Below are 57,671 nucleotides of genomic sequence, written 5' to 3'. Positions count from 1 at the left end.
ACCGCGAGTACGGTCGCGGATAATCACCGAGGCGCTCATACTGTGATTATTCGTATCATTCCGGACGGCCCGCCCCACCCGCTCCTGACTCTGAGCGGTAGACAGCGCCAATGCCGTGCCCGCGAACCCGGCATCCTGGCTCCGGCCCGGGCAGTCGTCGCGGCCCGCCCGGTCAACCTCCGCCAGCAAGCAGCCGGGCGAGCACGGCCGCGTGGCTGATGTCCGGTGTGGTCGTCGCGGTCAGCAGCGTCACGTCCCTCCGGCGGCACAGCGCCCGGAGACCGTCAAGCGCCTCGGCCCGCTCCGGCTCCCGCAACTCCTCCAGGTACCGGGCGCTGAACGCGTCGAACCGCTGCGGATCGTGCCCGTACCAGTGGCGCAGCTCGTTCGACGGCGCGACCCGCTTACACCACTCGTCCAGCGCGGCGGCCTCCTTGGTCAGGCCGCGCGGCCACAGCCGGTCGACGAGCACCCGGGCCGCGCCGCCGGACGGCGGGTCGTACACCCGCGCCACCCGGACCTGATGCGTCTTCGCCACCACCCCATCTTGCACCCCTACAACATGTCCCGGCACAAACGACACCACCGCGGGACGGCGTTGCCGGCGATACTCGTGACAAGCTTGCGGGCGTGACGGAGATCGACGGCGTCGGGCAGCCCAAGTCCGGCGTGTTAGCCCTGAAACTGGAGACATGCCGTTGCGGAAACTCCGTCGCGACTTTACCGGGTGCGTACCGGGTGTGTGGTGGGAGCCGTGCCGGACAGCCGGCACGTCGCCGCGGCCTGGGCACGCCGGTTGCTCCGGTCCGTAAGGAGGTAAATGTACGAGTGACGGAACACCTGATTGCCTCGATCCGGACCGGTGATATCGAGCGGGTGCATTCGCTGCTGTGGGAGCTGCGCGATGTCGACCTGGCCGGCGAGGTCGGCAGCACGCTGCTGCGGGAGGCGGCCGTCGCCGGGCACGCCGAGATCGTCGAGCAGTTGCTCTGGTCCGGTGCGAACCCGAATCGATCCCGGTCCAGCGGTGTCGAACCGGTGAGCTGGCTCGCCGAGCACGGCGCCTGGAACGTGCTGCTCAGGGTGCTGCCGACCCACACCCACCCGTCGTTGCCGACAGTTCCCGAGCAGTCGCTGCGGGCGGCGCTTCATCTAGCCCGGGCCTGGCTGACGGTCGACCCGGAACAGGAGCTGTGTCGGCGTCTCGACGCGGTGGGCGACCCGGCGACCGTGGTCGACCGCGACCGGATGCCCGCCTGGCTCGACGGCGGCCCGATGGCGGTGCGAGTCCGCGTTCGCACCGGCGACGGCCGCCAGGACCAGGTCTGGGCGGCGCACCGGGCCGTCGTCACCTTGCTGGAAGAGAAGTTGGGCATCCTCACGCCGTGCGACGAGCTCGCCGAGCGCGCCATGCACAGCGCCGACCGCGACTCGTGGGATGCCGCGCAGGCTTATACGACGATCGTGCAGCGCGCGGAACGCGATGCCGAGGTGTTCGACTGGCTCGCCGCCCGATTGGCGCATCCCACCACTAAGGAACGGCTGTTCGCGGCCGAGATTGTGTACGGGCTCAGTTTCGACCAGCGGCCGTTCGGCGCGCGGGCCTTGGACGCACTCGCCGCCCGGCTCCGCAACGAGCCGGACCCGACGGTGCTCGACAACCTGATCGGCGCCTTCGCCGAGTACTCCATCCGCGCCCGACCCGGTACGCACCTGCTCGAAATCCTGCCGCACGCCCACCATAGCGATCCCTCGGTCCGCGCTCGGGTGGCCATGGAGCTGATCTGCGTCACCGGTTCGCGGCGCGACTCGACGCTGCCCGCCCCGGCACGCCCTCCACAGCCCGTACTGATAACGACGCTGATCGAACTCGCCGAGGACCTGGTCCCCGAAACCCGCACGGCAGCACTGGGCACCCTCGCCAATGCCTACCTCAACACCGCCCAAGTCCACGCCGTCCTCACCGCCCACTTGACCGACCCGCACCCGCCCGCGCGCATCCTGGCTGCCGTCGGACTCGCACTTCGCAATGACCTGCGCGGTCGGGAGGCGTTGCGTCGTATGGAAGCCGACCCGGTCACCGCGGTGATAGCGCGGGAGTGGTTCGCCGAACTCGACCGAACCCTGGCCCGGCAGCCACCGCCACCACAGCACTGATACAGAAATTGCACTGTCAGGGTCGATGGATTTAACAATGTTTCCGGCCTGAACCGCCAGGCGCGGCGCGGGTTGTCCCTTGACAGCGGCGGTCTCCGAACGCACGGAACGAGCGCGCAGCGCCCGCTCCTGTTACTCGCGGGCCTCGCTAGACTGTCCCGGACCCGGAGCCCCCGGCAGTGAGAACTCCCCTCGCTCGCCCATGACATTCGTGGGGCGTCACCGCTGGCCTACCTACCCTCCGCGTACGGTCACATCCGTGGCGAGGCGCCACAGCAGGGCGCGGAAGGTGGTCCGCTCCGGCTCATCGAGGGGCGGCGAGCAGTCGTTCTCGGTCCGGCACAGCCGCCGGTTGAGCTCTACAAGCAACTCTCGGCCCTTGTCGGTGACGGCGATCCGGCGTACCCGGCGGTCGGCCGGGTCGGGGCGGCGTTCGATCAGGCCGGCCCGCCCGAGGTCGTCGAGCAGGTAGGTCATCACCGTGCGGTCGACGCCGACCTGGTTGGCTATCGCCAACTGCGTGCCGAGGCCGTCGCCGGCCGCCACCGCGAGGATCCGGTACCCGCGCGACGAGCCGCCCGCCAACTCCGCCCCTATAGATTTTGAATCTAAAATCTCTTGTGCGTGATGTCAGACAGTGATACCTATCAAACGACGAGGTTGGCACGAGGAGCCGCGGATGTCGGCGTCTCGCCCCGGGGACCTGGGAGCCCCCATGGAACCGCTGGCCAGCCCGGTTCGACCTGAACCCCGGCGCTCGCAGCCAGCTGGCGCCGCCTGACGGCTTTGGTGACCGTATAGGGAAGGCCACTCGTGGGAGAGTTCCAGTTCGCCGTTCTGACGTGGCAGGGTTTCCTTCTGATCGCGGCTGCCGCCGCAAAGGTGCGCGCACCGCGTCGGTTCGCAATGGCCGTCGCCGGTTACCGGCTTGCGCCGTCCGCCTTGGTCGAGCCACTGGCATGGAGCGTTCCCGGCGTCGAAGTCATCCTCGGCGCCGGCCTTATCAGCGGTTGGCACCCGACGGTCATGCTTCGGCTCGCGGCCGCACTGTTCGCCTCCTTCGGGCTGGCGATGGCATCGGCACTCCTTCGAGGGCGCCGACCGTCCTGCGGCTGCGGTGTTGGCGAGGACAGACCCGTCAGCTGGCTGCTCGTCGCGCGGACCGGTGGCTTGGCTATCCTTGCGGGCCTGTCCAGCGCTATTCCTCCCCCTTCGAGTTCGCAGGAGCTGTGGCGCGCGACGTCGGGCTTGTCGCGTGATGCGGCACTCGCCACAGTCATCGCGCTGCTGCTACTTGGCATGACCTGGCGGGCGTTGACGGTCGGCCTTCGCGTGCACAACCGTTTGGAGGCGCTGCGGCGATGGCGGGTCCATGGATTGCTGCCTTCGGTGCGCTCGTAGTCATGGTCGTTGTGCTCACGATTCTTGTGTTGGGCGCGCTCGCCAGGGTGGACCGTGCGCTGGATGAGATCACGTCCCGGCCGCCAAGCAACGCACGCGCCGTGCTGGTACGGGATGCCAAGGATCAGTCGCCGATTCCGCCCCTACCCGCTTGGGTGGTGGTTGGCGCGACCAGCGCCACCGCGCCCAAGAGCCGATTCGAGGTCCAAGGAACGCCGTATGCCGTCGTGATCGACGGCGATGGCCGAGTCGCCGCAGTCGGGATCCCGAACAAAGCCGTCGACATCCGCCGCCTGCTAGAAGCGGCAGAACGGCACATCATTTTGTCTCGACCAGCGCGTGTAGATCATGGGGCTGGGACGCAACATGCCGCCCCGGTCCGTTAGGGATATCGACTCATCGGTAAGGAGCCGGAGATGAGCAACAAGAGGTCCGTGAATCGGCGGCAGTTTTTGCGGCGGCTGGGAGGTGCCCTTGCTGGCGGAGTAGGCGTCGCGTTGGTGCCGGCCGGGTTCGCCTCGGCATCGCCCAAGACCGGTCCGACATCGATCCCCGGCCGTAAGGGCGGCGGGTCGGCGTACCCGAGAGACCCCGGCCAGTATTCGTACCCGGGGGACCCCGGCTTTGTCGCCACGAGTCCGGGGGAACTAGAGGCCGCTAAAGCCAGTTGGGAAACGCCGGAATATGGTTACTTTGACGGCCATAATCCTGCTAATCCCGGCACAGCGGTCGATTCCCCGTGGCAGCTCGTCGCGGTGAATGCGTCCACCGCCTACGCCCTGGGATACTGCGGGCAGTGCGTCACGTTGGGCATAATGGATTCGGGCTACCGGGCTACACACGAAGCATTTCAGACCGATCTGATCAGTTCGGCGAGTGGGGCGGGCGTCTACGCCACGTCCGGCTTCTCGTATCGTACCTCGGCAACCCCGTCGAACCCGTTTACTGCTGGCGATCCGTTCACTGTGGCCGGTGATCAGGCGAGAACAAGTGACTACTCGCACGGGACCGGTATGCTTGGGGTTATCTCCGGCAAGCGCGATGGTAAAGACCAGCACGGCATCGCCTTTGGAGCGAAGATCTATGCCGCCAAGACCGGCGGCTCCGACAACATGTCCCACGGTCCCTTCCACGATTACCTGTACTTTCATACAGGCCATAAGGCCCTGGTCGACGCGGGCGCCGAGGTCATCAACGAGAGTTGGGGCCAATTTGTCTCGACTCTTGACCGAACGCGCTTTGATGGTCTCGGAAACGATCTTGGAGTCAACGGCAACCTCGCCAACGCTTATCAAGTAGGTGGCAAAGACAGCGCCAGCGCCACGGCAAACGCGGCTGTGATTCCGAACGAGTACCTGAAGGATCTGGAGTACCAGTTTTTCATCTTCAAGAAATTCTATTCGGTAGGCGGCGAGCAATACAATCCGAAGTACCCCGGGCTTTCCTTCATGGACGCCATCTGGGACGCCATTAAGGACAGCGGCACAGTCGACGTACGGTCGGCCGGCAACAACGACTGGAGCAACCCGTATTATCGCCCGGCATATCCCTTCTTCAATCCCCAGGCGGAGAATCAGTGGGTAGCTGTCGGCGGGGTGCAACCGCCCACTGCGGCCAATCCCGAATACACAAAGCAGTACGGGTATAACGAGGCGGGGCTCGCAAAATGGTGGGTCGTGTCCACCCCGTCAAACAACGTTCGTACCACGAGCAGCTCTAGTGATACTAGCTACTCAAACTCAAGCGGCACGTCCCCGGCAACGCCCGTTGCGACGGCGGTCATGGGGGTTCTGCTCTCCCGCTATCCGAACATGAACGCCAAGCAGGCGCGTGAGGTGATGCTCACCACGGCGAATAATAAGATGTCGGACGGAGTGAGATTCCTCGGCACCGGGCAAACCTCCCCCTCCGGAGCATCCATCGCCTGGACCGCTTCCGATGGTCTTCCGGACGAACGCTGGGGCTGGGGGATTCCCGATCTGGCCAAGGGCATGTACGGCCCCGGCCAGTTCCTGAGCCCCATGACCTACAACATGAATAAAGCGCCCCTGGACGTCTGGTCGAACGACATCAGTCAGATCGCGATCAAGGAAAGGGAAAAGGAAGATCTGCAGTGGCTGGCCGGCTACAAGCGGCAAGGCATTGCCTACGCCGGTGAATTCGGCCCCAACGTGCTGAACCCGGACGGCACGCTCAACGAACAGGCATTCATGCTTCAGGGCATTTTGGCTGATCCTTACATCCAAGCCATTACTGACGGCCATCCCGAGTTGTACGACAAGATCACCCATGCGGATGCCGTCAAGTGGCGCAAGGAATGGATGGATGCGCGGGCGGCCTACATTCAGCACAAGATCGACAACAAACTCTACACGGCTTCTCTGGTCAAGCAGGGCTCCGGGACGCTGGTCATGACGGGCCGCAACACCTACCAGGGCGGCACGACGGTTGAGGGCGGTAAGCTTTCGATCACCGGCTCGCACGCAAGCTCGATCCACGTCAAGGGCGGCACGCTCGGCGGCAGCGGTTCCGTGGCAGGCAGCATCGACGTCGACAGCGGCGTGCTGCAGCCCGGTCTGTCGTCCGGGGAAGCGGCGTCCGCGGCGTCCATCACCTTCGCCGACGTCACGCCCGGCAACGTCCTGCACGTCGGCGGCGACGTGACCGTCAGCCGGGCGGGTCGCCTCGCCATCACCATCTCCGGCGACCACGACTACACGAGCGTGCGGGCCACGGGTCACCTGGTGCTGGACGGCGAACTCGCCCTGGACATTCGCGCTGCCCTCACTCCGGGCACGGTACTGACGATCATGAGCGGCCACTCAATCAAGGGCAACTTCCATTCCTTGCCGGAACGGCGGATCCTGAACGCGGGCCACCACCTGTTCAGGGTGTCCTACCAGGACGGCGATGTGACGCTGACCGTCGTGCTGACGCTGCCCAGGGCAGGGTCCGGCGGCGTCTAGCCGCACGTGGCCTGGCCAGCCAGGCTCAGGTTCGCCTGAGCCTGGCTGGCCAGGCCTTCGCCCAGGTTCAGCCGCCCTGACCGCCACGGTCGACAAACCTGCCGAACCAGTCCAGAACCCGGTCGTAGGCCTGCGCCGCGGCGTTGGCGTCGTGGTTCGGGCCGGTGTCGTTGAAGAACGCGTGGTCCGCACCGGGGAAGGCGACGATCTCGTGTTCCAACCCGGCGGCCTCGACGCCCAGATGGCGACCGCACATCAGCGTTTCTGAGTTCCCTGTGTGGTCCTCAATGATTCGGGCGTTTCGCCGTTGGTACTGGTGTGGCGTGTACCACCGCGAGTCGGACGGCGCAGCCCCGTAAGGGTGGGAACCCGCTCCCCGCCATGATCAAGATATAGCGTACCGGGGGCCTTGCGGCAAGGCCCCCGGCATGCCGCACAATCGCAGACTGACACCACAGCCTGCGGAAACGAGAGCGCCGACCCATGCTGCCGTTCAATGCCGAAACACGCACAAACGCCGGGGCGGACTTCGAGCCGACGGACACCGACGTCATCGTCGCGGGCGCCGGCCCGACCGGACTGATGCTCGCCGCGGAACTCCGCCTCGCCGGAGCCCGGCCATTGGTGCTCGAACGCCGCCCCGAATTGAAGGAAACCGCAAAGGCCAACGGCCTCGGCGGCCAGATCCTGGAACTGCTCGCCTACCGGGGCCTGCTCGACCGGTTGGAGGCAATCGGCAATCATCCCCGTCACCCGGCTCTGCGATACCCGTTCGGCACCTTGCACATCGACTTCACCAACGTGCCCGAGCCCCCGCTACGCGGGATCTCGCTCTCACAGCCGAAGCTCGAGCGAGCCCTCGACGAGCACGCCCGCGAACTCGGTGCCGAGATCCGCCGCGGACACGAGGTAGCCGGCGTCAGCCAGGACGACGCCGGAGTGACCGTGCGGGTGCGGCGACCGCACGGCCGGCCGTACCAGGTCACCGCCCGATTCCTGGTCGGCTGCGACGGCCCGCGCAGCAGGGTCCGCGACCTCGCCGCCATCCCCTTCCCCGGCACCACCTACGCCGAAGTCAACCGTCTCGGACACGTCACCCTCGCCGACTCGGTGACTCAACTCGACAACGGCGACCTCGAGGTTCCCGGCCTTGGCCGCCTCAGCCCGGGCTTCACCCGCACCGAGCACGGCGTGTTCGCACTCGGCCGGCGGGCCTCCGGCGACCTGATGATCCAGACCACCGAGGCCGAGCCCGCAGACGTCGATGACGACGACTTTCCGATGACTCTCGCCGAGTTCGCCGACAGCATCCGACGCCTGCTCGGCGCACCGCTGCCGATCGCCGAGGCGACACGACTGTCCCGCTACGGGTTCCAGGCCCGGCAGGTCGCGCAGTACCGTCACGGCCGCATCATGCTCGCCGGCGACGCGGCCCACGTGTTTCCGGCCACCGGCGTGGGCTTGAACGTCGGCATGACCGACGCCGTCAACCTCGGCTGGAAGCTGGCCGCCGATATCCACGGCTGGGCGAGCGCAGGACTGCTGGACACTTATCATTCCGAGCGCCATTACGCCGGGGCACGCACGATGATGCAGACCCAAGCCCAAGTGGCACTCCGCCGCGGACAGGACCCCGCCGCCCAAGCGCTCCGGCAGCTCCTGCAGGAACTGCTCACCGACGAGCAAGCGGCCCGCCGAGTCGGCGCGCTCATCGCAGGTGCCGACCTTCGCTATCCCATGCCCGGCACCGGCCAGCACTCTTTGGCCGGAACCTCGGCACCGAATCTGGCCCTGTGCACCGAAAGCGGCCCCATGGACGTCGCCCATCTCATGCACTCGGCCCGTCCAGTTCTCCTCGACCTCGCCAACCGCAAGGAACTGCGAGAGGTCACCGCGCCCTGGCGCGATCGCATCGACGTCCAGACCGCAGAGGTGGAGATCCGCATCGACGAGACGGACGCTCGTCCGGCTGACGCTCTCCTGATTCGTCCGGATGCCCGCATCGCCTGGGCCGCTGCCGTCGACGAACCCGCCGACACCGCTATGACCTCGCTTCGCGAGGCACTCACCACGTGGTTCGGTTGCCCCTGCTCGTGAATCCGTAGCTAAAGCCAAAGTCACATTCGCCGCCTCCGGCGGCCCTCCTCTGAAAGATCGCCGCGTTGTACGCGGACTGACCCAGTTGATGGCGGCGAGCCTGCGCGCCGCAGGTCAGTTCCTACCACGAGACATCGAGTCACCGGCCATCGGCGATCGACGATGGCCTCGCGCTCGGGCACGGGGGAACGGGGACACGCATGGTTTCAATAATTGTCGCGCAGCCGCCATCCGGCAACGAGTCCCGTGTCCGCCCTCTGCGCTGCCGGCCGGGACGCAGAGGCTCTTCGCTGCCTCGAAAACAAGCTCTGTGGGCGCGGTCGCGGCGTGCTCGGCAACCGCGCCCACAGCATGAGCAGGCTGGCGCCTGCCCACCTGATTCGCCTGTCCGCCGGTCCAGCCCAGGCCCCGCCGGAGGACCTGGACCGGATCGAGGTGCTCGGCACCTGGCTGACTGGGTCCGGCGCGATGACTAGTAGCGGCCCACGTAGTGGTAGTCGGCGTTCAGGCTGCCCGGTGCGGCCTTGACCGGGGCGAGCGCGTCGAACGGCGCCACGTCCACGTCACGGATCACCTCGGTGTAGTCGGCGTTCACCGTCGGCACGTTGATCACGCCCGGGCCGATACCCTTCTCCACCCAGTCCATCAGCGGCTGAAGGAACTCCGGTACACCGATCTCCGAGGGGCTGTCCAGGTTCGGTCCGAACAGGCAGTGGTAGCCCGCCGGGATCATGTACAGCCGGGTGTAGGCGTCAGCGCCACCCCGCTTTTGCACCGCCCGGTAGTAGTCCACCGTGGAGAACGGTGGGATGAACGGATCGGCCCAGCCGTGGTACATGATCAGCTTGCCGCCGTGCGCCCGAAACGCCGACAGATCGGGGTTGTTGGCGTTGTACAGGGCGTTGCCGAGTAGGTTGAGCCGGTCGTACGTGGCCTTGGTGAACCGCACGTCGGTGAGCGTGAAGGTGTCCGGCAGCACGGTAGGGTACGCCAGGTACTTGAAGTAGTTGAAGGCGATCTTCCCGGCGTTGCCGTCCAGCGGCGACCCGGACCGGACCACGAACTGGTCGATCCAGCCGAGCTCGGACCCGTACGGCATCCCCCCGTTGTAGAGGCCGTCCGGTCCCCGATAGAACGCCACCACCGCGGCCACCTGTGCCGGCGTCAGACACGTTGGCAGGTCGACGCCCCGCGGGCAGCGCAGCGACGAGGGCTGGAAGCCGCATTGCCGCGGGTCCTGGATCACGTCGCCGCATGCGTTGACCACGGCATCGTGCAGGGCCGGGATCTTCTCCGGACCGAGGATCTGCCTCCCGTGGGCGTCCGTGTTGCGGGTGGTCACCCATGCTCCCAGCAGCGCCAGCGGCGCCTCGTTACCGGCTGGGGCGCCGGCCAGGATGCCGTCGAAGTCGGCCGGGAACCGCTGGGCCAGGTTGAGGCCCTGGCGGCCGCCGGTCGAGCAGCCGTCGAAGTACCGGTACGTCGGGCCGTGCCCGTAGTAGGCGGTCATCAGCGCGTCGGACGCCAGTCGCAGCCGGTGCTCGGACGTCAGCCCGAACTCGGTGCGGGCTCGCGGGTCGGCGCCCCACGTGGCCGGTTGCACACCTTCGGGGTCACCGGTGTGCCCGGTGTCGTCGCCGGCAACCACCAGCGTCTTGGCCAGCGCGGCCGGGCAACTGAACGCGAACAGCGGGAATGTCAGGTCGGGGACTTCGCCGCACAACCCAGTGCATCCCTGCTGGACGTACTCGCCGGTCCAGCCGCTGAGCGGCAGCTTGACGGTGAACTCGACAGCCTGGTCGAGCACGCCCTGGACCTGACAGTAGCCGTCGCTGGTGGTGGCCGAGGCGACTGTCCCCTGCGGGACGTGGGCGGAGGTGAGCCTGGCGCAGTTCAGCGTGGCCGGACCCCGGGCGGCAGCGGTCACCCCGCCCAGCACCAGTGGGACCGCGGCCAGCAGGGCCAGTAGTTTTCGGATCATCGTGATCCCTCCTTCAGGAAGGACGCTAATCATCGACGCCGATGCGGCGGATCGGTCTCCGGATCGGACCTGCCCTCATCCCCGAGACGGAGGACAGTGTCGCGATCTCCGGCCTGCCCCGCCAATGCTCGCGGCATGACAGCCCATCCACTCATCGGCAACGAGCGGACGCCCGGCGCGCGGCTCCCGCTCCATCGGTACCCGCACCTGCCGCCAGGTGACACGCCTCGTTCAGCCGGTCGAGTTCGTCAGCAGAGGCGTTCGCCAGTACGCCTGCGAGGGCGTGAGGATTATCTTGATGCTCGCGGCGCCGAACACGGCGTCGGACATGCCGGTTATTGGCGTCGCGACGCCGAATCAGGAACCGAACCCGATGGCCCAATCCCCAGCTTCACCCTCAGGTCGGGGGCCCGCTGGGTCACCCACCAGTCGGGTTGATTGTGCCGGGCAACAGATGGACGCGCCGGGTGGCGACCTCCCGGCGACGCATATCGGGCGACGTCGCATATCGGGCGGTGTCGCATATCGGGCGGTGTCGCTACTGCTGTGGGGGTCGGTGCCCCGCGCAGCTGACACCGGCCCCGGCGGCGCACGGCGTAGGATCGGGTGGAGCGGAGCGGTCGTGCGCGCGAGGAGACTGTGATGGATGGGTACGGGTTGCGGACCAGCGATGTCGAGATTGACTCGGCCGGACCGATCACGTTCGGGCCGGACGGAATTCTGTTCCTAGCCGACAATCTCGCCGCCAGAATCCTCGCGGTGGACCTGGCTGACCCGGATCGGGACGCCGACTCGGCACCGTTCGACCTGGACGACGTCGATGTCCGGGTCGGTTCGCTGCTCGGCTGCGACGCTGCCGACATCGACATCCGCGACATCGCGGTGCACTCCGGCTCGCACAACCTGTACCTGTCGGTCCAACGCGGGCGCGGCGACGCCGGCCGGGCGGTGCTGGTACGCGTCGACACCGCCGACGCCACTATCACCGACGTGCCGCTGACCGGGGTGCCCATGGCGCAGGTGGACATCGCCGACGCTCCCGCGCCCGACGACGAGCGGCTGGATGTCACGCTCCCGCTAGGCGACGAGGGCGAGGAATTGCAGGTCGGGGCGCGTACGGTGCGGATCCTACGCCGCCCCATCCGCACCTCGACCATCACCGACATGTCCTATGCGGACGGAGAGCTGCTCGTCGCCGGCCTGTCCAACGAGGAGTTCTCCTCGAAGCTGCGGCGCATCCCGTTCCCGTTCCCGGATGCCAGCGCGACCGACGGCGTCGTCGGCAACAACCTCGAGATTTTCCACGTCTCTCACGGTAAGTGGGAGACCCATGCGCCGATCCGCACGTTCGTGCCGTACCAGGACGGACGGTCCATCCTGGCCAGCTACACCTGCACCCCGGTCGTGCATATCCCGCTGACCGACCTACGTTCGGGCACCAAGGTCGTCGGTCGCACCGTGGCCGAGCTCGGCGCGGTCAACCAGCCGCTGGACATGGTCTCGTTCCGGCAGGACGGGCGGGAACACCTGCTGGTGGCCAACAGCGCGCACGGCCTGGTGAAAATCTCCTGCCAGGACATCGACGCCCAGAAGCCGCTGACCCAGCCGCACGAGCCGGTCGGCGTGCCCCGCCAGACCGAGCAGGTACCGGGTGTGATCCGCCTGGCGAACCTGGACGCCGGGCACGTGCTGGCGTTGCAGCGCACGGAGGACAGCCGGATTCACCTGCGCTCGCTGAAGACCAGCTCCCTCTGATAGCGCGCCAGCCGACCAGCGGATCATCCACTATGGAGGCGACGTGGTCGAGCAGCGGTGATCGGGACTGCATCCGGCTGTCCGGCCTCCCGGCCGGCGATATCCGGGTGTACCCGGCCTCCGCGCTCGCGCTCGGCACGGCGCCGCCGATGGCCGGCCAGCTCGTCCGCGACGGCACCGGCCTCTGCTTCATCCCCCGCTTCCCATTCGTCGCCGGAACGGCATACGCCGTCGCGGTGAACGGGGTGAGAGTCGCCGATCTGGTGCGCCCACGACCTCCCGACGCGGCCAGCACAGGCGTGCTCGTCATTTACCCCACCGCCCGCGTGGTGCCGCGTAACCTCCTGCGCTTCTATGTGTGGTTCACCGCGCCGATGAGCGAGGGCGAGGCGGCGAGGCGGGTCCGCCTCGTCAACGACGCAGGCGAGGAACTGCCCGACGCGCTGCTTCCCATGGAATACGAGCTGTGGGACCCGGAGCGGCGCCGGTTGACCGTCCTGATGGAACCAGCGCGCATCAAGCGAGGCCTCGCCGCGCACCGGGCGGTGGGGTATCCGCTGCGCACCGGTACGCCGTTCTCGCTCGAGGTCGACGCCGGGTTCCGCGACGCGAACGGACTCCCGCTACTCGGCACTACGGCCCGCCGTTACCAGGTGGACGCGGACGAGCGTCACCGGATAGACCCGGCCGCCTGGACGCTGTCGGCGCCGCCGGCCGACTCCGACCAGCCACTGCACATCGCGTTCGACCGGCCGCTGGACCACGGTCTACTCGCCCGCTGCCTGAGCGTCACCGCGGCGGACGGCCGGCTGGTACGCGGCACGGCCGAAATCGGCCCTGGGGAGCGGTGGTGGCGATTCACGCCCGACCTGCCATGGGCCCGCGCCGCCTACCGGCTCGTAGTGGACCCCGTGCTGGAGGACCTGGCCGGCAACTCGGTCGGCCACGTCTTCGACCGGGACCTGGACCGCGCCGGAGACCGGACCGGACCAAACACCCCCGTGACCATGCCGTTCCGACCGGCCCGCGGCTGACCCCCGCCCGGCGGCTGGAACCTGGCAGCGAGCACCAGCGCCGACAGCAGCGGCAGCCGGCGTCTGCCGCTGAACCCCGGCATGGATCCGACCCTTCGGTCGATGCGGTATCCACAGTTCCTCGACCGGTTCAAAGACGCCATCCGGTCAACCGGCAGGTCCTGGCCGCGGTCAACCTGATGGAATATCTACCGATGTCTATTAGTCTTTGCTAGGGTCAGCCAATGTGGATCCGCGCTTGTCCGGACAGGAGAGTGTGAATGAAACGGAAGATCCTGAGCATCGGCCTGGTCGGTATCGTGGCCGCGCTGCTGACCGCCGTCGTGGTGCCCACGTCAGCCCAGGCCGCAAACGGATCGGACACGGTCCGGGAGCAGTCGCCATCCGCCGTGTTACTCGCGGCGCCCACGACCACGCCGTCGGCGGCCTCGCGCGTGTTCCAGACGAATCGCGACTATAGCTGTCCCGTGGGCGACGCGTGCGCCGTTGTTCCCTACGCGAATGGGTGGTACATCTTCAAATTTTACAATTACGGTACTTACTACCTGAGCAATTGGTCCGGCACGGATCAGGCATTCAACAACCAGACCGGCGGCGCCGCAATGAGGCTCCAGAACAATAGTGGCGGCCAGCTCCAATGCCTGCACGGGATAATTAACCTTGTCGGAGGCTACAATCCTTCCGTAAATTGGGGTCCCGTCTATCGCATCCAGTTGACCTCCAGCCTCTGCTAACAGGAGCGGGGGTCGGTGATCACCGACGTCGCCTTGTGGGGCACCCTGATCGCCATCCCCCTGGCCGAACCATGGGCGGACCGGCGGCTGGTCGCCTGCTTCACCAGCGACCGCGATCTCTCGGACACGGCCCGCGCACTCCGCGACCATCCCCTGGCCCACGCCGACGACAAAGACGACCTAGTACTCCAGCCCGGGATCGTTATGAAGGCGATGGTCGATGGGCGAGCTGCTCGCGGCGACGGTAGTGGCTGGCACGTGCGCGGGCTTGGTGCAGGCGCCGCCATCGGGACCACAGCAGCCGGTGGGTGAGGGTGTGCGTGGTAGCGACGATTTTGGCGAACAGACGTCGGATCTCGTTAACGGTCAAGGGAGTCAGCTTCTGGTCGTCTGGCTGGGGGCGGGTGCGTTCACGGGCGGCGATAACGGTGAGGATGGCGTGCGCGAGCATGACCAGGGTGGTGTGCCGGTACCAGGAGCCCCAGCGGCGGACCTGGTGCTCGTCCAGCCCGGTGGCGTTTTTGCTGGTCTGGAAGGCGGTTTCGATGCACCATCGGGTGCCGGCGACCCGGACCAGGGTGGGCAGTGCGACGGGGGTCGGTGACCAACAGCGGTAGAACGCCAGTTCGCCATCGGAGATGCGGCGGCGTACCAGCAGCCAGTGGTGTCCTACCTGCTCGTCGGCCGGTGGGGTGAGAGCTATCCAGGCCCAGTCGTAGTCTCGTGGCCCTTTGGCGCCCGCTCCGGCGCTGTACCGGTTCCACGCCCGCCTGCTCAGCGCGGCAGCGATCTGGTCAGCGCGTTGCGGCCCGAGGGCCGGGCTGGTGGTGACCCGGTGGTTCTTGGCGACCGCGAGCACGTAGCCCATACCCCGGCTCTGCAAGTCCCGGCGCAGCCCCCGGTCGCCGCCGTAGAACTCATCCGCCGTGGCCCAGGCCGCTGGCACGTTCGCGGTGGCGGCGCGGGTCAGCATTCGCCTGGCAGGGTGATCTTTGTGGCGAACCGCGCGTGGTTGGGCACTCCGGCGGTGGCGCAGCGGGCCGGGTCGTCGGTCCAGGATCTGGGCAGGTAGACGTCCCGGTCGATCAGCGTGTACCCGTGCCGGGAGGCGTAGGCGAGGAACACCGCCACCTGGGCGTTTTCGATGCGCCCGGCGGTGCCGGTGTACTGCCTCTGGGTGCCTACGCTGGCCGACCCCTTTTTAAGATCACCCGTGTCGTCCAGGATCAGCACCCCGTCGGGGTCGCCCAACTCGTCGACCACGTAGCCGCGTACATCGTCGCGTACCTTGTCGGCGTCCCACACCGCCTCTCCGAGCAGTCGCTGCATCCGGTGTGGTGTGCGGTCTCCGGCCTGCTCCGCCAACTGCCAACACGTGCGAGTGTCCACATCGGATAACAAGCCCAGCAGGTATGCGCGGGCCCGTCGACGCGGTTCCACCCGACCGAACCGGCCCGCGATCCGGGCGAACCCGCCGTCGAACTCGGCCAACCACTCCTCAGCGGCTACGCTGTGCCCAGCGGCCGTCGCCTGATCTTCATCTGTCCTCACAAACAGTGCATAATCATGCGGCGGCTGTCTCGTGGCCGGACCGACACGCCGTAACCCCAGCGCAGGAAGGAACCCACACCCCGTGCAGGAGCCGAAGCCGAACAGTGTGGTCGTCTTCACCGGACTGCCGGGAACGGGCAAGTCCACTCTCGCCGAGCAGGTCGCCCGAGCGATCCAGGCCCCGGCGTTCGCCGGCGATTGGCTGATGGGAGCCCTCAAGCCCTACGGCGCACTGGACCGGCTGGACCGCCCGACCTACCTCGCCATGTACTACAACCTGCTGCACACGCTCATCACCCGGCAACTGACACTCGACCAGTCCGCGGTCCTCGACTGCCTGATCAACGACGATGTTGCCGCCCGATGGCACGACGACGTAGCACGCTACGGCGCCCGCCTGATCATCGTTGAGTGCGTCTGCACCGACATCGACCTGCACCGCTCACGGGTTGTCGGCCGCAAGCGAAACATCCCCGGCTGGCACGAAATCGGCTGGGACCACGTCGAACGCATGCGAACCGAGTACCCGCCGCTCACGACCAGCCACATCACGATCGACGCGATCAACTCCCTGGACGATAACAGCCGATACGTCCTCGACCAGATCAACAGCTGACCCCCGCACGACGCCCATCGACGACCGTCTTCATAACGATCCCGGGCTGGAGTACTAGACGAACCGCCATCAGGTGGCGGATGAGGATAGGAATGCTCGCTCAGATGGGCGCGGCGAACAGGTCGGTGAGGTCGGCCGCCCCCAGCGGTGGACGCAGATCGCCGCGGCATCACGGATGCCGAGCTTGAACCCACATCGCACTTCCGAAGTGAGCCGTTGAACCCATGCGCTGTCCGTGCCAGTCACGCGTCCGACGCGGGCGGCGACTACAACAGTCTGCCTGGCGGCTGGGCCTGCTGCGCCGACCGGCTCCCCGGAAGCGATCCGCCTCCGGGGAGCCATCACAGGACGTGCGTTGGGCGCTCGCTGCCTTTCAGTGATCCTGCGCGGGGTTGCTGACGGTGACCCTCTCGGTGATCGTTGACTTGTTGCCCACCGAGTCGGTGGCTGTCGCCACGAGCGTGTGGATCCCGTTGGTCAACGTGGTCGTGTCCAGCTGGTACGTCTGGGTCCCGATGCCGGGTTGATTGCCGTACTGCAGACCCGCCGAGTCGATCCGCAGGTTGTAGGCCTGCAGCCCCTGACCCGACAGCGCCACCCGCACGGGCACGGAACCCGATACGGTCCCGCTGGCGCCCGGGGCCAGGAATGTCAACGCGGGGGCGTTGTTGACCGTGATCTTCTCGGTCACCGTCGTCTTGTTCCCGGACGTGTCCGTGGCCGTCGCCAACAGCGTGTGCGTGCCGTTGGACAACGTCGTCGTGTCCAGCGAATAGGTCTGCGTGCCTGCCTTCGGCTGGTAGGCGTACTGCAGGCCGACCGAATCCACGCGCAGGTCGTAGGCCTGCAGGCCCTGACCGGACGACAGCGCGACCTGGACCGGCACCGTGCCCGACACCGAGGCACCGCCGGTCGGGGTCACGAATGTCACGCCGGGAGCATTGTTGATCGAGAAGGTGATCTGCTTCTCGGTCGTCGTGCCGTCGGCGCCTACCGCGTCGATCTTCAGGCCGTAACTGCCGTTGGGCAGGGTCGCCGAATTCACCACGAGCTTCGGCGACAGGCCGGAGTTGGTGCTGCCCAGCGCCTTGGCCGCCGCCGTGGTGTTGTCCGTGACCCACACGCCGTTGCGGTTCAACTCGAGGTAGGTGTAGGAGACATCCGCGGCCTGTCCCGCCAGATCCACCGTGAACGACTTGGTCCCCGACACCACATCGCCCTGGTTCACTGACACGGACGAAATGACCGGGCCAGCGGGCTTGGTGAACTGCCAGTCGTCGACGTCGAACAACTCGTTCGTGCCGGAACCGGCGAACGTGAAGAACACGCGATGGACGCCGGTCACCGTCTTGGCCAGCGTCGTGCTGACGGTCTGCCAGGTTCCCGCCGAGGACGCCGGCACGGTCACGGTACCGATGAGGTTGGCGTCGCTGGAGGTGTCCGGGCTGTCCAGGCGGATCTGGATCTGCCCGCCGGCCTTGGGCAGCACCGAGGCGGTGAAGCCGGTGGCGCCGCTTGAGCCCTCGCTGCCGAAGTCCACCCCGGACAACGAGGTCCACTCACCGTTGTTGATGTTGGTGAGCTTCTGGCCGCCGGAGCTGTCCGATCCAACCGGGGCGACCCGGACGCCGGAGGATGGGTCGTAGGCGTCCTGGACACCCGAGTCCCAGGCGATGGTCTCCGCCTCGGTCCGCTGGTACGGGTCGAGCGCGTTCAGCTGCGAGATTCCCTGGTAGGTCCCGGTGATCGGCTTGATAGTGCCGTCGCCGTTGATGGTGACCTTGTCAATCTGCGTCGTCCGGTAACCGTGGGCCTTGTCGAGTGACCCGCCGGCAACGAGCGCGGACTGAACGGTCTGGGAATGGTAAGTGATGTACCACTGGTTGTTGAACTGGAACATGGCGTGGTGGTTGTTCCCGCCGACACCGAAGAACGCCCCCGGGTTGCTGAGGATCTCGCCCTGATAGGTGAACGGCCCCATCGGGCTGTCCGAGGTCATGTAGGCGATGTTCCCGTTGCCGATGGTGTGCCCATCGATCACGCTGTCGTGCGAGAAGTTCGTGCAGTAGCTGTAGTAGTACTTGTCGCCGATCTTGTTGATGCCCGAGTCCTCGAACATCGCCGGTGCGTCGATCATCGCCGCGGACCCGACAGTGCTGATCATGTCGTCGCCGAGCTTGATCACCCGCGCGGTCTGCGGGTGGTCCTCCTGCGCCGCCGTCGACGTGCCGTTGGTGCTGGGCACACCGCCGCCGAAGTACAGGTACGACGTGCCGTCGTCATCGGTGAGCACGGCCGGGTCGAACAGCCAGGTCACGTTCGCGGCGCCCGGCGTCGACGGGGTCACCAGCGCCTTGTGGATCGGGTCCGTCCACGGTCCGACGGGCGAGTCGGCCTGCAGCACCCCGATACCACCGGCACTGTTCGCGAAGTACAGGAAGAACTTGTCCTTGCCGTCGATCACCTTGTGCGCGACCGCCGGGGCCCAGGAGTTCGCCGCCCATGTCGCGGCCCCGAACTGCCCGGCCACCTTGATCTGGCCCTCGTTGGTCCAGTTGACCATGTCCGCGGACGAGATCACCGCTATGGTCTGGATCTTGCTGTACGAGTTGTCCTTGATGTTGCCGCTGGCATCGGTCTCGTAGGTCTGCACCACGTTGCCGGACGAGTCGATCTGCTCCCCGTCGCCCGTCATGTACTCGTACACGCGCCCGTTGTAGACCAGCGCAAAGGGGTCGGCCCCGTACTCGTAGTCCATCAGCGGGTTCGAATTGCCGACCGTCTTGGCGGGAGCGGCCGTCCCCTTGGGGTGCGTGCTCGTGGTCGAGGCGGTCACGGAGACGTCGTCGGCCCAGAAGTTCATCAGGTCGTTGGTGGCATCCGGAGTGCCCGTGTACACCGTCTCGACGAACACCCTCGCCGTCGACAGGTCCAGACCACTGGTCGGCACCGTGTAGGACCCGGAGATCGTCGCCCACTGGCCCTTCGTCACGGTCGCACTCGCCATGATGTACGCCTTGAAATTGCCGTCCTGGACCGTGACGTTGAACTGCTTGGTCGCCGGACCCGTCGTGTACTTCACCTTCGCCGACACCGCGTAGGTCGCCCCGGCCGTCAGCTTGTTCGCCACACTCTGCGACGGGCCGTCGCCGGTGTGCGCGCGCCCGGTGACATACCCGCTGCACCCGCCGTCGGCCTTGTCGGCGGTGGTCAGCGCGAGTTGTGCGCCGTTACCCGTCCACGGCGACAGCGTCCCCGTCTCGAAGCCGCCGTTGCCGAGCAGGCCGCCGTTGAACGTGGAGGTCGACGGCCCGCTCACGGAGACGTCGTCGGCCCAGAAGTTCATCAGGTCGTTGGTGGCATCCGGAGTGCCCGTGTACACCGTCTCGACGAACACCCTCGCCGTCGACAGGTCCAGACCACTGGTCGGCACCGTGTAGGACCCGGAGATCGTCGCCCACTGGCCCTTCGTCACGGTCGCACTCGCCATGATGTACGCCTTGAAATTGCCGTCCTGAACGGTGACGTTGAACTGCTTGGTCGCCGGACCCGTCGTGTACTTCACCTTCGCCGACACCGCGTAGGTAGCCCCGGCCGTCAGCTTGTTCGCCACACTCTGCGACGGACCGTCACCGGTGTGCGCGCGCCCGGTGACATACCCACTCGAGGTTCCGGCCGCCTTGTCCGCGGTCGTCAGCGCCAGCTGTGCGCCGTTACCCGTCCACGGCGACAGCGTCCCCGCCTCGAAGCCACCGTTACCGATGATCTCGCCGGTGGTGACGCAGGGGTTGGTCGTGACGACGCCCTGACCGATCTGGTCGCTGGCGTGGAAGTAGTCGAAGTCGACGTACCCGCCGGTCGTCGTCGTCGCGTAGTTGAACAGCCCGAAGCGGTACCCCATGAAGTGCGGGATCGTGTACTCCATGGCGAGGTTGTCGCCGATTTTGGTCCAGGATGATCCGTCGAGCGAGTAGTAGAACGACGCGGTGTTCGCGAAGTTCTTGTAGTTGGTGTCCACCTTCAGGTACACCGTGGTCGCGCTCAGCGGCACCGGGGTGCTGGTCGAGGCCACCGTGCCGTCGCTGTTCGCCCGCTGCATCACGAGATGCTTGGCGCCGTTGGACATGGTGACGCCCACATACCCGTACTTCAGCTGGAAGGCCGCCAGGCCGGCGACGTCCCCGTCGCGCATGTGCGACACGTCCATCGCGACGGCGCCCGAGCTGGTGGGGCCGTAGGTGCGCTGGGTGAGGGTGTTGCGCGCGTTCAGGATCCCCGTCGCCAGGCTTCCCGTCGTCAGGCGCAGGTATCCGGGTCGCGCGGTCAACGACCAGTACCTGTTGTCCGGGTTGTGGTTCCACTGCCACTGCAGCTTGAGGTTGGAGCCGTTGTTGGCATCCTCCGGCGTGGCCGTCAGCGCGCTGGCATTGGTGGTGTTCCAGTAGCCCGCCTTCGTGCTGCCGTTGGCGAACTCGTCGGAGGTCACGATGTCCGTGGGGCTCGAGGGCGTGCCGCCGCCGGGAATGTTCATCGTGCTCGACAGGGTGTATTGCGGCCAGCCGTCGGCCGACCAGGTGACGTCCGCGAGTTGCGGGGATCGCCCGACTGGTCCTTCGTCCTGGAACAGCATCGCGTACCAGTTGCCGTCGGCACCCTGGACGACGCCGCCCTGGGCCGCGCCGTCGCCGGCCTGGCCCTGGACGGTGGCCTTCTGGCTGAAGACGACCTTGCCTTCCCAGTCCCCGCCCTGCGATTGCGGTGTCAGCGACGTCGACCGCCAGGCGACCTCCTGCCGGATGCCCCCGGTCGGCCACTCGATCTGGAAGACGTAGTAGTAGTTACCGATCTTGTAGGCGTGGGAGCCTTCGGCGTTGAGCCCGCCGCTCATGGCGACGTTGGAGTTGTTCACCAGCGTGACGGCGTTGCCGGCGTAGCTGACCGTGCCGTCCGTGTTCTGCTGCAGTTGCCGCAGGATGACCTGCCCGGAGCCGTAGACCAGATACATCTTGTCCCCGTCGAACAGCAGGGACTGATCGTGGTCGTAGCCGTCGAGCACCGAGGTGGTCCAGGGGCCGTTCTCGATGCTGGGAGTGGAGTAGATGTAGGTCTTGCCGGTGGTCAGGCTCCCGACGGAGATGTAGTACGTGCCGTTGTGGAATCGGATGCTCGCCGCCCAGGTGCCGTCGCTGTAGGCGTTCTGGCCGTTGCGCAGGGCCAGTGCGTCCGTGTCGGCCAGGATCGGGGCGGTGTAGTCGACGATCGACCAGTTGACCAGGTCGGTCGACTTCATGATCGGCACGCTGGGTTCCATGTGCATGGTCGTGCTGACCATGTAGTAGGCGTGGCCGTCGAAGGCCACGTCGGTATCCGGCACGTCGGCGAAGATCACCGGGTTGGAGTACGTGCCGTTTCCGTTGTCCGACACCGGTGACGCGGAGGCGGGCGCCAGGCCCCCCAGAATCAGTGCGCCGACGGCCACTAACGGGACCAGAAGGCGCCACGCACGGGATCTCTTCATCGCCGGGTACTCCTCACGAAGCGCTCATGACATCGCATACCGACGATTGTGAGCGTTCACTTTTTCGCGAGTCAAGAGCGCCAGCGCGGAGACCATCGAAGCCGGTTACGCTCATGAACTGCCAGCTCAGCCGTTGAATCTCGCTCAAGAAGGGCAATCGAAATTGCACCATCGGGAAAATGTTAGCGTTCTCAACGCATGGCCAATTCTGCGCAGCACATCGGAACGCGGCCCGCGCACGGCGACCGCGTTTCGAGATGGGCTCCGGCGAGCCGCACCGCCGACGGAGGCCGCGAATGTATTGCCGCCACGGGCCGCACACCTCGGCGCGGCGATCCGACCGGCGCGTTGGGGAAAGCCGCTTGGCGGCGGCTCTCCCCAACGCGGGATGCGATCGGTCAGCCCGATGATTCCCCGGGCGTCACCAGAGGAGCTCGACGAGCACCAGGTTGTACGGGTCCTTCTTGGGCGCCGTGTCGTTGATGGTCACCGCCGTACCCGCGGTGGCCGTCGGCGCGGTCGTCGACTGGACCCAGTAGGTGTCCCCCACCTTCGGGAACGACTCGTTGACCAGCGTCTGGCCCGCGCCGACGGTGCGGTGCACCGGGGAGAGCCAGTCGTCGCCGCTGGCGAAGACCCACGAATTGGGTGCCGTGGTGGTCAGCGTCGCCCGGGGGGCCCCACGGTCGGAGCTGGCCGTGACGACCGCGCCGATCCCGCTCGCATGCTGGTACCCGATCACGGTGATGGACTCGTCCCAGTTCTTCAACCTTCCCTTGGCGGTGATCTTCGCCCGGTCCAGCGCCGTCGTCGCCCGTGCCGTCCAGACCTCGGCGTCGCCGGACGCCCCGTTGGCCCGTCCGGCCAGCGTCCAGGTCAGACCGGCGCCGGAGACCGTCGAGGTCTGGCCGCCGGCCTGCGGCGAGTCCGAGGCGACGTACGCGACGAGCAGGTCGCCCGCCTCCGCGCTCACCGTGGCGGTCGCCACGTTGTTGCCGGCGGCACCGAGCGCGCTGGTCACGGTGTCCACGATCGGCCCCGGGGCGAGGCGCACCACCGCCTCGGTCTCCTTCGACTTCTCGGTCACCGATGCGTATCCGGGCTTCGTGCCGGTGACCGCGACGGAGATCCGTTGGCCCTCGTCGGCGTCGACCAGCGGGTAGCTCGAGCCGGTGGCGCCGTCGATCGCCTGCCCCGACCGGTACCACTGGTACGACAGCGTCACCGGCTGCGGCTCCCAGTCCCCCGGGTGGGCCGTCAGGGTGGCACCGACCTTCACCGGACCGGAGATGGTCGGATCGCCGCCGGTGTGCGTGAAGGGCCGCTCGAGGCGGCCGATCGCGTCGGTCAGCGCGGTGGTGGCGTTCTTCACCGCGTTGACCCCGTCGATCGTGTAGATGCGCACGTCGACCAGGGCCGCGGCGGCCGCACGCGCGTCGGACACGCGCTGCCAACTGTCGGCCGTGAACGCGTGCTGGTCCAGCGCGTCGGCCTGCGCGATCGCATCGCGCAGCTTCTCCCTCGCCGGGGCACCGATGACCGCGAAGAACGAGTACTTCTCCGGGTTGCCCGGAAGGCCGGACCACAGCTGGGCACCGTCGGTGCGGTTGAACGTGTTGGAGTCCGACGTGCCATCCCAGTCGTCGATGACGATCTTGCCCTTGTACGACAGCAGCAGGTCCATCCAGTCGGCCGCGAAGTCCGCCTGCTTGCGCATGATGTCCGGGCTGTTGGCCAGGTCGTTGTTGGCCCCGGTGCCCCAGGCGGGGATCCGGCGGACCGGTGAGTTGCACACGTCGAAGGTGTTGCCGTTGGCCGCCGAGCGCTGCTCCCACGAGCACGAGCCGTAGTTCGGCCACTCGTGGGCCGGGTCGGCGGCGTCGGCCTCGGTCACCCGGCGGGTGGGCTGGGTCGGGTCGTAGTCCGGGTTGGGTTCGAGGTCACTACGGATGTCCGACTCGGTGATCGAGATCTCGTTGGCGACCGTGAGGCCGGCGTCGATCTGCGTCTTGAGCTGGGCGATGGACGGGTACGCCCAGGCGAGGCGGCCCTGCATGCCGTAGCCGTCGATGTTGCCCGCGTCGTGGATGGGTTTGAGCATCTTGATGGTCTGGCTCATCTTTGGCTCGTACAACTTGTTCGAGTCCTGGAAGTCGTTGTAGTAGAGCTTCCAGTGCACGCCCGCCGCGTTCGACCACGTGCGCGCCGACTCGAACGCCTGCCGCACCCACGCCGACTCCGCGTACAGCCGGGCGTCGGGGTCGCCGTCGAGGTCGGGCCGGCGGAAGATGCGGCCCCACTGGCTGACCTGCGGGTCGTCGGCGTTGCGGATCTGGCCGGTGTAGTCGTCGACGGCCTCGTTGACCACGTCCCAGGAGACGATGATGTCGGAGTACTTGGCGTACTTGTCCATCATGAGGTGGATGTAGTTGTCCAGCCGCTTGAGCATCGTGTCGGGGCTGGCCCAGTCCGGGTCGGCCGCGTTGTAGACAAAGCCGTTGGTGAAGAACCAGTTCGGCTGCTGGCCGCCGTGCCACGCGAGCACGTGCGCGCGCACGATTTTCTTCTGGTCTTCCGGCAGGTTGTTGGCCGCGTTGTACGCCTCGATCGCCTTCAGGATGCCCTCGGCCTGATTCGCACCGGTCGTCGGCTGCAGGACGATGTTTTCGTTGGCCTGCTCGATGGCGGCGGCCTTCGCCGCGTCGTCGAGGGTCGGGTCCGCGTTGATCTGGTTCACGGCGGCCACGTACGCCTGGCGGGACAGGCTGTTGGTGTTGCTCGTGCCGATCTGGCTGTCCAGCTTGAGTTCGTTGGGCAGGCTGTTGGACCGGTAGTCGTACAGCGCCTGCTGGCTGCTCCACCCACCGAACGTGCCCATGGTGAAGTCATCCTGATAGGACTGCCACAGTGACGGCAGAGAATAATCGACGGCCGACGCGCTGTCCACGCGAGTCAGCGTGGTCAACGCGAGAGCGCTGGCAAACGCGCCGACAACCGCGACGAGTCTGCGTAATGTTTTCCTCACCGGTGCGCCTCCTGTATGGCACATGGGGTCGAAGGGTCGCGAGCCCCGTTGACGTGGGGGCAGACGGGGATCGCGTGCGTGACACGATGCACGCACGCGATCCCGAACTGAGGTGTCGTTACTCGAGCGCCTGCGCCGACTGGGTCAACACCTTGGCTTGGTTGGCGGTCAGCGCCTTGCCGGTCTGCGCGTGGACCTGGTTGATGAACGCGCTCAGGTGGTCGCGGGCCTTCTTGCCCGTGCTGGCGGCGGCCGCGTTGAGTTCGTCGTTCAGGTCGCTGGCGACGCTTGGTCTGGTGCTGAATTCCCGCACCAGGTGCTCCACCGACGGGTATGTCACGGTCACGGTGAACCCGGTCGAGCCCGTCCCGGTATTGCCCGCGGTGTCGGTCGCCGTCGCGCCGTACCGGTGGGTGCCGAGCCCGAACGTGTAGGCCGGCCCCCTGAGGTCCGCGCAGGTGGTCTTCGCGACCCCCGAGCCGCCGGGATCGGTCGCGGCGCAGTGGATCTGCACGGCCTGGTCGATGGCGTAGCTGCCCGAGTTGCCGGTATACGCGACCTGCGGTGTGGCCGTGTCGACGCGAACCGTGAGCGTGTTCGCCGGCTCGACGTTGCCGGCGTTGTCCGTCGAGCGGTACATCAGCGTGTGGACCCCGTCGCCGGTGACGGTGACCGGTGCCGAGTAGGTCTGCCAGCCGCCGCCGTCGAGGTTGTACTCGGTCGAGGCGAGGCCCCAGTTCGACCTGTCGGTGCCGGTCAGCGTCACGGTCGGCGCGGCGCGGTTCCAGCCGGCGCTGTTGGCGTGCGGGGCCAGCGACGCGGTGGTCCTCGGTCCGGAAGTCGGCGCGGGCGGGCTCGCGTCGACGTGGAAGGAGTCGAATCCGACCTGGAGGTCGGTGGTGGCGCCGGCGCGGTTGAACGCGAACAGCCCGACCTGCGGGTTGTTCAGGGTCGCTCCCGTGGTCCAGACCGGCACCCACGTCGTCCCATCGAGGGAGTACGACGTGGAGTAGTGCGCGCCGCTCTTGCTCATCCGCAGCCAGATGGTGTTGTCGGCGGGCAGGATCGCGTTGGCGTTGAGGGTGTTCAGCGTCTGTGTGACCTGGACGCCGTTGAGGTTGTCCTCCAGCGCCGTGTTGAACTGGATGTTCGTGGGCGAGGTCGCCTCGAGGTCGAACTTGAGGTAGTTGTCGTCGTCCTGGTAGGCGATGATGCCGCCCTGCTGGGTCGCCGCGTTCGGGCGGTGGTTGAAGGCGAGCTTGGTCGTCTGCGTCCAGTCCCCGAGCGCGGGCTGGAGCAGGATGTTCTGTGCGGTGTTCGTCGTGGTGGTCAGGTCGCCGGTCTTCGGCGTGATGGTCAGCGAGCCCGGGTTCGTCGACAGGCTCCAGTCTGCCGGTGCTTCGCGAACCCAGTGCCACTGCGACCCGAGCGTCGAGCTGTCGAATTCGTCGCTCGACCCCTGCCTCGCGAAGTTGATCTGGTATTTCGCGACGATCCCGTCCGGCCCGGTTGAGGTCACCGTCGCCACGCCCGGCACCGAGGTCGCCTGGGTGATCGAGACCTTGCCGGTGGACCCGGTCGCGCTGATCTGGGGCGCCGCGCTCACCCCGTTCGGGACGACGACGTCGTAGTCGGTCACGTCGGGGTTGAAGCCCGCCAGTTGCTGCCCGTTGACCTTTAGGCCGTTCAGGTCGGACAGCACCCGCACGACGAAGGAGGTGCTGGCGCTCTTGCCCTTGTAGCGCACCGTCGCGGTGACCGTCGCCGCCCCGTTGGCCACGGTGCGGATCTTCCCGTTGTGGTCGACCGAGACGACCTGCGGCCGGTCACTGGAGTAGCTGAAAGTCATCCCGGCCGGGAAAGACTTGCTCTGCCCCGGCGCGATCCAGCCGGAGAGGCTGTCATCGTTCATCGCGACGGTCAGGCCCGGATCGATCGTGACCCCTTCGGGGAACATCACCCGCTGCGAGATGCCGCGGGCGTCGTCGGTGGTCATGATGCGCGGTTGCGCCGTGAGGACGCTCGGCTTCGGGGTGAGCGCGCCTTTCACGTTGATCGTGCCCTGCGCCTGGATGTCGCTGTCCGCGCTGGAGGTGCTCAGCTGGATGCCGTACGCGCCCGGGTCGACCTCGAAGCGCTGGTCCTTCTCGTTGTAGAAGGCCAAATCGGCGATCTTGATCGGCAGGGTCACCCGCTTGGTGTGCCCGGCCGGGACGGAGACCTTCTGGAAGCCTTCGAGCCGCTTGATGGGCCGCTCCAGGGACGGGTCCGCGTTCGGCGTGTTCACGTACAGCTGCACGACCTCGTTGCCGTCGCGCGAGCCGGTGTTTTTGACGTCGACGCTGACGTTGATCGTGCCATCGGCGTTGGGCGTGCGGTCGGAGATGCGCAGGTTCGAAAAGTCGAAGTTCGTGTAGCTCAGCCCGTAGCCGAACGGGTAGGAGACCGGGCCGTTGAAGTACATGTAGGTCCGACCGTTGGGACCGACGGGCCGCAGCGTGTAGCTGGAGGTGCTCGGGAGCTGGTTCACGCTCTGGTACCAGGTCTCCGGCGTGCGGCCGCTCGGGTTGTACTTGCCCAGCAGCACGTCGGCCAGGGCGTCGCCCTTGCGCATGCCGTTGAACGAACTCCACAGGATCGCCGGAGTTGTCGACTCGAAGGACGACACGTCCTGGGCGCCGATCGTCTCCATCACGCCGATGGTGTCCGGGTTGACCGCGGAGACCTGGCTGATCAGCTGCCCCTGCAGGCCGGGCAGCGCCAGCGAGCTGCGGTCGCGGTCCTCGGTGCCGGTGGTGCCGTTCGAGGAGGTGGAGTCCATGCCCGCGTACACGATGACGTAGTCGTAGTCCGCCGCCGCGGCGACGGCCGCCGGGTCGATCGCCGTGCAGCAGTTGCCGGCGTTGGTACCGGTACCCGTGAAGCCCTTGAGGTAGTCCACCTGCGCCGACGGGTTGACCGCCTGGATCGCGGCCTTGATGCCCGCGTACGGTGTCACCTCGTTGGCCTGGCCGGCCGCGTTCTGAATCGAGGAATAGCCGCCCAGGTAGAAGTTTGAGTTGTTGGCGTACGAGCCGAGCACGAGCACCTTGAACGAGCCGCTGGCCGGCACCGACATCGGCAACAGCTTCCCGGTCGAGCCGTCCTTGCGGGTGGTCGCGGAGTTCTTCAACAGCACGAGCGACGCGTCGGCCGACTCGCGCGCCAGGTCCAGCCGCGCCGAGGTTTCGGTGGGGGCCGTCGCGTTGTTCCATGGATACACGCCGTAGGACTGGTCACGCGCGACGGCCTGGGTCAGCCACGGCACCTTGCTGTTCGGGTCGAACTCGCCGAGCTTCATCCGGTTGGTGAACAGCCGGGTCGCGGACACGTCGAGGTCGTTGACCGTGGTCAGGCCGGTCGGCGTCGTGATCTGCATGCCCAGCGCGTTCATCGCACCGCCCGCGGTCGTCGACGGCGACGTCGGGCCCCGGTAGCTGCTTCCGGTGCCGTCGGTGTAGCCGGCGTTGCATTCGGCGTCCTCACCCGAGCCGAGCGTGTAGGCGAACTGCTCGACGTCGGTGACCGGGTGCCCGGCCCCGTCCGGTTGCCACTGGTGCCGCTTGCTGACCTCGTTGACCGCGTCGCAGTCGCCGGTGAAGTATCCCTGAAAGCCGAACGTCTCGCGCATCAGCGTGTCGTTCAGGAAGGTGTTCGCCGCCGACGGCACGCCGTTGATCTCGTTGTAAGAGCTCATCACCGCGCCGTTCTGATCGTCCTGGACGATTTTGCGGAACGGCATGGTGTAGTACTCGCGGATCGTGCGCTCGTCGGCGTTCGACGACCCGTTGAGCCGGCCGTTCGGGTCGGCGTTGGAGGTGCCCTCGGTGTTGTTCATCGCGTAGTGCTTCAGCGTGGTCGTCGTCTTGTAGAAGCCGTCACCGCCGGGCAGGAGATCTCCGTTCTGGTCCTTGCCCTCCATGCCGTTGACGAACTGCCCGGCGACCTGCGCCTCGAGCAGCGGATCCTCGCCGTACGACTCGTCGTTGCGGCCCCATCGGGGATCGCGGGCCAGGTTGACGGTGGGCGAGTAGAAGTCCAGGTCGAGCCGGTTCTGCCGGACGATCTCGCGCGCCTCGTCCGACTCCGCCTGGGCGACCTGGTAGGTCAGCGCGGGATCCCAGCTCGACGCCCGGGACAGGTCGATCGGGTAGGAAGTCGTGTCCGTGAGGGTGGCCGCGTTGCCCGACGGGTTCAGCGACTCGGCGTTGATCCCGTGCAGCGCCTCGTTCCACCAGCCGTACGCGGGGACGCCCTGGATCAGGACGGTGACGGCGGCGCCGTACCCGTACCCCTTCGACAGCGCCGGCGAGAACGCCACGCCGCTGCCGAGGTCCTGCGCGGCCACGCCACTCGCGTGCGAGCGGGTCAGCGGCGAGCCCAGCGTGACGCCGGTGCCGTCCGCGCCCGCCGTGCCGACCGCCTGGATCGAGGTGAACTCCTGGTTCGCGCCACCGGCCGCGTCGAGGCGGATCCGCTCACCAGCGACCAGGTTGGCCACCGATGCCACCTTGACCGCGGTGTCACCGGGCGCCGCCGCCGCGACGAGGGTTGTGGCGGTCCGGGCCGCCGTACCCACCGAGGAGACCGTGACGCTCTCAGGCTTGCTCACCGGGCCGATGGTCAGTTTCGTACCCGCCGCGATGCCGGCGACGGAGCCGAGGACGACGCTTGTGTCACCGGGGCTTGTGGGACCGGCCAGCGTGGTCATCGAGTTGCCGAAGTATCCGGTCAGCAGCGGGTTTTGCGCGCTGGTGATGGCTGGTGCCTGACTCGAGACGAGTTGACTGGCGCGCTGCGCCGGCGTCAGTCTCGCCACGAGGTCGGCGGCGCGTTCGGCAAACGAATAGGACGGATCCAGGTAGATCGGTGTTCGCGGCGCCGCCCGCACCGCGTTGGTGGACGCGGCCATGAGCGGCGCCACCGTGCACAGGCACACCACCATAGGGACGATCGCGATCCGAGCAGTCAGATATCGCCAGCTCACCATGGACTCCTCCACCCCACGATGCCGGTTGACCGACGTCGATCATTGCGAAGAAGTTACGCATGGTTTTCGTACAAAGTCAACGATATCAATAAGGATTAGTCGGACTTGCAGCGATAGTACTGAGTGGAAGCGGCATAGATCCACTGCCACGCGGGGTACTCCACCCCCAAATAATGTCGTAATTGAACTAAGCTCCCCGAGTGACCACCCCAGCCGTACCGCAGACACCGCACCCGCTGGCTCCTCGAGACCTGAACCTGCTGCGTGTCATCGAGTCGATCTACCGCCACCCGGCCTCGAGCCGCGCCGACATCGCCCGCCGAACCGGGCTATCGCGCGCAACCGTCTCGACCGTCGTGGAAGAGCTCGACGCCGTCGATCTGATCCACGAGCGCGATGCCGCGGACGACGGTCGTCAGCGGGGCACCGGACGCCCGCCGACCCTGCTGTCACTGGTGCCGCGCGCCGCGTTCGCGGTCGGCATCGACATCGGCCACCAGCACGTCCGGATCACGATCTGCGATCTGGCCGGCGATCCGATCGCCGACGATTGGTCACGCGCGCAGGTCGACGACGCTCCCGAACAGACCCTCGATCTGGCGCGGGACCTCGTCCGGCAGGCGATGCGCACCGCGGGTGTGACCTCGGAGCAGGTGCTCGGGGTCGGCATGGGCCTGGCCGCGCCCGTCAACACCCGCACCGGCGACGTCGAGTCCGACGGGATCCTGCCCGGCTGGCAGGGCATCTCCCCCGCGGCCGAGATGCGACGCCGGCTGGGTCTGCCCATCCAACTCGCCAACGACGCCAACGTGGGCGCCCTCGGTGAGAAGGTGTTCGGTGCCGGGCGCGGCGTCGACGACATGACCTACATCCGGCTGTCCGCAGGCGTAGGCGCCGGCCTGATTGTCGGCGGGCAACCGTACCAGGGCTCGCTGGGCATGGCGGGCGAGATCGGGCACGTCTGCGTCGACCCGAGAGGACAGATCTGCCGCTGCGGCAACCGCGGATGCCTGGAGACGGTGGCCAGCCCGGTCGCCGTGGCCAGACTGCTCGAACACAGCACCGGCCGACCGACAACGTTCGCCCAACTACTGGACCTCGTCAACTCCGGTGACCGCGGCGCCCGGCGCGCGGTCGCCGACGCGGGCGAGGCGATCGGCATGACCGTCTCCTGGGTGGTCAACGTTCTCAACCCGCAACTCGTCGTCGTCGGCGGCGAACTCGCCGCAGCCGGCGACGTACTGCTCGACCCCATCCGCGCGGGCATCAACCGCCACAGTCTGGCCGTCGCGGCCACCGGCGTCCGCGTCACCGGCGGCGTACTTGGCGATCGCGCGGAGGTCCTCGGCGCCGCCGCACTGGTCCTGGCCCGGTCGCCGCTGGCACTGACCGAACGCGTCAGAGCGTGAGTGCGGGAGACGACCGTGCGGCCCCACCGACCAGTCGGCGGCGTCGGCCGCAGGCGCCGGGCCGCGGTGAATCCACCGCGGCCCGGCGATGTCGAGCGGCTGTCGCTGGCGGTGTCGTACGCCGCCTGCTCCCACCATACCGTCGGCGGTCAGCGCCGCGGCCACGGCCGGCGGGTTACGCCGCGGCGTCCCGGCGATAGCCCACCCGTACCTCATCGACCAGGCGCTCGCGGGCCAGGCACCGGTCGAAGCGGAACGAGTCAGCGAGTGAACGTGCTTCCTCGACCCCGAGGCCGGTGAAGCACCGGCAGAAGCCCCACACCATGGGTTCGGCGAGCATGATGTGCCGGACCAGTACGGCGATCCACTGCTTGCTCCCGAAGGGCATCGGGTCGAAGTCCGGGAACTCCTCGTCGAACGTGCGCTCGATCGGATCGAGCAGATGGCGCACTCCGGTGTCCACCGACCCCCACGCGTCCACAGCGAGGCGGGCCTTCTTGGTCAGTACCGGTGCGATCCGCTGGATGTACGGGGAGGCGGGGTCGGCGTACACCAGGCCCTGCAGTCCGATGTCCTTGTAGGTCCACACCCGATCGGCGACCCCGATCCGGGCATCCCATCGATCGGATCCGCCAACTGGTCGGGCGGCCTGACCGCGACCGAGCACCTCATCGGCCTGGGTCACCGTCGAATCGCGATGATCGCCGGCCTGCCCGCGCTGCTGTGCACCCAGGCGAGACTCGCCGGGTATCGCGTCGGTCTGGAGCGGGCCGGCATCACCCCAGACCCGGACCTGGTCCGCTTCGGCGACCACTTCCCGCCCAGCGGATACACCGCGGCGATGGAGTTGCTGGACCTGCCGGACCGACCGACTGCCATCTTCGCCGGTACCGACCTGCAGGCCTTCGGCGTGTACCAGGCACTGCAGGCACGCGGCGTGCGAGTCCCCGCCGACGTGAGCGTGGTGGGTTTCGACGATCTGGCCGCCTGCGACTGGGTGACCCCACCCCTCACGACGGTGCGGCAACGGCTGGAGGAGATGGCGCGGATGGCGGTTCAACTTCTCCGGGAGCGCGACAGCGCCCAACCCGCGGAACCAACCCGGGTCGAACTGGCCACCTCACTGGTGATTCGGGAAAGCACCGCGCCGCCTGCGAGCAGGTAAGGGTCAACCTCGGCGACGAAGCAGTCGAGCAGTCAAACTCGCCGTTACCGTACTGTTATCTTCTGGCGGATTCAACCAGCGATATCATGACCATCGAATTTGTTCATCCAACTGACAAATAGGAGCTCGCTGGTCGACGGCACCGCCATCCGACACCCGACCACCACTTCTGGGCATCCCCGTCATCCCCCGACAGAAACGGGAGTTGCTGATGTTTGCTGCGCCCATCTGGCCTGGTAACGATCCGCCGCTTCTTCTTACGCCTGGCTGAAGGTTCCCTTCCCCTGCGTCAGCGGACTGCCCTGGTCGCGATCGATGAGGCCTGACACGACCCGCCGCCGTGGCGGGCGTGCCGTGCGCCGATAGGCCCGCGCGAGCCAACAAGCCCTACGGAACGACAGACCCGTCCCGATGCCACCCGCGGCATCGGGATAGCTACCCCACGGCCTTGAGCCGGCGCGCCAACTGTTGGTACGCCGGACGGTCACGCATGCCCGAGCACCGCGATCCACGGACGTGCGACAAGCGAAAAGGAAGCGTGCATGGACGAGACCACCGGTACCTCAGACCACCCGACCAAGGGGGTCACCAGGCGTAACCTGATCGTCGGCACCGCCGCCGCGGCCGGTGCCGCTGGCGCGATGACCCTGCTGGGTCAGCCAACCGCGGCGTTTGCCGGCAAGACCCCTCCGCCGAGCGGGCCGGCCGGCGTGGACGACGAGTACCTGATGACGCTCACGAACGACCCGACCGACGTGCTCAGCGGGATCGACTACGACTACCTGACCTATCCGGGCGTCGACGTATTCATGTACAACAATGGATACAACGGGACGTTCGGCGACGAGCACCTCAGCGGCATCACCGTGACGCTGCACGGTCAGCGCGTGGCGGGTAATGGTGACATCCACCTGCTGCCCGTGCCCGAGCAGTGGGACGCCGCGGCACCGGCCTCGTCCTCGCCGATCACCACCGCCGCGCGCCAGTACGACCGGACCAACAACGTCATCACCCTGCCCATGAAGTACGTCTACGCGACCGGTCCGACCGTTACTACCGAGCTCTCGATGAAGTACAACCTGAAGGCGACGCCCGAGCCTGGCGGGTTCCGGCTGGAAGTGACCCTTCAGGATGACCTGCCCAAGCAGCTCGCGGGCTCGGCAGCGTTCAACCTCGAGTTCATCCCCTCCCTGTACAAGTCCAAGAGCTACCAGGTCGACAGCACCGGCAACGGCACGTACGACACCTACGGCGTCTTCCCGCTCGCGCCGGAAGATCCCATGGACGAGGACTGGCCCCGCCCGACTCTCGTGGGTAACGCCTGGTACGTCGACCAGTGGAACACGGAGAAGGGCGACGCCCAGCCACGCGCGCTGGCCCGCGGCTACAAGTTCTCGCTGGCGCCCGAGGACGACCTGGTCAGGATCACCGTCGAGTCTGACGAGCTGCTGTCCATCTACGACGGCCGGAACCGTTCGCAGAACGGCTGGTTCACGATGAGCTCGAAGATCCCGCTCGGCGCTAAGGCGGGACAGACCGTGGCGACCTGGCACATCAAGGCGCCCGTGCAGCCCAACTGGGTGCGCAAGCCGAACCTGGCCCACAGCCAGGTCGGATACGGGACGGGCCTGTCGAAGGTCGCCGTCATGGAGATCGACAAGAACGACACTGGCGCTCCCAGCAGCGCGACCCTGGTGCAGCTGAACGCCGACGGCAGCTACACGGCGGTCTTCACGGCCGACCTGGGCGCCGCCCGTCCCTGGGCCCGCTACAACTACTGCGACTTCGATTTCAGCTCGGTCAAGACCCCCGGCATCTACGCCATCGAGTACGCCGGGCTGCGATCGGAGGTCTTCCCGATCGGGGACGATGTCTACGACCGGGCCTGGCAACCGGCGCTGAGTGGGTTCCTCACCGTCGCGATGGACCACATAGAGCTGCGCGAGGGCTACCGGATCTGGCACGGCGCCCAGCACATGGACGACGCCCGGTTGGGCGAGCCCTTCGCCAATTCGCCCACCACGGGCAACTCCATCAGCTGGTTCGACGGTCAGAGTGTGGCTCTCGAGCCGGCCATCCCGCAGGTGGTGAAGGACAAGGGCCTAGAGCCCGGCGACCGCATCCCTGGGCTGAACCAGGGCGGCTGGTGCGACGCCGGCGACTTCGACCTCCAACTCGGCAGCAACCTCACCGTGCTGCAGAACCTCATCTACACCGCCCAGACGTTCAACAACCTCGACGGTTACGACACCGTGTCGGTGACCTGGGACCCGGAGACCGGCGGGACGGCCGAGATGCACCGCCCCGATGGCGTGCCGGACATTGTCCACCAGGTCAAGCACGGCGCCCTGCAGATCCGCGCGCAGATCGAGAACGTCGGGATCGTCAGCGGGACGATCGAGGTGCCGAGCCTCCGCCAGTACACCCACCTGGGAGACGGCTCGACCGACACCGACGGGTACATCTACGACCCGAGCCTGGACGAGAACGAGATCGTCGAGCGTGACGGGAAGGTCTACTCCGGCAAGAACGACGACCGGATGCTCATGACCGGTGGGAGGCCCGGGACCGCTCTGCTGGGCGGTCCGTCCATCGGCATGGCGGGCGCGGCGGCCGTCCTCAAGGGCTACGACGATGCCTTCGCCGCCGACTGCCTGACCACAGCCGAGACGATCTGGGCCAATGAGGGTCAGGCCGCCATCAACAGCACCAACGGGGGTTCCCGCGGGAACGCGTTCAACACGCTGGTGCAGCTGATCCTGGCCACCGAGGCGCACGGCAAGACCGCGGACTACGCCACCTACACGGCGAAGCTCGTGGAGCTGCTCGCGAAGGCGCCGGCCGGCACGACCAACCCGTTCAGCACGTTCCTGCCGATCACGACCTACTACTCGGCCGCCCTGGTCCTCGATCAGATGGACAAGGTCCAGCCGGGCTACCGCGACCAGGTCACGAGCGCCACCGTCGCCGCGGCGGGAATCTACGCGTACGACACCACGACGCCGTTCGGCTTCTCCGAGAGCCTGACGGCCACCTGGGGTCCGGGCTCCGGCAAGTTCCAGACGGCATTCAACGCCACGATGCTGTTGAAGAACCTCGGCACCTCCACCGCCGGGCTCGAACCGCTGAAGGACGTGGTCCTGCGCGGCGTCAACTACACGGTGGGTAACCACCCCTACAACGACACCTCCTGGGTGACCGGCGTCGGGGTCAAGTCCCACCAACTGCCGTACAACTCCAACCGGGCGGACGGCGGCAAGATCCTGGGCTCCATCGTGCCGGGATACCTCAACTTCAAGCCCAACTTCCCCGAGTCCCTGGACAACTTCGCCTTCCTCTGGGCCGAGAACGAGTCCACGGTCAGCACGGTCAGCACCTGGATCGCGCCCGCGCGGATGGCCGCGGACCTGGCCCACGAGGCGGCCGCCAAGGTCGGGCCGGCGGCGTCCAAGGACTTCAGCGGCAAGTACTCGATGAAGGTACAGGAGACCAGCAACGGCACGGGGATGCCGTACGAAACCCTGGCCACCCCGGGCTTCGAGCTGTTCATGTACAACACGACCTTCTCCGGGGTCTTCGGCGACCAGCACTGCGCCGGTGTGGAACTGGTACTGCACGGCGAGCGGGTGGCCACCAACGGTGACATCCATCTGCTGCCGACGCCGGAGCAGTGGGACGCCACTCCCGCCCCGATCCTGAAGGGGCGGTCGTCCGACAAGGGAAGCAAGACGGTCAGCGCGTCGCTCACGCTGCCGGGCACGAAGGACGGCAAGAAGCCCGCGGTGAACTACACCCTGAAGGCGACGCCGGAGCCCGGTGGGGTAAAGCTGACCGTGGTGCTGGACAAGCCGCTGCCGCCCGATCTGGAGGGCGTGGCCGGGTTCAACCTCGAGTTCGTCCCCGACCGCTACCGGACGAAGAGCTACCAGACCGACACCAACGGCGACGGCACGTACGACGACTTCGGCTACCTGCCGCTGCTGCCCTTCGACGAGATGGAGTTGAAGGAGCGCGCCCGCACCGAGGACCAGGCCTGGTACGTCAAGGAATGGAACAAGGACCGCGGCGATTACCAGCCGGTCCCGCTCACCACGGGCAAGACCATCACGCTGGCGCCCGAGGATCCCGAGAACCGGATCAGGATCACCTCCGACAGCGGTGACCTTCAGCTGCTGGACGGGCGCAACCGCGCCCAGAACGGCTGGTTCGTCGTACGGACGCTGTTCAAGTCGGGCAGCACCGAGCTGGTGTGGCACATCAAGGCCGACGTCGCCAAGGACTGGACCCGTCAACCCAACATCGGGCACAGCCAGGCCGGCTACGCACCCAACCAGTCCAAGGTGGCGGTGCTCGAGCTCGACGTGAACCACAAGGGCCCGGACACGGCCACCCTGGAGCAGGTGCACCCCGACGGGACGTTCACGAACGTCTTCACCGGCAAGCTGGGCAAGGCCAAGCGCTGGCTGCGCTACGACTACCGGAGCTTCGACTTCTCGAAGGTCACCGCTCCCGGTCTGTACCGCGTCAACTACGACGGCGTACGGACCAAGGTGTTCGTGATCGCTGCCGACGCGTACGACAAGGTCTGGCAGAAGACCCTTGTCGGGTACCTCGCCAAGCAGATGGACCACATCGCCGTACGGGAGGCCTACAAGATCACCCATGCGGCCTCGCACATGGACGACGCGATCATGTGGCCGCTGTTGGGTGAGCCGTTCCGTGACGAGGCCGCGTACGACGGCACCTGGTTCGACGGGCAGAACTTCGCACCCACCAGCCGGACCAACACCAAGTACCAGTCGCTGGAACACATCCCCGGCCTGGCCGTGGGTGGTTGGTACGACGCCGGCGACTTCGACCTCGAAGCCACCCGTCACGCGGAGGTCATCGAGGATCTGGTGATCGCCTGGCGCGAATTCAAGCCCGCGTACGACACCCTGGACGTGACGTGGGACGCCACGACGGGCGGCATGGTGGAACTGCACCGCCCGGACGGCACGCCCGACCTGCTCCAGCAGATCAAGCACGGCGTGCTGAACGTCCTGGCACGGATCGAGGCCATCGGCTACAACTTCAAGGTGGTCGAGGTGCCCACGCTTCGCCAGTACACCCACCTGGGTGACGGGGCGAGGGACACCGACGGCTACATCTACGACCCGTCGTTGGGCGAGAACGAGCGCAACGGCCTGCGCGCCGGCAAGCAGGACGACCGGCTCGCGATGGTCGGGCTCAAGGACACGAACCTGCAGTACACGGCGGCCTGCGCGTTGGCCGCGGCGGCCAGCGTCCTGAAGGAGATCGACAGTGCGCTCGCGACCAGGTGTCTCGACGCCGCCAAGGACATCTGGGCGACCGAGAAGGCGATCCTCTCGCTGGACGGAATCTCCCCGACGGACACCAGGGCGATCTCGGCGGCCCAGCGCCAGATGGCGGTCGAGTGGAACGCCGCCATCGAGTTGTTGATCGCGACCGGAGACTCGAAGTACAAGGACGCGATCAACGCTCTCTGGCCTCTGATGAGGGTTGCCAACGGCCAGACCCTGTCCTTCGGCGGCGGTGGCTGGAAGGCGGCGCTCGTCCTCGACCAGATGGACCGGGCGTTCAAGGACAGCTTCAAGTCGGCCATGAGGGACTACAAGGTGGCGTACGACGAGTCCGTCGCCGACAACCCGTACGGGGTTCCGCCCACCGTCGGAATGTGGGGCGGCACCACCGGGGTGCTCGACATGGGTATCAAGATGTACTTCCTGCACAAGGTGGATCCGCAGTCGATCAGCTCGGACTACACCCTGAGGTCGGCGACCTACATTCTCGGGACCCATCCGCACAACGACACCTCGTGGGTTTCCGGAGTGGGAACGTCCTCAGTGGAGCATGGCTACGGCAACACGCGGGCGGACGACACGTTCGTAGCCGGTGGCGTCGTTCCGGGCTACGTCCAGATCATGCCGGACCTGCCTGAGGCCAAGGACCAGTTCGGCATGCTCTGGTTCGAGAGCGAGTACGTCATCGACACCGCGGCCAAGTGGATCTTTGTCGGCAACGCCATCAACGCCCTGGTGCGCGAGCCTGCCGGCCCGCCCACCGGTCCCGCTGCCCCGCCGACCGGCCCCACCGGCCCGGCAGTCCCGCCGACCGGTCCCGGGCCGAGGTGACGTTGACCCCACGAGGGCTGATTCCGGGGTGAGGGTACCGGCAAGGCCCACGAGGCTGGTGGTCGAAGCGGCGAAGGCGGCGGCCAGCTAGTTCAACGCGAATGATTCCCGGTGTGGCGTCGTCCCGCGGTGCCGCACCGGCGGAACGCTCTCCACGTGCTCGGCCGGTCCTTCGGACCGGCCGAGCACGCTGCGTTCTTGGTCATCCTTTACCCACCGGGCGCGGCCACCGCGTCCGTGCCACCGTGATCAGCTGCGCAGGCTCCACTGTTGGTTGCTGCCACCGTTGCAGGACCACAGGATGACCTTCGTACCGTTCGCCGTACCCGCACCGTTCGCGTCCACGCACCTACCCGACTGCACCCCGGTGATGGTCCCGTTGGAATTGACATTCCACTGCTGATTCGCCTGACCGTTGCAATCCCAAATAACCACCGCCGTGCCGTCGGCGGTACCCTGACCAGTCGCATCCAGACACTTGCTGCCGTACACCTGAAGCTGCTTACCCGACGTGTACGTCCACCGCTGGTTCGACCCACCCCAGCAGTCATACAACTGCACCTGGGCACCATTGGCCGTACTCTGCCCCGACACATCCAGACACCGACCCGACTGACCACCCACGACCTCGACGTTCTGCTGCCCGCCGCCACCGCCGGTGGAGGCGCCGTAGCCGGCGGCGGTGATGTTCGCCTGGACGGCGTTCTCGGTCGCGTCGCTCGGGTACCCGGCGATGATGGCTCCTTCGAAGAACTCACCGACCCCGGTGACGCTGTTGTCCCCGCCGGTGCCGAGCAACAACGAGCTGTCCGTCTTCATCGGCGAGTACCCGTTGGGCAGCGCCCCGGAGTACGGGGTCGTCAATCCCCCACTGCTGGCATTGCCGTACTTGAGCGTGAAGTTGCTCGTGCCGTTGTTCTTCTCCCACGCGGACACGAACGGGAAGTGCACTCCGGAGTTGTTCGGATCCTTGTTCGATCCCGTGTTCGTGTGGTACATGCCGTTCTCCAGGTCGGCCTCGACCCACGGCCCACTGCCCACACAGTTGCCGAACCAGCACGCGGTGCCCCACTCGATCGCGTTCATCGTCGCGTTGCCCGTGTCGGTGTGCGAGTTCTCACCGCTGCCGTAATCGAAGCAGCACCACTGGTTGACGAGGTTCGACGATGTGATCATGTAGATGCCCTCGGGCTGCGACCCCGTCGGCGCGCCCTTGGCGTTGTCCACCCGGTATCCGACGCCCTGCGTCACCTTCACGCCGTATGCCTTCTGCCCGCCGACAGTCACCGGCAACGCCTTGGCATCCGCCCCGACATCCGCGCCGTTCGCCCCAGGCCCCTTCCAGTACCCACCCCACGAGATCGGCAGGTCGTTGTGGTTCGACGTCTGGTCGAAGATCTTGGTGATGACGCAGGAGGTATTGGCGCAGAACGAGTCCTGCGTCGCCGCGTTCACCACACCACCCGCGGAGAGCACCCCGATGTTCGAGTACTGCTTATCGGACGCCCGCTGCACCTGGTAGAGCGGCCCGTTGTACGTCCCGAACAACGCCCGCGTGGTGCTGTGCGCCGCGATACACGGCGTACCATCGCTGGCGTAGATGTCGCACGGCATCGACGTCGCGGCCTGGGCACTACCGACGCCGGCGAGCGCACTCGCCGCCAGTGCGCCGACCAGTCCCACGGCGAGCAGTATCGCCCGTAGCCGCGCCTTTTTGAGCCTGCTGATGAACATCGTGTTTCCCTTCATGGTTGGGACGGACTCGACGACCCGAACGGCTGTGAACGGCAGCCGGTGCGGTTCAGTCCTGGTCCACTTCTTCGTTGGCGCCGCCGTTGCTGGTCAGATCCGCGCTCAGCCGCGCAGGCTCCACTGCTGGTTGCTCCCACCGTTACAGGTCCGCAAAATGATCTTCGTGCCGTTGGCGGTACCGGCGGCGTTCGCGTCCACGCACTACCCGATTGCACTCCGGAAATCGTGCCGTCTCCGGACGGCCACGGGTATTGGCTGCTCGCGTGTTGGTCCCCGACGCGTGACGGCCGGCAGCGTTCGGCGTCGCATGCACGCCCGTCGTGTGGTCGCCTGACGAAGATGTCCTCTCACCGAAACCGGTATCGGCGACTGCCGGATGGTCCGGTGAGAGGACACCGTCGTCTGCGCTTGTGGCCGTTCAGGGCAAACACAACCGAGGGCTACCGGAGGTGACCCGAACCCCTCGACCCGCGAGTCACCCTCTAACGCTGCAGGGTCAGGAGGCCTGGCCGCCACGGCAGTTGGTCGTAGCTGCCGCCCGCACTGGGAGACTTGCCCTGGTAGAGCAGTTGCAGGTTACAGGGGTCGATGGTCATGGTCTGGTCGGGATTGTTGCGGACCAGGTCACCATGGCTGATGTCGTTGGTCCAGGTGGCGCCGCTGTTGGCCTTGCCCGCGAAGGGGTTGCTCTCGCTGCTGGCCTGCGGGGTCCACGAACCGCTGAGGCTGGAGGCCGTGAAGGAGCGGAAGTAGCGTCCCTGGCTGCCAATCGCTTCGACGATCATGAGGTACTGGTTCTGGCCCTGGACCTTGTAGACCTGTACCGCCTCGAACAGGTTGTTGGTCGAGTCGCTCAGGACGGTCGTGTAGGACGAGCCGAAGCTGCCCGGGAAGTTTCCGATCGGCATACTCGCCCGGTAGATGTTGCCGTTGTCCCCGGCGAAGAACAGATACATGTTCGAGCCGTCACCGATCAGAGTCTGGTCGATCGGGCCGGTGCCGGAGTTGGAAATGCTGCCGGTAAAGAGCGGCTGCGGCGAGGACCAGCCGTTGGCGTTGGTGGGGTCGCTCGACGTCCGGTAGATGAAGGGCCAGGCGCCCCACTGGTAGGCCAGTACCCAGATGTTCTTTGGCGCGAAGTAGAACAGCGTGGGCGCAACTGTCGCCTGGCTCATCCCGTTCTGGCTGGCCGAGGCCATGTCGGACCAGTTCGTGAAGGGACTGAAGTTCATCGAGCCGTACGACGACCCTGAGACGTTCGACCCGTAGACCAGGTGCTTGCCGTTGTAGACGACGTTGGTGAAGTCCTTGAGCGATACCCAGCCGTGCTGCGGCGTTGCCAACGCACCAGTGGATGTCCAGTGGTACGTCGCCGGGAGAGAGCACGTGCCGCCTCCGGTCGGGGTCGGGGTCGGGGTCGGTGACGTGGTCGACAGACCGGTCCATTTCTGGTTGGAGCCGCCGTTGCACGTCCAGATCTCCACCGCGGCGCCGTTGGCCGTACCGCCGCCCGTCACGTCCAGGCACAGCCCGGACTCCACCCCGACCACGCTGCCATCGGAGTTGAGCCGCCACTGTTGGTTGGCCCCGCCGCTGCACGTCCAGATCTGCACCCGGGTACCGGCGGTCCGCGCATGGTTGGGCACATCCAGGCACTTGTTGCCGTACACCGTCAGCTGGTTGCTGGCGGTCGACGTCCACCGCTGGTTGGCCCCGCCCGAGCAGTCATAGATCTGCAGGAGGGCGCCATCTGTCTGGCTCTGGCCCACCACGTCCAGACACCGGCCCGAACCAACGCCACGCACGGCGCCGGTGACATCCGCTCGAGCCGGGCTGGCCACCACCGTCACTGCGAACGCCACTGCGGCCGCGGCGACCGTGGCGAGCGCCGTGATCAGCGCTTGACGCCTGCGACCGCCTCTTCCTCTGTTCATAACGAGCTCCCTTCGAGTCAGCCTTGAGTCCAGTTCTGATTGCTCCCGCCGTTGCACATCGAGATCTCCACCGCGGTGCCGTTGGCCGTACCACCGCCCGTCACCTCCAGGCGCAGCCCGGACTCCACCCCGACCACACGGCCACCGGAGTCGTACAGGAATCGCGACACATCAATGTTACCGCTAACACTCCGGGCAAGCCTGACGCCTACAGCGAGCCATGTCGATGCATACGCCGTACCCACAAATCGGACGCCGGAAGGCGAACGGGGGCGGCGCGGCGACCGTCGGGCCGCCGCGTCGCCGGGGGTACTCGAGGGTCAACTCGGACTACAGGAGACCGATGGCCAGGTCCATTGGCCATTGGGCGAGACCGTGAAGCCCCAGTTGTTGCCACTTCCGTTGGGTTTGGCGACCATCACGTACTGGCTCGGCCAGCTGGCGCTGACGTTCCAGGTGGAGTAGACGACCGCGGGAGACACCATGTTCACCGTCACGGTCCAGGTGCTGGAGCCGCTGACCGAGACGTTGAGGTTGTACCAGTTGCTGCCCTGCGATTGCGCCGACAGCGTCGCGGTGCAGCCGCCGCCACCACCGCCACCGCCACCGCCACCGCCGCCGCCACCACCGCCACCACCGCTGCTGCCACCGTGGTTCACCGTCACGCTGGAGCTGCCGCTACCGCCGCCCCAGGCCTCGGTCGCCATGATCTGGTAGTTCATCGAACCCAGGTTCATCCCGTGGCTGGCCCAAGCACTGACGAAGTTGGAAAAGGTGATGGTCCCGCTGCTCCTGGGCGAGGTCCGGATCGCCAGGTACTGCCAGAAGGTGGTGGTGCCCTGGATGGAGGGCTGGTTGACCTGCTGGTGCTTGATGATGGTGTACGTGCCGCCGTCGCTGGTCATCGTGCCCATGTTGGTGCCGGCCGTGTTCGGCGAGCCCCTCCAGTTGTCGATGACGTAGTACTCGACCAGTGGGTCGGTCGACCAGCCGTAGAGTGACATCAGCGCGGTGCCGCCGGAGCCGTTGAGGCTGCCGTTGTAGGTCACCGACTGGGTGCTGCCGGGGTTCCAGCCCACTCCGGCGACGAAGTCGCCGACGCCACTCCAGTTGCTGGAGTAGCTGTTGTTCGAGTTCAGCGTGATGCAGGCTGACCCTTGGCCGCTGGTCCACATCTGGTAATACATGCCGCCGTTGTTACCGGTCTGGTTGGAGCAGATCTGGGTCGCCGCGTTCGCCGGGCTGGGCAGCGCCGCCGCGGCCGCGGCCAGGATCACGGCGCAGGCACTACCGATGAGCAGCCTGGCACGGCGGCGTCTACGGCCCCGCACGCGATCCGGAGCTTCGTTCATGGGTGCTTCCTCCTCGTGAGGACGGGCCAGGAGGTACTACGAGCCGCCCGAGTCGTCGCTGGCCTGGACGAGGTCACCGGCGGGCGGCGTCGTACGACTGTGGGTTTTGCCGGTCGTCGCGCTACCGGAGATCCGGCTCAGGACGCTGGTTCGGATCCGCAGCTGTCGACGTGCCTGACGACCCTGTCATGTGTCACCTATCGTGCACGCGGGACGCTCACCTGTCAATCGATGTTCTTCGGTGGCTGACCCGTCGAGCACCGCGGGTGGGCGATGGGGTCCACCAGGTAGGGTCGGAGCCACGCATAACCATGGGAGTGAATGATCATGGCCGGCGCCGCGCCGACCAACCGCCGTCGGTCATGTCCAAACTCGACACTGGAGCTCTGCCGTGGTCAGCCCGTACGACATCGAGGACGTCTTCCCCGACGAGGCCGAGACCGTGCGTCTGCCGCGCCACCAGACCGGTAGTACGGCACAGAGCCTGGCCGTGACGCTGGTGGCCGACTACACCATGCGCACACAGGCCTGGCTACCGTCCGCGTCGATCGTCGCCCTGCTCGGCGAGGCCGGGATCGGCAGCGGCGCCGCACGCACCGCCATCAGCCGGCTGTCCCGGCGCGGGATACTGGAGAGCAGCCGGGACGGGCGCTACAGTTCCTACCGCCTGACCCCGGCCGCAGTCGGCAACCTGGCGGCGGGTGGTGCCTGGATCGCCAGGTTCGCGACTCGGGCTGACCCTTGGGATGGGTTCTGGACCCTCGTTTCCTTCTCGTTCCCGCAGGAGGAGCGCAGCCAGCGACGGGCGCTACGGGGCCAACTGCGATGGCTGGGGTACGCGCCCCTGTACGACGCGCTCTGGGTCTCACCCGACGCGCCGAACCCAACCGTGAAGGACCAGCTGACCGCGACAACCTCGGGCACCATGACCATGTTCCGGGCCCGGCACGTGGAACTCGCGACCCAGACCAACCGCAACCCGATCGACGCCTGGGACATCGCCGCCATCGCACGCCGCTACAGCAGCTTCATCCGGCGCTGGAAGTCGGTGCTGCCCCGCATCCGCAGCGGAAGAATCTCTGGCGCCGCCGCAGTTCACGCCCGCACCGGGATCATGGATGCCTACCGGCACTTCCCCATCATTGACCCGCAGCTGCCGATCGAGCTGATGCCCGCCCATTGGCCCCGCGCGGATGCGCGAGAAGTCTTCGTCTCCGTCTACGACGGGCTCGCCGAACAGGCTCAGGAACACGTCCGCGCCGTCGTGACCCAGTTCAGTGACTCCCCTTACCCCGAGATCCGAGCCCACACCACAGCGGAGATGGCCAGCGATGGTCGCACTGTAAAGCGCAGTTAGATTGACACCTTCGCGTACTGCGAACACACTATCTGACACATGTTGGTCCAGTGGGAGCCGATCCACATCACAGGTTCGGGCGGGGTGCCGCGGCGCGGTTGCCTCACAGCGGACGCGCGACGACGGGCAATTCGTCGCGCGGCTGGCCTCTGACCCGCGCCTGCGATCGCCGCCAGATGGCGCATCACACCCCTGTGTCAGTGGTGCGCGCACACGTCGATTCGTGGTCGCGCACCGATGTTGGATCGAGGAGTGTCATGAAACAGATGACAAGACGTGACCGGTACCGGCTGGCGCTGACCAGCGCCGCGAGCGCGCTGGTCCTGGTCGGCGCCGGGATCGTGGCTACCAACGCCAACGCGGCCGCCACGACACTCGGCGCCGCGGCGGCGCAGTCGGGCCGCTACTTCGGTACCGCGATCGCCGCGGGCAGGCTGGGCGATTCGGCTTACACCACGATCGCCGCCCGTGAGTTCAACATGGTCACGCCGGAGAACGAGATGAAACCCGACGCGACCGAACCCCAACAGAACCAGTTCAACTTCACCGCCGGCGACCAGATCTACAACTGGGCCACCAGCCACGGCATGCGGGTACGCGGTCACACTCTGGCCTGGCACTCGCAGCAGCCTGGCTGGATGCAGTCGCTCAGCGGTACCGCGCTACGCAACGCGATGATCAACCACATCCAGAAGGTGATGGCCCACTACCAGGGCAAGCTGGCCTACTGGGACGTGGTCAACGAAGCGTTCAACGAAGACGGCAGCCGACGGCAGTCCAATCTGCAGGGCACCGGCAACGACTGGATCGAGGTGGCGTTCCGGACCGCCCGGGCAGCCGACCCGTCGACCAAGCTGTGCTACAACGACTACAACATCGAAAACTGGAGTTACGCCAAAACGCAGGGCGTGTACAACATGGTCAAGGACTTCAAGAGCCGTGGGGTACCCATCGACTGCGTCGGCCTGCAGACCCATTTCACCGGAGGCAGCTCCCTGCCGAGCAACTTCCAGACAACCCTGTCCAGCTTTGCTGCCCTGGGCGTGGACGTGGCACTGACCGAAGCCGACGTCACCAACGCCTCCACCACCCAGTACGGCGGCCTCACCCAGGCGTGCGTCAACGTGCCCCGATGCGTCGGCATCACCGTCTGGGGCGTACGCGACAGCGACTCCTGGCGCTCCAGCGAAAGCCCCCTCCTCTTCGACGGCAGCGGCAACAAGAAGGCGGCTTACACCTCGGTACTCAACGCCCTCAACTCCGCCCCGCCCACCACCCCCAGCACCCCGATCACGGCCAGTCCAACGCCCAGCAGCACGCCACCCGCGGGTGGTAGCGCTCGCATTGTGGGTAGCCAGTCTGGCCGGTGTATCGATGTGCCCAATGTTTCGCACAACAACGGCACCCGAGTGCAGTTGTACGACTGTCACGGCCAGTCCAACCAGTCCTGGACGTACACCGCGAGCAAGCAGCTGACCGTCTACGGCAACATGTGCCTGGACGCGGCGGGTTCCGGCAACGGCGCAGCCATCCAGATCTACAGCTGCAACGGACAGACCAACCAGCAGTGGAACGTCAACTCCAATGGCACCATCACCGGCGTGCAATCCGGACGGTGCCTGGACGTCTGGAGCACTGCAAACGGGGCGCAGATCCAGTTGTACTCGTGCAGCGGCCAAGCCAATCAGCAGTTCAAGCTGGTGTCTTAGGGAACCACACCCTGACGATCTGATCTACCCGTCCAGCCGAGGCGGCGGGCCAGATCAACCTGCGCAGCGCCGTTAATACAGGAAAGGCTGGCGGCCGGGCGTCGAATCGTTTCCCGGGGTCAGACGTCGCGACACTGCGACACCTGACCCCGGGGAACGTCGATCCGAGCATCTGGTGAGCGCCCTTCCGTGGCGGATTCGGTGCCCTCGAGGAGACACCCCAGCGTGCGGCGGGGCCGTCCGGACCACAACGCAGAAGGAGTCGATCCCACCGGTACCGGCCGGCGAATGCGCCGCGACAACAGCTGCGCGGCATGCTGTGTCGCCTCATCTCGGACCGGAGGACGGTCTTCCGGGGTGGTCGGGCGTCGTTGACATAAGATCTGGCGAACAAGCACCCGCAGGCGAGGAGCCCTTCGTGATGCGCCCGACGACGTTCCTGCTGGAGCGACTGCTCCGGGCCGGGATGCACGATGTCGTCACAGTGGAGCCGGCCACAGGTGGGATCGCGGCGCTCGCGGGCATAGCCACCCGGCGGGAGGCGCCGCCGGTGTTCGTCAAGGCCTTCGCCGACACGCCGGCCGACGACGCCTTCGTCGCAGAGGCCGAAGGGCTGACCGCGCTGCGCGAGCTCGGCGGCGTGGCGACGCCCGAGGTGATCCTGGCGGACCGAGAACTGCTGGTGTTGTCGGTGCTGCGGCCGAGGCCGCCCAGCGAGACCTTTTGGGAGCAGTTCGCACACGCACTCGCCCGCCTGCACCTGAACACGACCCATCCTCGCTTCGGATGGCACCGCCACAACTGGCTGGGCCGCCGCCGCCAGGTCAATACGTGGGATGACGACGGCTTCGCGTTCTTCGCACAGCACCGGCTGCTTCGGTGGCTCGGGCAGCCCCGCGTCGACGCGGCGCTCGACCCCGCGGACCGGGCAGCGCTGGAGCGGCTGTGCCAGCGGCTGCCCGACCTGCTACCGGACCGGCCGGCATGCCTGACGCACGGCGACCTGTGGGCACAGAACCTCCTGGCCACCCCGGACGGCCAGCCCGCGCTGATCGACCCGGCCGTGTCCTACATGTGGGCCGAGGTCGACCTCGCCCACGTGTGGTCCACCGCACCCCCACCCGAGGCGCAACGGTTCTTCGAGATCTATGCGGAGCTGACCGCCCTTGATACCGACTGGCGGGCCCGCATGCCGATCATTCAGCTGCGACAGCACCTCGCCGTGCTGGCCCAGTTCGACGACGACTGGGGCGCGGGCGACCAGATCCGTGCCACCCTCGCACCGTTCCGGACGCGAACCGTGCGCTGACCGTCGGGATGGGCCCACGGAATCGTTGCGACGACATCGCGATTGTCGCCCTGCGCCGACGCTGTCCGCGATGATCTCACCGGCGCTCGGAAGACCCCAGGCCCGACCCCCTCGCCCCATCTTCAAACAACACCGGTGCGGTCGCCAGCGAGCTGAACTACTCGGAACGCACCGTTAAGAGCCTGATACAGCTGCGCAACTGTACGCACGCGGTCGCCTACGCGCTGCGGTCCGGCGCGATCGACTGAGCCGGCGAACGCCCGTCCGCCACGACCCCGCCGATGTCCACGGTGGTGGGTCGTCCCGAACCAGGTCAGCCCGGCCGCGACCCCCATCGCCACGATCCCGCGTTCCACGCGGTCACCGGCGGCCGGCGCGGGCCTTCGTCCGTTGGTCAGACGCCGGCCGCACAATGGACACCCGGCTGCGGTAAACCCCTGAACGAGATCTTTCCCTTCGTGAGGAGTTTCGTGTCCCTGACGACATCACGCCGCGCGCTGATCGCCGCGGCCTCCACCGCCGCGGTGGTCCTGACCAGTCTCGCGGCGACCGCCGGCGCCGCGCAGGCGCAGCCGGCGTCGGCCGCGCACGGCATCGGCGGCATCCTCGCCGGTCGCTCGTGCGCGCCCTCGGCGCTGGCGGTCGACTTCAGTGACGCCCTGGACAAGCTGACCTACCACGGCATCGAGGTGGGCGGCCTGTCCTCCCTGGCCTACGACCCCCGGTCGCTGGCCTGGGCATCCACTGTGGACAACCACGCCAGTGACCCGGCCCGGATCTGGTTCTTCCGCAACCCGGCGAACCCGGTCGTGGTCCGTGACCCGCTGGTCCTGAAGCGGCCCGACGGCACCCCGTACGACGGCACCAACTCGGACAATGAGGGCCTGGCCGTGCTCCCGAACGGCGACTACGTGGTCAGCTCGGAGACCGAGCCGTCGATCCGGATCTTCGGTCGCGACGGCGTCCAGAAGTCGTCGCTGCCCGTACCGGCCCGGTTCGCGGTCACCGGCACCACGCCGGCCGGCCAGGCCACCAGTAACGCGACGCTGGAGGGTCTGACCATCACGCCGTCCGGCACGGAGATCATCGCCTCGATGGAGGGCGCGCTCTCCGGCGACGTGGCCGCCAACGGTGACGCGACCCTGCACCGGTTCCTGGTCTACGACGCCGACCGCCACGGCAACTGGACGCTGACCAAGCAGGTCGCGTACCGGGCCCAACCGGGCAACCGGATCGCGGAGGCCACCGCGTACGGCCGCGATTCGCTGCTGGTCGAGGAGGCCTCGTTCAACGCCCCGGTCGGCAACGACGTGCAGCTGTACGCGGTGACCGGGCTGAGCCGGGCCAAGAACGTCAGCGCCGTCACCGACCTGGCGACCGCGCCCGCCGCCGACGTGGTGCGCAAGAGCCTCGTCGCCGACCTCGTGAAGTGCCCGACCCTCGGCGCGCCGTCGCGGCAGACGCAGGCCAACCCGCTGCTGGACAACTACGAGGGCATGGCGGTGACCGCCGACGTGGCCGGCTTTGCCGGGGTCAGCCTGATCAGCGACGACAACTTCGGCGCCACCCAGTACACCCGCGTCCTGAACCTCGTGGCCCGGCTGCCCTGAGCATCCGGTCGCGCCGCTGAGGCCCGAGGTATCACGAGCGCGCCCCGGGACCGTGCACGGTCCCGGGGCGTCGCCGATCCCGGCGGTGTCGCCGTCCGAGCGGCCCCGCCTTCAGTGTCGAGACCGATACCGGCCGCGGATCCGCAGGTCGACCTGCTCCATGGATGTTCGTGAGCCGACGCCGATGGACAACGCGGTCGTGAGCACCAACAGACCGGCGGCGATGATGCCGATCACCCAGTCTCCGTTCAACTCGTCCGCCGCCTCGGGAGCGACGTGATGACCCGGGTCGACGACGACGTCGACGCGGTCCCCGGGGTCGTAGACGTCGTCATACTCGGTCAGCGTCCCGGGGATCGGCCGACCGTCGGTGCCGCGCAGCTCGTACTTGTGCCAGTCGTGCTTCCCTTGAACGACACGCTCGGTGGCGACGAGGGCTGCTACTTGCGTACCGCGCACGTCGAGCACGGCGCTCGGCATCCAGATTGCGGTAAATGTGGCGGCGAGAAACGCCAGCAGGACACACGCGACCGCCACCACGCGGCGCAGTTCGGGAAATAGCTGGCTGACCACTACCGCGGCGAGGACGACAGTGACGGGACCCACAAGCAGGCCCGGCCCCCAGATGGGCGGGATCAGGATGGCGGCGATCCCGGCGATCCAGGTCGGACCCGTCAGAACGGCGGCCAGAACGAGCCCGTACCGCAGCTGAATTTCTCTTCGGCGCACCCCTGTCAGCACTTGATCAGTATGGCCGACTCCCCCAAACCGGCAGTGAGCTCGAAATGCTCGTCGTCCCGAGCCCAGTCATCCTACGGGCGCCGCTGCGGCTGCGGCCCCGGGTACCCGATTGCCTTCCCTCAGAACCTCGGCCGCGGACACTAGGAACTGGGAGTGGACGTCCCGACCAACTCCCGAGTCGCCGCAGCGGTCACCAAACTCGCACTGATGATCTGACCTCGGACCTCGCCACCGGCACAACCATGTCGTCCGATCCCGTCGCAACAGCACCCGTAGTCGCCGAGGCCGGTCGCCGCTAAGATTATCGTCACTCACATCTATGGCCCCGCACCAGGCGCTCTAGGTCGAGGTCACCGGTCTGACTGACCGTTAGGCCACATCAGCGCAGTTTGATCATCACCTCGCAACACCGCGCAACCCGCCCGACATCGTTCCTTCACAGCTCTGAGCGATTCGCCCGGGAGTCTTCCCCCATTGCCCCGTCAACGGCGGTGGACGACGATCCGCCACCGTCCCGCCTCCAGCAAAGGACCACATTGACCACGACGAGCACCTCCCGTCGGCGTTTCTTGGGCACGGCCGCCCTCGCCGGCTTCGGTGCGACCCTTCCGGCACTGCTGCCGGGGACCGCCGACGCCGCACCCCCGACCCCCAGCCACCTCACGAGCGCGACCCAGAAGTACCTCGAATCCCAGCGGCAGGCCGGACTCGCGGCGCTGCGGCGCGGCGCCGACCTGCCGTTCCTCACCGGCACCCAGCTGGCCGCGATGCTGCTCGCCCGCGACGTCACGAGCGTGCAGGTCACCAAGCGGTTCCTCGCCCGCATCGACCAGCTCAACGGCGACGGGATGTTCGCCGTGCCGTCCCGTGACCCCGACATCCCGGTGTACGGCGACAACGGAAAGCTGAACGCCTACGTGCGCACCACCCCCGACCTGGCGATGTCGATCGCGAAGGCCGCCGACAAGGCGCTCGACGCCGCCGCGCGGGGCGGCACGCCGGTACCGTTCGGCTGCGGCGTACCCGTCGCCCTCAAGGACATCTACGCGGTCGAGGGCGTGGAGCTGACCATCGGCTGCCCGCTCGCGGCCGGGAACATCGCCAGCGGCGACTCCGTGGTCGCGCAACGCGTCCGCAACGCCCACATGCCCATCCTCGGGCTGACCCACACCGGTCCCTGGACCAACGACGACACTTGCCCGCAGACCGCGAACCCGTGGAACCGCAAGCTGTGCGTCGGCGGCTCCTCCGGCGGCTCGGCCGCGGCCATCTCGGCACGCCTCGCGGTGATGGCGACCGGATCGGACACCGGAAACTCGCTGCGCAACCCCGCGCAGAACGTCGGTGTCGGCTCGATCAAGCCCAGCTATGGCCTGGTACCGAAGTACGGTGTCACCGTCTCCAGCACCAGCCTGGACACCTGCGGCCCGATGGGTCGGGCCATGGCCGACGTCGCCATGCTGCTGGGCATCATCGCCGGCCCCGACCCCCGCGACCCGCGCTCCGAACAGGCGCCCACCTTCCCGCAGGGCTTCCCGCTGGCCCCACGTCCAGGCAAGAAGCCGTTCGCGGGCCTGCGCATCGGCTCGACGGTGGAGACCGAGACCTCACCGGCGCGCAATCTCTGGACTCCGGGCATCCTCGCCCGGCTGCGCGCCGCTGTGCAGCAGTTCGCCGATCTCGGCGCGGAGATCGTGCAGATCACGCCGCCCACCTCGAACCTGGGCAACACCGCCTACTGGGCCGCTGCCAATCCCGACCCGGTCAACGGCTCCAAGGTGTCCGCGAGCAGCGCCTACCAGAACGCCGAGAACGCGTGGACGCTCGGCGAGACCTACGCCGTCACCGCCGCCGAGGATCCGGCTATCGAGGGCGCGGTGCGTACCCGGTTCCGTACCTCCATCTCCACCATCGAAACGCAGAAGCAGCAGCTCGCGCAGCGCGCCGCCGCGCTCACGCCCGCCGACCTGTTCGGAGCACACCGGGTCCGGCGCGAGTACTCCGAGGCGTGGGCGAAGGTGTTCGAGGACAACGGGATCGTCGCCTGCCTGTGGCCGCAGAAGGTCCAGACGCCCCCGGTCCGCGCCAACGACAGCACCGGCGGCTTCTCCGGCGTGGAGTCCAGCCGGCCGAACACCACCGGCTGGCCCTGCCTCAACCTGCCGGTCGGTCGTGACACCGACACCGGCATCCCGGTCGGTATCGACATGGCGGCACCGTACGGCGGGGATGCGATCATCCTGCAGCTCGCGATCGACTACCAGGACCGCCACCCCTACCACCTCGACCTCCCGACGGACCTGTGACGATGGCGGACCCCATGACCGACCCCACCAACGCGCGGCTGCGCGACTTCGACATCCCCGTGATCATGCCGCGGTTCGACCTCACGGAGTTGCCCCCGTTCGACGATCGGGTGATGACCGACGACATCACCTCCGGCGGCCAGGCGGCCGGCCGGCCGAACGGGTCCGGCGGCAAGGACGGCGCCGGACACCGGTAGCCCTCGACGGTCCAAACGACAGGGGCCTGCGCCCCGCCCGGTCACCAGGGCGGGGCGCAGGCTCGCGAGGGTACCGGCGCCGCCGGCCGTCATACGGCTGCACTCCAGGCCCGGTTCTTCTTCGCCCAGCGCCGGATCTGCTCGCCCTTGTGAGCCGACAGGTTGTCCAAGTGAGCGGGCCGAACGCGACCCTAATGGTCAGAGCACTAGTTTTTGGCGGCCAGCAGCTGCAACTCCCGGAATTGCCGCTTATCGGTGGGCTTCGGTTCACACAGCACCCGGGCAACCTCGCTCACGCCGACGTCACGCAGCAGCCCCGCCAGGTAGTCGGGCGACCAGCGGTAGGCCGTCACCACCGAGTGGTCGAAGGACTGTGTCGGGATCGCGGGGTCGTCGGTGGCGAAGCAGCTGATCAGCAGCTGGCCGCCGGGGGCCAGGACCCGGGCGAACTCCGCGACCACGGCCGGGAGGTCCTTCGGCGGGGTGTGAATGATCGAGGACCGCGAGAGTACCCCGCCCAGCGCGTCGTCCGCGATGTCGAGCGCCGCCATCGAGCCCACCTCGAACCGCAGATCCGGGTTGGCCTTCCGGGCCAGCTCAATCATCGCCGGTGAGGCATCGACGCCGAAGGCGCGTAGCCCCAACCCCCGCAGATGAGCGGTCACATGCCCCGGCCCGCACCCCAGGTCTGCAACCTCGCCTTCACCACCCGCGCGCACCGACTCGGCGAACGCGGCAAGCAGCGCACGCTCCAGCGACCGGTCGCGCAGGGTGTCGGTGAACTGCTGCGCGTAGCGCGCGGCGACGGCGTCGTAGGCGTCGCGGGTAGCGGGAAGGGAGCCCAGTTCGATCATTTCGGGGATCGTAACGGACGCCACTGACACGGGGACGGCGCTCGGCTCGACGCGGGCCGCGCCGTGGTGAGCAAGGTCCAATCTAGTGCCGTGCCGGGGCCGCAACACGGTGGACCCATCCGGTCACGGCACTGGATAACGCCTGCCCGCCAGCGCGGAGGAGCTACTGCTGAGAGGGGTAACGGCAGGGACCCCCAACGGCTGGGTGAGCTGCCTAAGCTCGAGTCGACGACAGCCTGCGGCTGCCGGATCGGGCGGTCGCCGGATCCGTCCGCTGATGAGCGGGTGATGCGCCGGCGGAGCCGGCCCGGACCTACCCGGCCGGTGCCGGTAATGGCCGAAACCCTATGATTGATCCACGTTCACTGGGATAGATCCGGGTAAGCGCCGTGGTGACTACCCGCGCGATCCCGCGCCTGATAAGTCGAAGGGGAACACCGTGCAATACCGTCAGCTCGGCACATCGGACCTGCGAGTCTCGGAAATCTCTTTGGGGTCATGGTTGACCTACGCCGGCGGGATCGCGGCCGAACAGACCCGCGCCTGCACCGAGGCCGCCTTCGATGCCGGGGTCAATTTCTTCGACACCGCCAACGTGTACGGCCGCGGCGCCGCCGAGTCGGCCTGGGGTGAGATCCTCTCCACGCACCCGCGCGACTCCTACATCCTCGCCACGAAGGTGTGGGGCCCGATGTCGGACACCGATCGGGGATTGTCCCCGGAGCAGATCGGCAAGCAGATCGACGCGTCCCTGCGGCGGCTGCGCACCGACTACGTGGACCTGTATCAGGCCCACCGCTTCGACCCGACCGTACCCGTCGAGGACACGATAGAGGCCTTCCAGCAGGTCGTCGCACAGGGCAAGGCCCGCTATCTGGGATTCAGCGAATGGACTCCGGAACAGATCCGGGCGGCCATCGACATCGCCGGGCCGGAGCTGTTCGTGTCGTCCCAGCCTCAGTATTCGATGCTCTGGCAGGCACCCGAAGCCGAAGTCTTCGCGATCTCGGCCGCCAACGGCATCTCGCAGATCGTCTGGTCACCCCTCGCGCAGGGAGTCCTGACCGGAAAATACCGGCCGGGTCACCCGCTGCCGGCCGACTCGCGGTTCGCCATCGACAGCATGAACGGCTTCAGCGACCTGGTCCTCAACGATGCCACCCTGTCCGCGGTGCAGCGGCTGGTCCCGATCGCCGACGGCCTCGGGGTCAGCCTGGCCACCCTGGCGCTGGCCTGGGTGCTGCGCCGCAGCGAGGTCGCCTCGGCGATCACGGGTGCGTCCCGGCCCGAGCAGGTACACGCCAACGCGCAGGCCTCCGGCGTGCAGCTGACCGACGACGTGCTCAAGCAGATCGACGAGGCGCTCGCAGACGCGCCCGTGCGGACACCTCGGCTCGCGCCGAATGCCACCGAGGGCGTCCGGCACCGCTGACCCGCGAAAGGGGTAAAGGTGGATTACACCCGACTGGGCACGTCCGGGCTGAGAGTCAGCCGGATCGCCCTGGGTTGCATGAGCTTCGGCACGCCATCGGAGTCGATGCCGTGGACCCTGGACGACGACGCCGCGGCACCGCTGTTCCAGCAGGCCCTCGAGCTGGGAATCACGTTCTGGGACACCGCCAACGTCTACGGGCTGGGCACCTCCGAGGAGATCGTCGGCCGGGCGCTGCGCAAGTACGTCCGCCGCGATGACATCGTGCTGGCCACGAAGGTGTTCAACAGGATGCACGATGGTCCGGGCGGGTCCGGGCTGTCCCGCAAGGCCATCATGGAGAACATCGACGCGTCGCTGTCGCGGCTGGGCACCGACTACGTCGACCTCTACCAGATCCACCGTTTCGACCCGGACACCCCGGTCGAGGAGACCATGGAGGCCCTGCACGACGTGGTCAAGGTCGGTAAGGCCCGCTACCTCGGCGCCTCGTCCATGTACGCCTGGCAGTTCGCCACCATGCAACACACCGCACAGGCCAATGGATGGACGCGGTTCGTGTCCATGCAGGACCAGTACAACCTCGTGCAGCGCGAGGAGGAACGGGAGATGTTCGGCCTGCTGGCTCACCAGGGAGTCGGTGGCATCCCGTGGAGCCCGCTGGCCGCGGGCCTGGTCACCCGGCCCTGGGGCGAGCAGAGCACCAGCCGGGCCAAGAGTAACCCCAGCACCGACCGGCAGGGCCGGCCGCTGTTTCTGGACAGCGACAAGGCCATCGTCGACGCGGTGCAGCGCATCGCCGAGACTCACGGCGTCGCGATGGCCTCGGTGGCCCTCGCCTGGGTGCTGAACAATCCGGTCGTTACCGCCCCGATCGTGGGTGCCACGAAGGCCCATCACCTCACCGACGCGGTCGCCGCTCTCGACATCCAACTGGCCGCCGACGAGGTCGAAGCACTCGAGCGGGCGTACACGCCACGTCAGCCCACGTACTTTTAGGAGTATCCGATGCAACACCGTCCCCTGGGACGTACCGGTGTCTCGGTCAGCAAGCTCTGCCTGGGCGCCATGATGTTCGGTGATTGGGGCACCAAGGACCACGACGAGAGCATCAAAATCATCCACCGTGCCTTGGACGCCGGAATCAACTTCGTCGACACCGCCGACGTGTACTCCGCCGGCGAGTCGGAGGAGATTGTCGGCAAGGCCCTCGCCGGTCGCCGCGATGACATAATCCTGGCGACCAAGGCGCACATGCCGATGGGTGAGGATGCCAACCACCGCGGCAACTCCCGCCGCTGGATCATCCGGGAGGTCGAGGACTCGCTGCGCCGACTCGGCACCGACTGGATCGACCTCTACCAGATCCACCGCTGGGATCCCGCGGTCGACCTGGACGAAACCTTGGGCGCGCTCACCGACCTCGTGCGGGCGGGCAAGGTCCGCTACATCGGGCACTCCACGTTCCCTGCGTCGACCATCGTGGAGGCCCAGTGGACCGCCGAGCGGCGCGGCCGGGAACGGTTCGTCACCGAGCAGCCGCCGTACTCGATCCTGGTGCGCAACATCGAGAACGAGGTGCTGCCCGTGTGTCAGCGGTACGGCATGGGCGTCATTCCGTGGGGCCCGCTGGCCGGGGGCTGGCTTTCCGGCCGTTACAGCAAGGGTGGCGACCGGACCGGGCCAGCGTCGGCGGCGAGGCAGCGCCTGGTCAACCGCTTCGACTTGTCCCTGCCGGAAAACCAGCGCAAGCTGGAGGCTGTCGAGCAGCTTGGGCAGCTCGCCGACGAAGCTGGCATCACGCTCATCCAACTCGCGATCGCGTTCGTGTTGCGCCACCCGGCGGTGACCGCGCCGATCATTGGCCCGCGCACCATGGACCATTTGGAGTCGCAGCTCACCGCGGCGGACGTGGTGCTCTCGGACGATGTGCTGGACCGCATCGACGAGATCGTCCCGCCCGGAATCACCCTCAACCCGTCCGAGAACGGCTGGATCAGCCCGTCGCTGCAGCCGGCGGCCCGCCGCCGGTAGCGCAAGCAGTCCGCGCCAGGGGAAGACACCGTTCTCCCCTGGCATGGACTGCTGCTGAGAAAAGACCTATACCCCGGAGCCAGGACCGGACGGCGGCAGACTGTCGTCGGCCTTCTCGCCGGGGACCGCGAGCCCTTCACCCATGGTCGCACCCAAGCATGAAGCCGCTTGCGCTTCCTTCCGGCCGCGGCCACGGCACCGCCCCCGTCAGGCCTGGTCTGCTCTGAAGGGAAGTGCGTCAGGCTGTGACGCGGCCCAGGAGGCGAGCAGTTCAAGGCCGTCGCCGGAGGGGGTACCCGGCTCGGCGGAGTAGGTCATGATCGTCAAGGTCTCGTCGCTCGCCAGTTGGAGCCCTTCATAGGCGAGGTCCAGTTCGCCGACGACGGGGTGGTAGAAGCGTTTCGTGCCGTGGCGGTGCACGTAGACGTCTTGGGCCGCCCACCAGGTGCGGAAGCTGTCGCTGTGCATCGACAGCTCGCCGACCAGGTTCA

General features: G+C 67.2%; 37 protein-coding genes and 2 pseudogenes. 22 read left to right on the top strand and 17 right to left on the bottom strand.

The window, feature by feature from the left end:
* Window positions 1–172: 172 nt before the first annotated feature.
* The gene (locus ABEA87_RS15880) at window positions 173–538 is read right to left on the bottom strand and encodes a DUF488 domain-containing protein (protein WP_345630281.1); all 366 of its coding nucleotides are present in this window, start codon (window positions 536–538) and stop codon (window positions 173–175) included.
* Window positions 539–630: 92 nt separating this feature from the next.
* Between ABEA87_RS15880 and ABEA87_RS15875 the strand changes: the two genes are divergently transcribed.
* A complete protein-coding gene (locus ABEA87_RS15875) occupies window positions 631–2,157 on the top strand; it encodes a hypothetical protein (protein WP_345630279.1) in 1,527 nt (508 codons plus the stop codon).
* A 234-nt stretch (window positions 2,158–2,391) separates the two neighbouring features.
* On the opposite strand, the gene ABEA87_RS15870 is transcribed toward ABEA87_RS15875, so the two are convergent.
* Window positions 2,392–2,742, bottom strand: a complete 351-nt coding sequence (locus ABEA87_RS15870) for a MarR family winged helix-turn-helix transcriptional regulator (protein WP_345630277.1) — start codon at window positions 2,740–2,742, stop codon at window positions 2,392–2,394.
* 228 nt (window positions 2,743–2,970) lie between these two features.
* On the opposite strand from ABEA87_RS15870, the gene ABEA87_RS15865 reads away from it, so the two are divergent.
* The 3 genes from ABEA87_RS15865 to ABEA87_RS15855 are packed head-to-tail and all read left to right on the top strand — an operon-like array spanning window position 2,971 to window position 6,524.
* Window positions 2,971–3,558 carry a MauE/DoxX family redox-associated membrane protein gene (locus tag ABEA87_RS15865; protein ID WP_345630276.1) on the top strand — a complete coding sequence of 196 codons (588 nt, stop codon included), beginning with the start codon at window positions 2,971–2,973 and terminating at the stop codon, window positions 3,556–3,558.
* Window positions 3,559–3,560: 2 nt separating this feature from the next.
* Entirely contained in the window at window positions 3,561–3,944 is a 384-nt protein-coding gene (locus ABEA87_RS15860; RefSeq protein ID WP_345630275.1) for a hypothetical protein, read from the top strand.
* A gap of 30 nt (window positions 3,945–3,974) precedes the next feature.
* Entirely contained in the window at window positions 3,975–6,524 is a 2,550-nt protein-coding gene (locus tag ABEA87_RS15855) for a S8 family serine peptidase (protein WP_345630273.1), read from the top strand.
* Between the two features lie 67 nt (window positions 6,525–6,591).
* Here the strand turns inward: ABEA87_RS15855 and ABEA87_RS15850 are convergent, their stop codons facing one another.
* On the bottom strand, window positions 6,592–6,780 hold the full coding sequence (locus ABEA87_RS15850; RefSeq protein WP_345630271.1) for a dienelactone hydrolase family protein: 189 nt from the start codon (window positions 6,778–6,780) through the stop codon (window positions 6,592–6,594).
* 227 nt (window positions 6,781–7,007) lie between these two features.
* Between ABEA87_RS15850 and ABEA87_RS15845 the strand changes: the two genes are divergently transcribed.
* Complete coding sequence (locus ABEA87_RS15845) at window positions 7,008–8,621, top strand: FAD-dependent monooxygenase (protein WP_345630269.1); 1,614 nt, start codon at window positions 7,008–7,010, stop codon at window positions 8,619–8,621.
* A 472-nt stretch (window positions 8,622–9,093) separates the two neighbouring features.
* On the opposite strand, the gene ABEA87_RS15840 is transcribed toward ABEA87_RS15845, so the two are convergent.
* Entirely contained in the window at window positions 9,094–10,602 is a 1,509-nt protein-coding gene (locus tag ABEA87_RS15840) for a tannase/feruloyl esterase family alpha/beta hydrolase (protein ID WP_345630268.1), read from the bottom strand.
* 642 nt (window positions 10,603–11,244) lie between these two features.
* On the opposite strand from ABEA87_RS15840, the gene ABEA87_RS15835 reads away from it, so the two are divergent.
* The 3 genes from ABEA87_RS15835 (at window position 11,245) to ABEA87_RS15825 (ending at window position 14,125) form a co-directional block, all read left to right on the top strand.
* On the top strand, window positions 11,245–12,357 hold the full coding sequence (locus ABEA87_RS15835) for a hypothetical protein (RefSeq protein ID WP_345630267.1): 1,113 nt from the start codon (window positions 11,245–11,247) through the stop codon (window positions 12,355–12,357).
* A 32-nt stretch (window positions 12,358–12,389) separates the two neighbouring features.
* The gene (locus ABEA87_RS15830; protein WP_345630265.1) at window positions 12,390–13,391 is read left to right on the top strand and encodes a hypothetical protein; all 1,002 of its coding nucleotides are present in this window, start codon (window positions 12,390–12,392) and stop codon (window positions 13,389–13,391) included.
* A gap of 260 nt (window positions 13,392–13,651) precedes the next feature.
* Entirely contained in the window at window positions 13,652–14,125 is a 474-nt protein-coding gene (locus tag ABEA87_RS15825) for a hypothetical protein (protein ID WP_345630264.1), read from the top strand.
* Between the two features lie 202 nt (window positions 14,126–14,327).
* Here ABEA87_RS15825 and ABEA87_RS15820 read toward each other — a convergent pair.
* Window positions 14,328–15,616: pseudogene (locus ABEA87_RS15820) on the bottom strand (IS701 family transposase).
* 142 nt (window positions 15,617–15,758) lie between these two features.
* On the opposite strand from ABEA87_RS15820, the gene ABEA87_RS15815 reads away from it, so the two are divergent.
* Window positions 15,759–16,292: an AAA family ATPase gene (locus tag ABEA87_RS15815; protein ID WP_345630262.1), complete on the top strand. Its 534-nt coding sequence runs from the start codon at window positions 15,759–15,761 to the stop codon at window positions 16,290–16,292.
* A gap of 373 nt (window positions 16,293–16,665) precedes the next feature.
* Here the strand turns inward: ABEA87_RS15815 and ABEA87_RS15810 are convergent, their stop codons facing one another.
* The 3 genes from ABEA87_RS15810 to ABEA87_RS15800 all read right to left on the bottom strand — a co-directional run bounded on the left by ABEA87_RS15810 (window position 16,666) and on the right by ABEA87_RS15800 (window position 29,861).
* On the bottom strand, window positions 16,666–21,810 hold the full coding sequence (locus tag ABEA87_RS15810) for a family 43 glycosylhydrolase (protein ID WP_345630260.1): 5,145 nt from the start codon (window positions 21,808–21,810) through the stop codon (window positions 16,666–16,668).
* A 421-nt stretch (window positions 21,811–22,231) separates the two neighbouring features.
* The gene (locus ABEA87_RS15805; RefSeq protein WP_345630258.1) at window positions 22,232–24,757 is read right to left on the bottom strand and encodes an endo-1,4-beta-xylanase; all 2,526 of its coding nucleotides are present in this window, start codon (window positions 24,755–24,757) and stop codon (window positions 22,232–22,234) included.
* Between the two features lie 196 nt (window positions 24,758–24,953).
* Window positions 24,954–29,861, bottom strand: coding sequence for a glycoside hydrolase family 3 C-terminal domain-containing protein (locus ABEA87_RS15800; RefSeq protein WP_345630256.1), 4,908 nt, complete (start codon window positions 29,859–29,861; stop codon window positions 24,954–24,956).
* Window positions 29,862–30,064: 203 nt separating this feature from the next.
* Between ABEA87_RS15800 and ABEA87_RS15795 the strand changes: the two genes are divergently transcribed.
* Window positions 30,065–31,273 (top strand): ROK family transcriptional regulator, encoded by a 1,209-nt coding sequence (locus ABEA87_RS15795; RefSeq protein ID WP_345630254.1) that lies wholly within the window; start codon window positions 30,065–30,067, stop codon window positions 31,271–31,273.
* 175 nt (window positions 31,274–31,448) lie between these two features.
* On the opposite strand, the gene ABEA87_RS15790 is transcribed toward ABEA87_RS15795, so the two are convergent.
* Window positions 31,449–31,958, bottom strand: coding sequence for a hypothetical protein (locus ABEA87_RS15790; protein WP_345630678.1), 510 nt, complete (start codon window positions 31,956–31,958; stop codon window positions 31,449–31,451).
* On the opposite strand from ABEA87_RS15790, the gene ABEA87_RS15785 reads away from it, so the two are divergent.
* Window positions 31,866–32,438, top strand: coding sequence for a substrate-binding domain-containing protein (locus ABEA87_RS15785; RefSeq protein WP_345630669.1), 573 nt, complete (start codon window positions 31,866–31,868; stop codon window positions 32,436–32,438). The genes ABEA87_RS15790 and ABEA87_RS15785 overlap by 93 nt on opposite strands.
* 542 nt (window positions 32,439–32,980) lie before the next feature.
* Window positions 32,981–38,593: a glycoside hydrolase family 9 protein gene (locus ABEA87_RS15780; protein WP_345630252.1), complete on the top strand. Its 5,613-nt coding sequence runs from the start codon at window positions 32,981–32,983 to the stop codon at window positions 38,591–38,593.
* 249 nt (window positions 38,594–38,842) lie between these two features.
* Here the strand turns inward: ABEA87_RS15780 and ABEA87_RS15775 are convergent, their stop codons facing one another.
* The 5 genes from ABEA87_RS15775 to ABEA87_RS15755 all read right to left on the bottom strand — a co-directional run bounded on the left by ABEA87_RS15775 (window position 38,843) and on the right by ABEA87_RS15755 (window position 43,631).
* Window positions 38,843–40,327, bottom strand: coding sequence for a lectin (locus tag ABEA87_RS15775; RefSeq protein WP_345630250.1), 1,485 nt, complete (start codon window positions 40,325–40,327; stop codon window positions 38,843–38,845).
* A 120-nt stretch (window positions 40,328–40,447) separates the two neighbouring features.
* A complete protein-coding gene (locus ABEA87_RS15770; protein WP_345630249.1) occupies window positions 40,448–40,543 on the bottom strand; it encodes an RICIN domain-containing protein in 96 nt (31 codons plus the stop codon).
* 284 nt (window positions 40,544–40,827) lie between these two features.
* Window positions 40,828–42,279, bottom strand: coding sequence for a non-reducing end alpha-L-arabinofuranosidase family hydrolase (locus ABEA87_RS15765; RefSeq protein WP_345630247.1), 1,452 nt, complete (start codon window positions 42,277–42,279; stop codon window positions 40,828–40,830).
* A 17-nt stretch (window positions 42,280–42,296) separates the two neighbouring features.
* Entirely contained in the window at window positions 42,297–42,449 is a 153-nt protein-coding gene (locus ABEA87_RS15760; protein ID WP_345630245.1) for an RICIN domain-containing protein, read from the bottom strand.
* A gap of 150 nt (window positions 42,450–42,599) precedes the next feature.
* A complete protein-coding gene (locus ABEA87_RS15755) occupies window positions 42,600–43,631 on the bottom strand; it encodes a glycoside hydrolase family 11 protein (protein ID WP_345630243.1) in 1,032 nt (343 codons plus the stop codon).
* A gap of 391 nt (window positions 43,632–44,022) precedes the next feature.
* On the opposite strand from ABEA87_RS15755, the gene ABEA87_RS15750 reads away from it, so the two are divergent.
* The 5 genes and pseudogenes from ABEA87_RS15750 to ABEA87_RS15735 all read left to right on the top strand — a co-directional run bounded on the left by ABEA87_RS15750 (window position 44,023) and on the right by ABEA87_RS15735 (window position 49,616).
* The gene (locus ABEA87_RS15750; RefSeq protein WP_345630241.1) at window positions 44,023–44,988 is read left to right on the top strand and encodes a PaaX family transcriptional regulator; all 966 of its coding nucleotides are present in this window, start codon (window positions 44,023–44,025) and stop codon (window positions 44,986–44,988) included.
* Window positions 44,989–45,254: 266 nt separating this feature from the next.
* Window positions 45,255–46,697, top strand: coding sequence for an endo-1,4-beta-xylanase (locus ABEA87_RS15745; protein ID WP_345630239.1), 1,443 nt, complete (start codon window positions 45,255–45,257; stop codon window positions 46,695–46,697).
* A gap of 421 nt (window positions 46,698–47,118) precedes the next feature.
* Window positions 47,119–48,006 carry a fructosamine kinase family protein gene (locus tag ABEA87_RS15740; protein ID WP_345630667.1) on the top strand — a complete coding sequence of 296 codons (888 nt, stop codon included), beginning with the start codon at window positions 47,119–47,121 and terminating at the stop codon, window positions 48,004–48,006.
* A 128-nt stretch (window positions 48,007–48,134) separates the two neighbouring features.
* Window positions 48,135–48,254, top strand: a pseudogene (locus tag ABEA87_RS42615) (DNA-binding response regulator); the annotation flags it as partial.
* Between the two features lie 222 nt (window positions 48,255–48,476).
* Entirely contained in the window at window positions 48,477–49,616 is a 1,140-nt protein-coding gene (locus tag ABEA87_RS15735) for an esterase-like activity of phytase family protein (protein ID WP_345630237.1), read from the top strand.
* 111 nt (window positions 49,617–49,727) lie between these two features.
* On the opposite strand, the gene ABEA87_RS15730 is transcribed toward ABEA87_RS15735, so the two are convergent.
* Window positions 49,728–50,357: a hypothetical protein gene (locus ABEA87_RS15730; RefSeq protein ID WP_345630235.1), complete on the bottom strand. Its 630-nt coding sequence runs from the start codon at window positions 50,355–50,357 to the stop codon at window positions 49,728–49,730.
* Window positions 50,358–50,893: 536 nt separating this feature from the next.
* On the opposite strand from ABEA87_RS15730, the gene ABEA87_RS15725 reads away from it, so the two are divergent.
* Complete coding sequence (locus ABEA87_RS15725; protein ID WP_345630233.1) at window positions 50,894–52,663, top strand: amidase; 1,770 nt, start codon at window positions 50,894–50,896, stop codon at window positions 52,661–52,663.
* Window positions 52,664–52,677: 14 nt separating this feature from the next.
* Window positions 52,678–52,860, top strand: coding sequence for a hypothetical protein (locus ABEA87_RS15720; RefSeq protein ID WP_345630231.1), 183 nt, complete (start codon window positions 52,678–52,680; stop codon window positions 52,858–52,860).
* A 206-nt stretch (window positions 52,861–53,066) separates the two neighbouring features.
* Here ABEA87_RS15720 and ABEA87_RS15715 read toward each other — a convergent pair whose 3' ends face one another.
* Entirely contained in the window at window positions 53,067–53,714 is a 648-nt protein-coding gene (locus ABEA87_RS15715; RefSeq protein WP_345630229.1) for a class I SAM-dependent DNA methyltransferase, read from the bottom strand.
* Between the two features lie 439 nt (window positions 53,715–54,153).
* Here ABEA87_RS15715 and ABEA87_RS15710 point away from each other — a divergent pair, with 439 nt between their 5' ends.
* From ABEA87_RS15710 to ABEA87_RS15700, 3 genes are read left to right on the top strand one after another with little or no spacing between them, the layout of a single operon-like run.
* Entirely contained in the window at window positions 54,154–55,146 is a 993-nt protein-coding gene (locus tag ABEA87_RS15710; RefSeq protein ID WP_345630227.1) for an aldo/keto reductase family protein, read from the top strand.
* A gap of 18 nt (window positions 55,147–55,164) precedes the next feature.
* Window positions 55,165–56,145, top strand: coding sequence for an aldo/keto reductase (locus tag ABEA87_RS15705; protein WP_345630225.1), 981 nt, complete (start codon window positions 55,165–55,167; stop codon window positions 56,143–56,145).
* Window positions 56,146–56,154: 9 nt separating this feature from the next.
* Window positions 56,155–57,180 carry an aldo/keto reductase gene (locus ABEA87_RS15700; protein ID WP_345630223.1) on the top strand — a complete coding sequence of 342 codons (1,026 nt, stop codon included), beginning with the start codon at window positions 56,155–56,157 and terminating at the stop codon, window positions 57,178–57,180.
* A gap of 207 nt (window positions 57,181–57,387) precedes the next feature.
* On the opposite strand, the gene ABEA87_RS15695 is transcribed toward ABEA87_RS15700, so the two are convergent.
* On the bottom strand, window positions 57,388–57,671 hold a 284-nt coding region (locus ABEA87_RS15695; RefSeq protein ID WP_459112886.1), incomplete at its 5' end, for an MmyB family transcriptional regulator.

This window comes from Rugosimonospora acidiphila (genome assembly GCF_039543385.1).
Classification (GTDB): Bacteria; Actinomycetota; Actinomycetes; order Mycobacteriales; family Micromonosporaceae; genus Rugosimonospora; species Rugosimonospora acidiphila.
The sequence above is the reverse complement of the archived record's forward strand: the minus strand, read 5'-3'. Positions and strand labels throughout refer to the sequence as shown.

Coding starts and splice junctions, on each gene's coding strand:
- ABEA87_RS15765 (WP_345630247.1), bottom strand. CDS start 42,279: ATGAACAGAGGAAGAGGCGGTCGCAGGCGTCAAGCGCTGATCACGGCG.
- ABEA87_RS15835 (WP_345630267.1), top strand. CDS start 11,245: ATGGATGGGTACGGGTTGCGGACCAGCGATGTCGAGATTGACTCGGCC.
- ABEA87_RS15840 (WP_345630268.1), bottom strand. CDS start 10,602: ATGATCCGAAAACTACTGGCCCTGCTGGCCGCGGTCCCACTGGTGCTG.
- ABEA87_RS15845 (WP_345630269.1), top strand. CDS start 7,008: ATGCTGCCGTTCAATGCCGAAACACGCACAAACGCCGGGGCGGACTTC.
- ABEA87_RS15810 (WP_345630260.1), bottom strand. CDS start 21,810: ATGAAGAGATCCCGTGCGTGGCGCCTTCTGGTCCCGTTAGTGGCCGTC.
- ABEA87_RS15755 (WP_345630243.1), bottom strand. CDS start 43,631: ATGAACGAAGCTCCGGATCGCGTGCGGGGCCGTAGACGCCGCCGTGCC.
- ABEA87_RS15855 (WP_345630273.1), top strand. CDS start 3,975: ATGAGCAACAAGAGGTCCGTGAATCGGCGGCAGTTTTTGCGGCGGCTG.
- ABEA87_RS15830 (WP_345630265.1), top strand. CDS start 12,390: ATGGAGGCGACGTGGTCGAGCAGCGGTGATCGGGACTGCATCCGGCTG.
- ABEA87_RS15720 (WP_345630231.1), top strand. CDS start 52,678: ATGACCGACCCCACCAACGCGCGGCTGCGCGACTTCGACATCCCCGTG.
- ABEA87_RS15715 (WP_345630229.1), bottom strand. CDS start 53,714: ATGATCGAACTGGGCTCCCTTCCCGCTACCCGCGACGCCTACGACGCC.
- ABEA87_RS15745 (WP_345630239.1), top strand. CDS start 45,255: ATGACAAGACGTGACCGGTACCGGCTGGCGCTGACCAGCGCCGCGAGC.
- ABEA87_RS15825 (WP_345630264.1), top strand. CDS start 13,652: ATGAAACGGAAGATCCTGAGCATCGGCCTGGTCGGTATCGTGGCCGCG.
- ABEA87_RS15850 (WP_345630271.1), bottom strand. CDS start 6,780: ATGTGCGGTCGCCATCTGGGCGTCGAGGCCGCCGGGTTGGAACACGAG.
- ABEA87_RS15775 (WP_345630250.1), bottom strand. CDS start 40,327: ATGTTCATCAGCAGGCTCAAAAAGGCGCGGCTACGGGCGATACTGCTC.
- ABEA87_RS15740 (WP_345630667.1), top strand. CDS start 47,119: ATGCGCCCGACGACGTTCCTGCTGGAGCGACTGCTCCGGGCCGGGATG.
- ABEA87_RS15780 (WP_345630252.1), top strand. CDS start 32,981: ATGGACGAGACCACCGGTACCTCAGACCACCCGACCAAGGGGGTCACC.
- ABEA87_RS15700 (WP_345630223.1), top strand. CDS start 56,155: ATGCAACACCGTCCCCTGGGACGTACCGGTGTCTCGGTCAGCAAGCTC.
- ABEA87_RS15860 (WP_345630275.1), top strand. CDS start 3,561: ATGGTCGTTGTGCTCACGATTCTTGTGTTGGGCGCGCTCGCCAGGGTG.